Origin of the sequence: Pyxidicoccus fallax, from assembly GCF_012933655.1 — a bacterium.
GTDB classification, from domain to species: domain Bacteria; phylum Myxococcota; class Myxococcia; order Myxococcales; family Myxococcaceae; genus Myxococcus; species Myxococcus fallax.
The window spans coordinates 1-57,170 of record NZ_JABBJJ010000035.1; the positions used below are offsets into that span (position 1 = coordinate 1).

At 71.0% G+C, this 57,170-nt stretch carries 44 protein-coding genes and 3 pseudogenes (1 of these 47 running past the window's edge); 33 read left to right on the forward strand and 14 right to left on the reverse strand.

Annotated elements, in window-relative coordinates:
* Positions 1 to 491 precede the first annotated feature (491 nt).
* Positions 492 to 644, forward strand: a pseudogene (locus tag HG543_RS10275) (IS3 family transposase); the annotation flags it as partial.
* 46 nt (positions 645 to 690) lie between these two features.
* Here HG543_RS10275 and HG543_RS10280 read toward each other — a convergent pair.
* On the reverse strand, positions 691 to 1,668 hold the full coding sequence (locus tag HG543_RS10280) for an alpha/beta fold hydrolase (RefSeq protein ID WP_246356896.1): 978 nt from the start codon (positions 1,666 to 1,668) through the stop codon (positions 691 to 693).
* Between the two features lie 210 nt (positions 1,669 to 1,878).
* Between HG543_RS10280 and HG543_RS10285 the strand changes: the two are divergent.
* Together HG543_RS10285 and HG543_RS10290 are read left to right on the forward strand one after the other, a co-directional pair.
* Positions 1,879 to 2,583, forward strand: a pseudogene (locus HG543_RS10285) (sensor histidine kinase); the annotation flags it as partial.
* Positions 2,584 to 3,059: 476 nt separating this feature from the next.
* Positions 3,060 to 4,307 (forward strand): alpha/beta hydrolase, encoded by a 1,248-nt coding sequence (locus HG543_RS10290; protein WP_211193838.1) that lies wholly within the window; start codon positions 3,060 to 3,062, stop codon positions 4,305 to 4,307.
* 263 nt (positions 4,308 to 4,570) lie between these two features.
* Here the strand turns inward: HG543_RS10290 and HG543_RS10295 are convergent, their stop codons facing one another.
* The 5 genes from HG543_RS10295 to HG543_RS10315 all read right to left on the reverse strand — a co-directional run bounded on the left by HG543_RS10295 (position 4,571) and on the right by HG543_RS10315 (position 9,048).
* A complete protein-coding gene (locus HG543_RS10295) occupies positions 4,571 to 4,996 on the reverse strand; it encodes a hypothetical protein (RefSeq protein WP_169344535.1) in 426 nt (141 codons plus the stop codon).
* A 227-nt stretch (positions 4,997 to 5,223) separates the two neighbouring features.
* A complete protein-coding gene (locus HG543_RS10300) occupies positions 5,224 to 5,661 on the reverse strand; it encodes a TonB family protein (protein ID WP_169344536.1) in 438 nt (145 codons plus the stop codon).
* 471 nt (positions 5,662 to 6,132) lie between these two features.
* On the reverse strand, positions 6,133 to 6,819 hold the full coding sequence (locus HG543_RS10305; RefSeq protein WP_169344537.1) for a hypothetical protein: 687 nt from the start codon (positions 6,817 to 6,819) through the stop codon (positions 6,133 to 6,135).
* Between the two features lie 15 nt (positions 6,820 to 6,834).
* The gene (locus HG543_RS10310; protein ID WP_169344538.1) at positions 6,835 to 7,197 is read right to left on the reverse strand and encodes a DUF1413 domain-containing protein; all 363 of its coding nucleotides are present in this window, start codon (positions 7,195 to 7,197) and stop codon (positions 6,835 to 6,837) included.
* A gap of 987 nt (positions 7,198 to 8,184) precedes the next feature.
* Positions 8,185 to 9,048, reverse strand: a complete 864-nt coding sequence (locus tag HG543_RS10315; RefSeq protein WP_169344539.1) for an SDH family Clp fold serine proteinase — start codon at positions 9,046 to 9,048, stop codon at positions 8,185 to 8,187.
* Between the two features lie 562 nt (positions 9,049 to 9,610).
* On the opposite strand from HG543_RS10315, the gene HG543_RS10320 reads away from it, so the two are divergent.
* Positions 9,611 to 10,060 (forward strand): hypothetical protein, encoded by a 450-nt coding sequence (locus tag HG543_RS10320; RefSeq protein ID WP_211193839.1) that lies wholly within the window; start codon positions 9,611 to 9,613, stop codon positions 10,058 to 10,060.
* A 475-nt stretch (positions 10,061 to 10,535) separates the two neighbouring features.
* Here the strand turns inward: HG543_RS10320 and HG543_RS10325 are convergent, their stop codons facing one another.
* Positions 10,536 to 11,408, reverse strand: coding sequence for a hypothetical protein (locus HG543_RS10325; protein ID WP_169344540.1), 873 nt, complete (start codon positions 11,406 to 11,408; stop codon positions 10,536 to 10,538).
* A gap of 64 nt (positions 11,409 to 11,472) precedes the next feature.
* Positions 11,473 to 12,348, reverse strand: coding sequence for a hypothetical protein (locus HG543_RS10330; protein WP_169344541.1), 876 nt, complete (start codon positions 12,346 to 12,348; stop codon positions 11,473 to 11,475).
* Between the two features lie 876 nt (positions 12,349 to 13,224).
* Here HG543_RS10330 and HG543_RS10335 point away from each other — a divergent pair.
* The 8 genes from HG543_RS10335 (at position 13,225) to HG543_RS10370 (ending at position 20,676) form a co-directional block, all read left to right on the forward strand.
* On the forward strand, positions 13,225 to 13,941 hold the full coding sequence (locus tag HG543_RS10335) for a hypothetical protein (protein WP_169344542.1): 717 nt from the start codon (positions 13,225 to 13,227) through the stop codon (positions 13,939 to 13,941).
* A 122-nt stretch (positions 13,942 to 14,063) separates the two neighbouring features.
* Complete coding sequence (locus HG543_RS55145; protein WP_343073314.1) at positions 14,064 to 14,402, forward strand: helix-turn-helix domain-containing protein; 339 nt, start codon at positions 14,064 to 14,066, stop codon at positions 14,400 to 14,402.
* A complete protein-coding gene (locus HG543_RS10345) occupies positions 14,402 to 15,532 on the forward strand; it encodes a tyrosine-type recombinase/integrase (RefSeq protein ID WP_169344543.1) in 1,131 nt (376 codons plus the stop codon). The genes HG543_RS55145 and HG543_RS10345 overlap by 1 nt, the downstream gene beginning before the upstream one ends.
* A gap of 197 nt (positions 15,533 to 15,729) precedes the next feature.
* A complete protein-coding gene (locus HG543_RS10350) occupies positions 15,730 to 16,245 on the forward strand; it encodes an RNA polymerase sigma factor (RefSeq protein ID WP_169344544.1) in 516 nt (171 codons plus the stop codon).
* On the forward strand, positions 16,235 to 16,957 hold the full coding sequence (locus tag HG543_RS10355) for a zf-HC2 domain-containing protein (RefSeq protein ID WP_169344545.1): 723 nt from the start codon (positions 16,235 to 16,237) through the stop codon (positions 16,955 to 16,957). The genes HG543_RS10350 and HG543_RS10355 overlap by 11 nt, the downstream gene beginning before the upstream one ends.
* Entirely contained in the window at positions 16,954 to 18,519 is a 1,566-nt protein-coding gene (locus HG543_RS10360) for a caspase family protein (protein ID WP_169344546.1), read from the forward strand. The genes HG543_RS10355 and HG543_RS10360 overlap by 4 nt, the downstream gene beginning before the upstream one ends.
* Positions 18,520 to 18,613: 94 nt before the next feature.
* A complete protein-coding gene (locus HG543_RS10365; protein ID WP_169344547.1) occupies positions 18,614 to 19,264 on the forward strand; it encodes a hypothetical protein in 651 nt (216 codons plus the stop codon).
* An 80-nt stretch (positions 19,265 to 19,344) separates the two neighbouring features.
* Positions 19,345 to 20,676 carry a S41 family peptidase gene (locus HG543_RS10370; RefSeq protein ID WP_169344548.1) on the forward strand — a complete coding sequence of 444 codons (1,332 nt, stop codon included), beginning with the start codon at positions 19,345 to 19,347 and terminating at the stop codon, positions 20,674 to 20,676.
* Between the two features lie 104 nt (positions 20,677 to 20,780).
* Here HG543_RS10370 and HG543_RS10375 read toward each other — a convergent pair whose 3' ends face one another.
* Entirely contained in the window at positions 20,781 to 23,297 is a 2,517-nt protein-coding gene (locus tag HG543_RS10375; protein WP_211193840.1) for a protein kinase domain-containing protein, read from the reverse strand.
* A gap of 224 nt (positions 23,298 to 23,521) precedes the next feature.
* Here HG543_RS10375 and HG543_RS10380 point away from each other — a divergent pair, with 224 nt between their 5' ends.
* From HG543_RS10380 to HG543_RS10420, 10 genes and pseudogenes are all read left to right on the forward strand, one after another.
* Positions 23,522 to 33,070 carry a flagellar hook-length control protein FliK gene (locus tag HG543_RS10380; RefSeq protein WP_169344550.1) on the forward strand — a complete coding sequence of 3,183 codons (9,549 nt, stop codon included), beginning with the start codon at positions 23,522 to 23,524 and terminating at the stop codon, positions 33,068 to 33,070.
* 20 nt (positions 33,071 to 33,090) lie between these two features.
* A complete protein-coding gene (locus HG543_RS10385; RefSeq protein ID WP_169344551.1) occupies positions 33,091 to 33,696 on the forward strand; it encodes a hypothetical protein in 606 nt (201 codons plus the stop codon).
* The gene (gene queC / locus HG543_RS10390) at positions 33,696 to 34,388 is read left to right on the forward strand and encodes a 7-cyano-7-deazaguanine synthase QueC (protein WP_169344552.1); all 693 of its coding nucleotides are present in this window, start codon (positions 33,696 to 33,698) and stop codon (positions 34,386 to 34,388) included. The genes HG543_RS10385 and queC overlap by 1 nt, the downstream gene beginning before the upstream one ends.
* On the forward strand, positions 34,385 to 35,041 hold the full coding sequence (ddpX, locus tag HG543_RS10395; protein WP_169344553.1) for a D-alanyl-D-alanine dipeptidase: 657 nt from the start codon (positions 34,385 to 34,387) through the stop codon (positions 35,039 to 35,041). The genes queC and ddpX overlap by 4 nt, the downstream gene beginning before the upstream one ends.
* Before the next feature lie 139 nt (positions 35,042 to 35,180).
* Positions 35,181 to 35,471, forward strand: a pseudogene (locus tag HG543_RS56985) (carboxypeptidase-like regulatory domain-containing protein); the annotation flags it as partial.
* Between the two features lie 275 nt (positions 35,472 to 35,746).
* Entirely contained in the window at positions 35,747 to 36,019 is a 273-nt protein-coding gene (locus tag HG543_RS55150; protein WP_246356897.1) for a hypothetical protein, read from the forward strand.
* A 153-nt stretch (positions 36,020 to 36,172) separates the two neighbouring features.
* Positions 36,173 to 37,669, forward strand: coding sequence for a YfbK domain-containing protein (locus tag HG543_RS10405; protein WP_169344555.1), 1,497 nt, complete (start codon positions 36,173 to 36,175; stop codon positions 37,667 to 37,669).
* A 7-nt stretch (positions 37,670 to 37,676) separates the two neighbouring features.
* On the forward strand, positions 37,677 to 39,500 hold the full coding sequence (locus tag HG543_RS10410; protein ID WP_169344556.1) for a sensor histidine kinase: 1,824 nt from the start codon (positions 37,677 to 37,679) through the stop codon (positions 39,498 to 39,500).
* Positions 39,497 to 40,198 (forward strand): response regulator transcription factor, encoded by a 702-nt coding sequence (locus HG543_RS10415; RefSeq protein WP_169344557.1) that lies wholly within the window; start codon positions 39,497 to 39,499, stop codon positions 40,196 to 40,198. Before HG543_RS10410 ends, HG543_RS10415 begins: the two co-directional genes overlap by 4 nt.
* A 95-nt stretch (positions 40,199 to 40,293) precedes the next feature.
* The gene (locus HG543_RS10420) at positions 40,294 to 41,532 is read left to right on the forward strand and encodes a serine/threonine-protein kinase (RefSeq protein ID WP_169344558.1); all 1,239 of its coding nucleotides are present in this window, start codon (positions 40,294 to 40,296) and stop codon (positions 41,530 to 41,532) included.
* 9 nt (positions 41,533 to 41,541) lie between these two features.
* On the opposite strand, the gene HG543_RS10425 is transcribed toward HG543_RS10420, so the two are convergent.
* Complete coding sequence (locus HG543_RS10425) at positions 41,542 to 42,849, reverse strand: hypothetical protein (protein ID WP_169344559.1); 1,308 nt, start codon at positions 42,847 to 42,849, stop codon at positions 41,542 to 41,544.
* Positions 42,850 to 43,139: 290 nt separating this feature from the next.
* On the opposite strand from HG543_RS10425, the gene HG543_RS10430 reads away from it, so the two are divergent.
* From HG543_RS10430 to HG543_RS10450, 5 genes are all read left to right on the forward strand, one after another.
* Positions 43,140 to 44,384, forward strand: a complete 1,245-nt coding sequence (locus HG543_RS10430; protein WP_169344560.1) for an ATPase, T2SS/T4P/T4SS family — start codon at positions 43,140 to 43,142, stop codon at positions 44,382 to 44,384.
* Positions 44,385 to 44,443: 59 nt separating this feature from the next.
* Positions 44,444 to 45,529, forward strand: coding sequence for an alpha/beta fold hydrolase (locus HG543_RS10435; protein WP_169344561.1), 1,086 nt, complete (start codon positions 44,444 to 44,446; stop codon positions 45,527 to 45,529).
* 134 nt (positions 45,530 to 45,663) lie between these two features.
* Positions 45,664 to 47,271: a DUF1800 domain-containing protein gene (locus tag HG543_RS10440; RefSeq protein ID WP_343073316.1), complete on the forward strand. Its 1,608-nt coding sequence runs from the start codon at positions 45,664 to 45,666 to the stop codon at positions 47,269 to 47,271.
* Complete coding sequence (locus tag HG543_RS10445; protein ID WP_169344563.1) at positions 47,268 to 48,518, forward strand: DUF1501 domain-containing protein; 1,251 nt, start codon at positions 47,268 to 47,270, stop codon at positions 48,516 to 48,518. The genes HG543_RS10440 and HG543_RS10445 overlap by 4 nt, the downstream gene beginning before the upstream one ends.
* Positions 48,519 to 48,588: 70 nt before the next feature.
* Positions 48,589 to 49,398, forward strand: coding sequence for an alpha/beta hydrolase (locus tag HG543_RS10450; protein WP_169344564.1), 810 nt, complete (start codon positions 48,589 to 48,591; stop codon positions 49,396 to 49,398).
* Between the two features lie 14 nt (positions 49,399 to 49,412).
* Here HG543_RS10450 and HG543_RS10455 read toward each other — a convergent pair whose 3' ends face one another.
* Positions 49,413 to 49,853: a CBS domain-containing protein gene (locus HG543_RS10455; protein WP_169344565.1), complete on the reverse strand. Its 441-nt coding sequence runs from the start codon at positions 49,851 to 49,853 to the stop codon at positions 49,413 to 49,415.
* Positions 49,854 to 50,100: 247 nt separating this feature from the next.
* On the opposite strand from HG543_RS10455, the gene HG543_RS10460 reads away from it, so the two are divergent.
* Genes HG543_RS10460 through HG543_RS10475 form a run of 4 tightly spaced genes read left to right on the forward strand, consistent with a single transcriptional unit; the run spans position 50,101 to position 53,295 of the window.
* Positions 50,101 to 50,547, forward strand: coding sequence for an RrF2 family transcriptional regulator (locus HG543_RS10460; RefSeq protein WP_169344566.1), 447 nt, complete (start codon positions 50,101 to 50,103; stop codon positions 50,545 to 50,547).
* A complete protein-coding gene (gene cysT / locus HG543_RS10465) occupies positions 50,547 to 51,398 on the forward strand; it encodes a sulfate ABC transporter permease subunit CysT (RefSeq protein ID WP_169344567.1) in 852 nt (283 codons plus the stop codon). The genes HG543_RS10460 and cysT overlap by 1 nt, the downstream gene beginning before the upstream one ends.
* Entirely contained in the window at positions 51,395 to 52,240 is an 846-nt protein-coding gene (cysW, locus tag HG543_RS10470) for a sulfate ABC transporter permease subunit CysW (RefSeq protein ID WP_169344568.1), read from the forward strand. The genes cysT and cysW overlap by 4 nt, the downstream gene beginning before the upstream one ends.
* The gene (locus HG543_RS10475; protein ID WP_169344569.1) at positions 52,237 to 53,295 is read left to right on the forward strand and encodes a sulfate/molybdate ABC transporter ATP-binding protein; all 1,059 of its coding nucleotides are present in this window, start codon (positions 52,237 to 52,239) and stop codon (positions 53,293 to 53,295) included. Before cysW ends, HG543_RS10475 begins: the two co-directional genes overlap by 4 nt.
* A gap of 5 nt (positions 53,296 to 53,300) precedes the next feature.
* Here the strand turns inward: HG543_RS10475 and HG543_RS10480 are convergent, their stop codons facing one another.
* From HG543_RS10480 to HG543_RS10490, 3 genes are read right to left on the reverse strand one after another with little or no spacing between them, the layout of a single operon-like run.
* The gene (locus HG543_RS10480) at positions 53,301 to 54,029 is read right to left on the reverse strand and encodes a LytR/AlgR family response regulator transcription factor (protein WP_169344570.1); all 729 of its coding nucleotides are present in this window, start codon (positions 54,027 to 54,029) and stop codon (positions 53,301 to 53,303) included.
* Positions 53,995 to 55,056 carry a sensor histidine kinase gene (locus HG543_RS10485; RefSeq protein ID WP_169344571.1) on the reverse strand — a complete coding sequence of 354 codons (1,062 nt, stop codon included), beginning with the start codon at positions 55,054 to 55,056 and terminating at the stop codon, positions 53,995 to 53,997. Before HG543_RS10485 ends, HG543_RS10480 begins: the two co-directional genes overlap by 35 nt.
* Complete coding sequence (locus tag HG543_RS10490; RefSeq protein WP_169344572.1) at positions 55,053 to 56,321, reverse strand: SGNH/GDSL hydrolase family protein; 1,269 nt, start codon at positions 56,319 to 56,321, stop codon at positions 55,053 to 55,055. The genes HG543_RS10485 and HG543_RS10490 overlap by 4 nt, the downstream gene beginning before the upstream one ends.
* Before the next feature lie 262 nt (positions 56,322 to 56,583).
* Here HG543_RS10490 and HG543_RS10495 point away from each other — a divergent pair, with 262 nt between their 5' ends.
* Positions 56,584 to 57,108 (forward strand): hypothetical protein, encoded by a 525-nt coding sequence (locus HG543_RS10495; RefSeq protein WP_169344573.1) that lies wholly within the window; start codon positions 56,584 to 56,586, stop codon positions 57,106 to 57,108.
* A 13-nt stretch (positions 57,109 to 57,121) separates the two neighbouring features.
* On the forward strand, positions 57,122 to 57,170 hold the beginning of the coding sequence (sitA6, locus tag HG543_RS10500; RefSeq protein WP_169344574.1) for a SitA6 family polymorphic toxin lipoprotein. The gene runs 653 nt beyond the window's last position; the window shows 49 of its 702 coding nt (coding positions 1-49); its start codon is at positions 57,122 to 57,124; the stop codon falls past the right edge of the window.

Below are 57,170 nucleotides of genomic sequence, written 5' to 3' on the forward strand. Positions count from 1 at the left end.
CTTCGAGGGCAGGCAACGGCTGGTACGCCTGCTCATCGAGCGCGTCGTGGTGACGGGCGAGCACGTTACCATCGAGCACGCTGTCCCCCTCTCCGGCCGGTTTTGTCGTTTGCGGGAAAACGACGTTCGACGTGTTCGCCTGCGTGAGGTGTGGAGGCCGCAGGAGGGTGCTGGCATCCCTGACGGCCCCCGGTGGGGGGCGCGCTATTGTGGAGCACCTGGCATTGCCCTCGCGGCCTGCGAAGCGGGCCCCGGCACAGGGTCCCCCCCAGAGCGCGGGGTGTTGAGCCCAAGCACCCACAGTGACCTGGAAGCCCACGCCCCTGCGGCCTGCCGCCTGGCTGGGTCGCTTGGGCCGGCATGTGCCCCGAGGGGCGGCACAGCCTCAGCTCCGGCCCGGCGCACAGCCCGCGTGTCACCCTCCAGCGGCCCTTCTTGGCCCCTCTTCACCAACCCGCCGCCCTCAACAGGGCTCCTATCCGTCCTATACTTTGGGCGTCACCCCGTCCTTCAGCCGGCCCCGCGTTTCGGACGACAACGCGTTTTCCGAGGCGCTCTTCCGTACACTGAAGTACCGCCCCACCTTCCCGCAGCGCCCCTTCGTGTCCGTCGAGGACGCGCGCGGCTGGGTGAGGCGCTTCGTGGGCGAGGCCACGTGTCGGCTCGGCTGCACACGCGGCCCCGGTGCGTTCACCCCCCCGCGCCGAACTCCTGCACCCGACGCCCCTGCGGGACGGGCGCCGGCGGGCCCGCGAGGAAGGCGCGGTACGCCTCCCCCGTCTCGCGCGGCCGCTCCATCATCGGCAGGTGCCCCACGCCGGGCAGCACCCGGCCCACGTGTCCGGGCAGCGCCTGCAGCCGCGCGGCGCCCGAGACGTGGAACACCTGGTCCTCCGCCCCCCACAGCGAGAAGGACGGCACCGTGAGGTGCGGCAGCAGGTGCTCCACCACGGGCCCCTGTGCCCGGTGCGCGTGCCACATGCGCACGTCCCCCGGCACGTCACGGACGGCGCGCGCTGCGAGATGCGCGAGCACGGGCCCCGGCACGAACGGCCGGCGCACGAACATCCGGTCTACCAGCCGCTCGAACTCCGCGTGCGAGGTGACGACGAGCGGCAGGTGGCCCGCGGCAATCTCGCGCTCCACCGGGCTCGGCTCGGGCGTGGGCAGCCCGTGCGGCGCGCCGATGAACGCGAGGCTCAGCACCTGCTCCGGGTGGCGCGACGCGTACACCGCCGCGATCGCGCCCCCCATGGAGCTGCCCGCCAGGTGGAAGCGCTCAAGCCCCACCGCGCGCGTGAAGGCGTGCAGCCGCGCCACCTGCGCGTCGTACCGGTAGTCCGCGCCCTCCAGGCGCGAGCTGTCCCCGAAGCCGGGCAGGTCCGGCGCCACCACGCGGTGCGCGGGCGTGAGCGCGGCGGAGAACTCCGTCCAGTGGTCCTTCTCCCCGAACAGGCCGTGCAGCAGCAGCACGGGCGCGCCCTGCCCGCCCTCGAGGTAATGGACCGTGTGCCTGTCCACGGTGACGACCCCCGGGGTGAGCCCCGCGAGCCCGCGGTTCAGGGCGATGAGCGGCGCCACGAACGGCGCGGGCACCAGGTGGTAGGCGGCCGTGGTGGCGCCCACCACGGCGAGGAGAGCGACGAGCAGCGTGCGGGTCTGGGTCATGGGGCCACGTCTTGCGCCCCTCACCGTGACACGGGTCTGACAGGGCGCTCAAGCAGTCGCGCTGCTCCAGAAGCTCACGCCCCTGCTGCCCCCTTGCTGGAGGGGCGTCTGGGTTGGCGTGTGCCCAAAGGAGGCTGCACCGCCTCTTCCTCTGCCTGGCGCACAGCTCGGCGGCACCCGTCAGCGGCCCTCCTCGCCCCCTCTGCATCAGCCGACAAGGTCCGTCAGCGCGAGGACGAGCTGCGCCACGCCAACGAGAGCCTGGAGCAGCGTGTCGAGGAGCGCACCCGCGAGCTCAAGCCCTTCTTGATCACGCTGGGACAGCACGTGGTCGACGAGCGCCAGGAGATCATCAGCCTGCTCGAGGACGTGTGCCGCTACACCGAGCATGTGGGCGACATCGTCAAGCTGCAACAGAACCACGCGCGCACGCCCCGCATGCACGCGCCCGTGCAACTGGCGGAGTTGGTGGAGGACGCGCTGCGCTTCAACGCGTCCGGCCTCTCCCGCCATCAGGTGAAGGGGGTGCGCGAGCTGGCTCCGTTGCCTCCCGTGCTCACCGACAAGCACAAGGCCCTGATGATCCTCGTCAACCTGAACAGCAATGCCCAATACGCCCTGGATGGCGTGCCCCCGGACGAGCGGCTCCTGACGGTGCGGCTGGCGCACACCGAGAACCACCGCATCCGCATCGAGCTGCGTGACAATGGAATGGGCATCGCACCGGAGATGCTCACGCGTATCTTCCAGTTCGGGTTCACCACCCGCGAGGAAGGGCATGGCTTCTGCCTGCACTCCAGTGCGCTGGCGGCCCAGGAGTTGGGGGGCTCGCTGACGGCCCACAGCGAGGGTTTGGGGCGCGGAGCCACCTTCTCGCTGGAGCTCCCCTCTGTCCCGGTACAGGAAGCGGCCTGAGCAGGCCCGTGTGGGTGTGACAGCCTCCAGGCCTCCTCGAGCCCGGAGGGCTTCCTGAGTGGTGTCGGGCGGAAATCGACGCCGTGGATGACACTCCGCGGGGACCGTGGTGTTTCAGGGAGCAAATGAATGAGACTCGAAACAAGAGAACGGAGCCAATACCAGAGGTGGTAACCTCCCTCCCTGCTCATCTCCAGCGTTCGCGCGGTTCGCAGTGGGGTCTGCTCTCCGTCTTGATTCTGACGGCCGTGGCGGGTTGCTCGGACAAGACCCCTCCCGACGCGGCGCCGGGGGAGGGCAGGCCTCTTCTCTGGGGGAATTGCCCGGCGCTTCCGGATGGCGCCACCCGAGACCCCCGCCAAACGTGTGCGACCCTTCAGGTCCCGCTGGATTATCACCACCCGGATGGGCGCACCCTCGAGATCGCGATCTCGCGCATTGCCACCGCCAGACCGGACTCCCGACGAGGCGTTCTCTTGTTGAACCCGGGTGGACCGGGGCTCGAAGGACTTGAGCTTCCGAGCCTGGCCGCCACCGTGCTGCCTTCCGAGGTTCTCGAGCGCTACGACCTGATTGGATTTGACCCTCGCGGTGTGGGACACAGCGCTCCTGTCACCTGCGGACTGACCGACGTCAGCCTCGTCAACCTCTTCCCGTACCCCGCCGCGGACGGCTCGATCGACGCGAACGTCGCCCTCGCCCGCGAGACCGCGGCTCGATGTGCCGCATCCACCTCGGGCGACGTCCTGCCATTCATCACCACCGCCAACACCGCCCGTGACATGGATCAGATCCGTCAAGCGCTGGGGGAGGGGAAGATTTCCTACTGGGGCCAGTCCTACGGCACCTACCTGGGGGCGGTGTATGCGTCCTTGTTCGCCGAAAACACCGACCGGATGGTGCTCGAGGGAAATGTGGACCCCACGAGGGTCTGGTATGGCACCTTCCACCACTGGAGCGAGGGCATGGCCAGCCGGTTCCCCGACGCCGCCCGCGTCGCCGCGGCGAACAACGACACCGTCCACTTCGGCACGACCGTGGAGGAGGTGACGGCGGCGTACCTCGAGCTGGCGAGCCGGCTCGACGCGACCCCCGCTTCCGTCCCCGGAACGAGCGCGCGAATCTCAGGGGGTTTGTTCCGAACCGTCACCTACAGTTTGTTGGAAAAGAATGAGCAGCTTCCGCTTCTCGTCCAGCTCTGGCGCGCCATCGACAATCTCACCGCTGGAGCTCCCACCGCCGAGGATGCCGCGCTGCTCCAGCAGGTCTTCGCCCAGGAAGCGGCCAGGACGGACGTTCCCGCCGACAATCAGACGGCCGTCTTCCTGGCGCTCGCCTGTGGTGACGCGAGCTGGCCCACCGGCATCGAGGTCTACAGGAAGAAGACCGCCGAGGACCGGGCCGCTCATCCGCTCACCGCCGGCATGCCATTCAATATCTGGCCGTGCGCCTTCTGGAAGACCCAGCCTCGTGAGGCCGTGGTCGAGGTGACCCGCCAGGGAGAGCACAACATCCTCCTGCTGCAAAACCGACGCGACAACGCGACTCCATGGGAATCCGGGCTGGGCATGCGAAAGGCCCTCGGAGCGCGCGCGACGTTTGTCGAGGTCGACGCGGGCGGCCACTATGTCTACGGTCAGGGCTCATCCTGCGTGGATGGCGTGTTCAATACGTTCCTCATGACCGGACAACTTCCCCAGGGCGACGTCTCCTGCGCGAATTAGCGCGGTTGCCCAGGGCTGATGTGACGAAGCCGGGCATGGGCCTGACGGAGGGAGCGCACCATCCACTGGGCAGGGGCACCGGCCATCTCGAAGGTTTCCGCCCTCGCATGGGGCGGTGATTGTCTTCGTGACGCTTCCGGACAACAAGCGCTACGCCTTTATCGGAGACCTCGCCTGGCAATTGGAGGGCGTCACCGAGCAGGAGGAGCGCCCGCTCACGCAGCGCCTCGCGGATGTCGAGCCTCGGCTCCGAGCGGTGGCCATCAGAGCGCCCCGTCTTCAATCCGCTCCAGTTCCCAACATGCGTTCTTCCTGAAGAAGTACGAGACCTGGTAATCCGTATCTCGCTTCCAGAGGACCAGCTCCGCGTGCCCGGAGGCAAGCGGGTTCACGCGCAGCTCAAGCGACTTCGCCTTTCTCTCGCTCTGACCTGGAAGCACGGGGAACTCCACCTGGTGGCGCTCCAGGCTTCGGGTGAAAGGCCTCGGTTCCGGCTCGGCCTTCAGGTCCAGTTGCTGTATCTCCAGGGGATAGCTCGTGAAGGCCCTCTGGATTTCCGTGCTCTCGGCAAACGCCTCGATGAACTCCGAGAAGTCCTGAGACGGGCATTCGGAAGGAGTGCCGAGCGCGGGCGGACTCGCACAGGCCCCGATGGCGAATGACACGACAAGGTAGCGCAGACGACTCAATGTCCCTCCAGGACGGGCCCCTGTCAGGTGGGGCATTGCCGGGCTGTGCAGCCGGTGGGCCAGGGTCTCCCCCTCCTGAAAGCTCATGGAAAGGCAGGGGCCGTGGCCCTCCTGCCACACTCAGTCGACCCATGGAGCGTCATTGAGTGTTTTCAGCAGCAGGTCCTCGAAGGGCCTCTGATTCCGCGACATGTCTCGTCTCTCGAGCAGCAGGGCTGGGTAAGGCTTCATTCGACCTGGAACACAAACTGTTGCGCCAGGCGCGTGCGGACCCGCACCCCACGCTTCGTCGCCGGCGCGAACTTCCACCGCTTGATCGAGTCAAGCGCCAGGACCGCCAGCTCGGGTGGCGGTGAGCCCTGAACTGCCGGCTCACTGACGGAGCCGTCGGGCTCGACGGTGAAGCCAACGACGACCGTGCCGAAGACGCCGACAGCGATCAATTCGGGCGGATAGTCTGGGAACCGCGACGACAGCACTCGGGGCGGGGTATCGAAGTCCTCCGGCAGCCCTATCTTGGGCGATGCACCGACGTAGAGTCGTTCCGCGTCGCTCTTGGTCTGACGGCTGCCGGTCCAGCCAATCTGGTACTCGGGTGCCTTCGTCGTCGTGCACCCTGCGAAGAAGAGGTGAAGCGCTGCGGCGAGCAGCAGGGATCTGGTCATGGGTCTGTACGAGTGTTGAGAGACAGCCACTGCGGCATGATGCCGGCATCGCCATACCACCCAAGCGCCACCGATAGCGTTGTCGCGAGGAGGAGAGCAGGCTGCGAGTGTGTTGCCGATGCGCCATCCGGGCGTGGAGGAGCGGCTCGCCTCTCGAGGGACGAAGCAGGAAGCCCAAAATGGAGACGGGCTGGAGACCCTGAAGAGCTCCAGCCCGTAACCGAATGATTCCGACTACTTAGGTGGTCGGGGAGACAGGATTTGAACCCGTGGACACGGGTGCCCTAAACCCGCGACGGCGCACGCCTTTCGAGCAATCGTGAGTGAATCCGGGCACTTCGAGTCCACGGGACAGTCCTCGCCAGTCCCATCTGTGCCTCGCAGTCCCCTACCGTCTTGGAGACATTCTGGAGACAGAAGCAGGGGCGCACGGTGCACCGGGCACGTTAAGGGACGGTGCTCCCGCTGCGGTCAGCGCACCCGCGTTGCAAGCCGCTTCTCGAACCACTTGCTCGACGGGTGACTCGCGGCCCACACAGGCACACCGGGGGGTAGCACGGCGTCGACCTCTGCCTTCACCGCGGCCGTGCACGCGTTGAGGATCCACTTGGGCCCGTACTCCGCCACGCGCGCCTGGAAGTTCGCCTTCCAGCCGGCATTGAAGAGTTCGTTCCACATCACGGTCCGGATTTGCCCCGGGCGCTGGCGCGACCGCAGGCTCCCCAGCGAGGCCTGCCACTGCACCGGGTTGCTCACGACCACCGTCGCGCCCGCCGGGACGCCCATCGCGGCGAGGTGCATGGCCAGGTGATTGCGCAGCCGCTTGCGGGTGGAGCGGTCCTGAAGCAGCCCAATGGGCACGAAGCCCTCCCGGTACTCGCTGGTGTGCGGCGACTCGACGACAAACAGCACGACGAGCGCGCCCATGAGGTCGAGGGCCGAGACGGGCTGCTCTACCAAATGCACCTTTTCACCGTCCCAGGTGGCCAGCACCTCATCGGGCACGACGGAGGCGGGCGTGAAGATCGCGGGTGGCAGCACCACGCGCGTCGGTCCGTCGTTCGCGAGCGCAGCCCACGACGGCTCGTCGGACTGGAGAGTCTGCCTCCAGGGCGCGGCCTCACCCGGCAACTGCATCTCGTACTCAATTGTGTACATCACCGTCCTCTCCGATCAGCGACGCTCGTAGATGGCCTGATTCTGGGGCGTTTTACGCACATGAATCGCCAGATCCGGCTCCACCTCTTTGCGGAACTCCCGCCCGAAGACAGTTGGCGACGGGATCTGCTTCCACTCGTCCTTGGAGAACAGATCCTGGAGTTTGAACTCCTGGCCGACAGGGACAGCACGAGCGCGCTCGACAGCCTTCGTCAGCCACTCTTCATTACCTCTGCCGATGGGTGCGGCAGCCGCTCCAACGAGGACTTGGCGAAGTTTCTCAACGACGAATGCGTCGAGATCGAGTTCGGCCTCGCGGGCTTGTTCAAGTGCCGCCATAGCAAGATCGGCGTCGAGGGTGAGGGCAAGTTGCAGCATGACAACCTCCTGTTAACTGTCAGTAGAACAATATAGCTCACGATAGAATTACGCAAGCTACCTGTTCTACACCCGCTGTCCCTCTAGCTACCCTGAGGGGGCAAGGCCCGCCGCCTCCTCCTCCCCCTTGTGAGGGGCCGCCCCATCGGACCGCTCGCGGGTCACCCCTTTGGATCGCTGCCTCGATCAGACCACGAGCCCGCGTGCTCGGGAGCCTCAAGGGTCGGCTACGCCGAAACCTGAGCGGTTCTGTGCCCTTGCCCCTCCCTCCGCGCGCGGGCGCAGGGCAACCGGCCGCCAGCGGCCAGTTCTGATCGATCAGGAGTCGCGTTCCGCTTGGCCGACCCTGGCGCGGTCCATTACCCCGGCCCGTGACATGCCGGCGCAAGGTCTGCCCGCAGGGGGTGTGGTGACGGGCGGTCGAGGGGCCCTGCACGCTCCTCTGATGAATAGGCCCCGCGCGCCGCAAGCAAGCGCAGGCAGAGGTGGGATGTGCGCAGGGGGCCGCAAGAGCGGGAAGGAACTACCTCAGGGGCCGTTCAGGGGACGGGACCGGGGCTTGGCCGTGTAGAGCCTACTGGCTCAGGACTGTATCGACCTGTGGAGAATAAGGAACCGACAGACGACCGCTATGCTGCCTGCCAAGTCTGGCTGTGGCCCAAGCTCTAGAAGTTCATGAGGAAATTCAGCCACTTACGGTGCAGCACGACGATGGCGCACGCGTAGCGTGCGCCATCATGCTGCCCGCCGTCAAGATGGTAGGGCTAGCCGATGCTTTGATTAAGCAACCGGGTTGTTGGCTGATCGCCAATTCTTGCGGAAGAACCGAACGTAAGATCGAGGAGATACCGAGAATGGAACGACTGGACGCCTGCCTGCTCCAGTTTGGACAACGTAGTCTCCAGAACTGAGAGCTTCTCCACATCGATCTTCGGGTTGTTCCTAAGCACTTCGGCGCGATCGAATTTTGGTCGTGTCATGGTCGGCTCAAATGTAGTTCTTGGCGTGTACGAAGTTTCCCCAGGAGTTGGCCGCGATGAAGTCGGACATCAGGTGAAAGTAGTCCCTGATGGCTCGGTTATGCTCGGGAACCGAGCCAAAATCTTGGATGCGGAGCTTCAATTCATCCTGCAACACTTGCATAGGGATCCTGCGACCATGCGAGCGCCAATACTCATGGTCGCTCAGCCTGCGAGCGATCTCCTCTGCCCTAGCTTCTCGCATTTCTTGGGTTACCGCTCGCTTTTGCCCCTCTGTGACGGTCCAGTCCTTGAACTTGTACTTGGCCAGCCACTTGACGAGCAGAGTGGTGGATAGCTCACGAGCCATCTCGTATTGGTGGAGTTCTGCTAGATCGAACTTTCCTAAGAGTGCGAAATCCGCAGTGGTCGCCGTTCCAGCCGCAGCCTTATCCATCAGCCTCTTGAACTGAACGAGGTAGGAGAGCGCGGGCACGAGTTTTCCTTCTCGTGGAATTTGCGGGTCGATAGGACCCAAGCACGAGAAGAAATCCATCATGATCTCGTCGCCTGACATAGCCAGGACTGTGCCCGCTGACATGGCGACGTCCGGGATGATGAACGCGACGTCCGAATAGTAGTGACGGAAGACGTTCACCATGCGCTCGGCCACTTCCACCACGCCGCCTGGCGTCTGGAGAACAACGGCTAAGCGCTCCCGACGATCGTCGGTTGCCTCAATGGCGTCCCTTACCCGGTGCTCAAGGCCGGGGAGGATGGGCCCAGTGATGGCGACAACATCGCGTTCGAGCGCGGTCTCAAGACTGGCGTGCAGTTCCCGAAGCGTCTTTCGGGCTTGCGCGTCAATGGTCATCGGCTCGGGCTGGGCCATGAAACGGTGCTCCCTCCATCAGTGAACGCCCTAGGGGCGCAATCGTGCCCATATCCTGCGGAGATTGCTACGACCTTCCGCGTCTTTCTGCCCGCAGTAGACGTTCCATTGGTGGGCCCCTGACCTCCCCCCCACCTTGTTTCTCAGCAGATTCCCCCGTCTACGCCGGGTATGCCCAGCGCTTCAGTCACACCGAAGCTCGGTGCTATGCGGCTCCGGGTAACGCGAGTTGCGAGCCACCTATCAGGGAGGCGCACATACGCAGGAGTGTTGATGCACTGCGTCGAAGAGCGGCGGCCAGCCTCAGCCACAGGCGGCTTGATGGCGGTTTGGAGGAACGCGCGACATGGATGCAGCAACGGCAAGTCCTCCACCGTACGAGGCATAAGATCTGAGCAGGACGACACCGCTGCCAGTTCCTGCCGCTGGACTCCAGTTGTACCGGGAGTCAGTGGATTCCCCATCCACAACGCGAGAACGACGCCGGATCCAGCATATCGCGTACCAGCGGTATCGAGGGCCCGGGCTTTCTGGGCTCCCTGCGTCCACGGAGGAATGTACGATGACGAAGGCCATCAGCCTGTCCGCAGAGCTGGCCGAGGTGAGGTGCGCCGTCGAAGGAGCGCGTTTCATCGCGGATGCACTGGCCACGCACTCGCTGGACAGCCGCGAGCAGGAACTGCAAGCGCCCGTCTCCATCACCGCCATCCTCGTGCTGGCGGAACTACGGCTCCACCAAGTCGAGCGGGTGCTTCGTGGTGAAGAGGACCCGCAGCACCTGTGGGCCCCGCACAACGACGTCACTCCGGGAGGTGGCGAAGGAGACGAGCAGGACGTGGTGCTCCGCCCGTGGAACCAAACCGAAGAGGATGCAGCGCGCCCAGCTCGGAAGAAGACGGAGCGCTCCGGGCCCAAGAGGCGGCGTGGGCAACCTCCCCCACCGCTGCCGGAGCCGCCAGCGCAACCCGAATGCGTCGAAGAACAACCGCCTCCTGGTGGGACGCCGAGTTGAGACGTGCCCCACCGGCATCAGAGGCCGGCCGGGGACGAACAGGGCCCGCGAACCCGAGCTGGCGCCAGCGTCCTGTTCCTTACGTCTCAGCTCATGGAAGAGGACCTCGCTGGGCGGAATACCAGGGCGGTCGAGGAGGTGGCAGGGGAGTTCCACCGCTACCCACCGAACTTCAGAAGTTCACCAGGAGGGCCGCCCCCTCGTGCGCGAGAAGTGAGAGGGCGAGCACAGGGTGCTGCCATCGCTAACACATGACCGAGGGCGACTCCGCCAGGGGCGGCCCCAAAAATTCGAGGCCAGCTCACCACCCAAGGCCTTTTGAAGATGCTGGGGCCCCTTGAAATTGGACCTGTCGGCAGGGAACCCCTGTCCCCCAGGGATGGGGGGCCTCTCCCGGATTCGGATAGGGCTACTGAATAGCGAGGCGGCCGAGGGGCTTGGAGCCCCGGGAGAGCGTCAGAACGAACCCGACGCATCACCTCACCAGCCGCAGCTTCACGCGCAGTTCCCGGGCCTCGGCCTGCGCCTGGGGCGTGGCGCTGGACACCCTGGCGCACACCTGCCCGAGCAGGTCGAGCTGGCGCTGCATGGAGGACTCCAGCAACTTACGGTGACGTTCCAGCTTCTTGAGGTCCGCGTCCTCCAGCAGCAGCACCTCGGTGGCCAGCCGCTCACGCACCAGCCCGAGGGTGGCCTGCTCTTGGTCGAGCTTCGCGGCGAGGGCGCCCCGCGCCACCTTGGCCATGTTTCCGAGGTGCTCATAGGCGGCCTGCTCCAGGCGCCCCTCCTGGCGCGTGTCGCGGGCCTCCTGAAGCGCGAGGCTCAGCGGTCGGAGCACGGCCTCTGGCAGTTCCGGCACCTCGCGCAGAAGGGCCAGGGTGCCCTCCAGGCCGCGCAGGAGGGCCTCCGTCAGCTCTGGCTCCTTCGGGACCGTTGATCGGGCGTCCACGACGGCCACGAGGCCGGAGAGGGCCTCCAGGGCCCGGCGTGTGCTGGTGACGAGCCCGAAGGCGTCGGTCCCCTCCAGCGCCTCCTCCAGCAGTGCGCGCACCCGGCCGTCCTCCAGTTTGGACAGGCGCTTGAGCTTCCAAGCGAGGTCCGCCACCTGCACGACGATGTGCGCCTCGGGAAGGGTGGTCGGCGCGAAGCTGGAGAAGTAGCCGTCGAGGTGCTGCTCATACTCGGCCACATCCTCCCCGGGCAGCAGCAGGTTGCTCGCGCTCAGCCCGTGGCGGAGGGCATTGAGCGAGGAGGTGGACTTCCCCTCCCGCGTCTTGGGGCCGTGGGACCTGGTCCCGTTGAGCACGCTGGTGGCGGCCTGGAGGGCCGAGCGGACGGTGGCGTTCATGTGGGAATTCTCCGGCTGGGGCTGTTCGCGTGGGGAGGGCGAGGTGTAGGACCCGGGGCTCGCGTCACGGCTTGCGCTCCTGCCAAGTCATGGGAGCGAAGGCAGGCAGGCGCCGGTGCTCGCGCCAGCGCTGGAGGGCCACGTTGACGCTGGGCCGCTGGTAGAGGGGCGCGAGCAGTTCCACCGGCTCGCCCACGTCCTGCGCCACGCGCTCCAGGTCGAAACCGTGGCGGATGAGCAGCAGGACGAAGGCGGCCTCGCCCTCGGTGCAGCAGTAGCGGGGCATCTTCAACCCCAGCTTGCGCGTCTTCGAGTCCCGCCACTGCGACTTCGCCGTGGTGCGGGGGATGAACTCGCCGCTGTCGAGGCCCTTCATCTCCCCCCACAGCGTCTCTACCCTCTTGGCCAGCTTCCACTCCACCCCGAGGACTCGCTCGCGGAAGGTGGGCACGCGCGAGGGGGGCTTGGCCACGGGAGCGGGGAGGCCCACCAGCTCGGGTCGGTCGACAACGCGGGCAGGCTGGGGCGGGCGGTAGCGAAGGCCGCCGAGGTCGTGGCGCTCCCGAGGGCTGTGGAGGCGCTTCTTCGCGTTGTGGGCGCGGGCGTGGCTGGTGGGATTGCCCCGGCCCAGGCGCTTGATGCGGGCGTCCAGCTTGTCGCCTCGCTGGTGGTGGATGACGTCTCCCTCCTTGCGCTCGGGACGCAGGCCCCGGGCGGCGTAGAAGTCCCAGGCGAAGTGGTGCAGCCACATCCACCGCCTCGGGGGACGAGGGTGGCCACAGTGCGTGATGTCGCACGAGGGGCAAACCCGAGGGAGGTACGCAACCCAGGGGTAGCCGTCCTCACCCATGACGATGACGAGGCCCTGGGCCTGAAGACTCGCTAGCACCTCGTTGTTGAGCTTGATGCCGTTCACATCGGTCCAGTTCTGCCTGCTCATCGCTGTCCTCCTCCTCGGGGGCGTTCACCTCCCGGAGGCACTGGACGGGGACCTGGGCGAGGTGGATGTCGGAAGGTGAAGAACGCGCAGCGTTCACACCTCCGGCCTGTAGAGACACTCCGCCCAGGTCCCCGATCTATTTAGAAGGGGAACCTCTCTCGAAGTCCTCGGGGGCCTGCCGGAAGCTGCCTCGCTGCTGCATCGGGCCAGGATCGGGCGTGCTGCTTGCCGTCCGAGGGGAACTGCCGTGCGCCCCGGCCTATGGGAGGCGGCCCTGGCGCACGGTCACCAACCGCATGACGGTGGGAACCATGGGGCGCCCCGGAAACGAGCACCAGCGGGAGGCGAGCTGCGGTCGGCGGTCCGGAATCCTCCCCCTGGTGACGGAGGCCAGGCGTGAGGAGGAGGGGAAGACATCGCATTGTCTGGGGCCCGAAACACTCCCTCTGCCCGAGACCTGAAGGGCCCGTGGAGGGGGGAGACATCAGGCCCTTTTCAATGCGGAACTCTCCCCCTGCCCGAGAGCTGGAGGGCCCGTGGACGGGGGGAGACATCAGGCCCTTTTCAATGCGGAACTCTCCCCCTGCCCGTCACCCCAAGCCATGGCAATGCTGGGGGTGGGGCTAGGGTTCGCGACCTGAAAGGCCGTCTTCCTCGGCGGCTTGCCCCTCTTACCAACCCGAGGACCGCCGTGCCCGCCAGGGACGCACGAGGAGGCGGATGCAGATGGGAACAGCTCGCCCGAATACCGGCCCCTTGCCCGAGACGCCCAAGCATCGGTTCAAGGACCAGCCGGACGCCATGAACTTGCTTCACGTACGGCGGACGCGGGAGTGGATCGACAGAGTCGCTGCGAATGCGGAGTCGGGCTACCGGATGGCGCGGACGTTCGCGTGGGTGCACCACAACAAGGAGTGGCTGCTCTCGGGCGACTACCTACGTGCACCGCCCGAGCTTCCAAGGGAAGCAACAGGCACGGACACGAGCCTGCTCACCCCAGTGTTGGCCCCGCAGGTGAGCCTCCTCGTTCATGGGCAGGAGGTCTTGGCGGCGTACCACCTCCTCGCTCAGGCGGGCCAGCAACTCCGGGCCTTCGTCCACCGCTTCTACGAGAAGCACCCCTGGGCGAAGGAGCACACACGGTTGTGGATGAGCGAGCAGCGGCTGTTCTGCGCCTTCGCCATGCTCGCGGTGGAGGCCGAGGGCATGGGGCCCAAAATTTCTCCGCAGGAGATGGAGGCGCTTGCGCTCATCGTGGGCATTCGATTCCCGGGCGAGGAGTTCGAACAGGACCCCAAATCCAACGAGCAGCGCCAAGCCGCTTGGAAGTCCATGATGCGGGACGTGAATAAGAGCGGTGTGCTGCCGCTTCTCCGGCAGATTTCCTCCGAGTTCCGTCCGCCGGAGCAGGCCACCGAGACGACTCCGGCCTCACCCGCCCAGCAGGTCGTCTCGATGCCGAGCCCCGCAGCGCCTCCCTCGGAGCAGCCTGTCACGACATCTCCCGAACCGCCCGCAGCGGTCCCTCCCGCGCAGCCCACCACCATGCTCTCCGCCGAGCAGTCCGAGAAGGTCGGGGGGGATAAGAAGTAGGCCGGGACAAGAGGAATCCTCCCGCTCCCCCTCACCTGGCGGCACGTCCACCATGAGCCTCGTCTTCACGAGGTTCTGATGCAGGACGGGATTCATTCCAGCAGTGACGATGGGAGGCCGCCGTGTCCAGCGTAGAGGCCGGGCTGCGTGACCTCATCCGCGCAGTGGTGCGAGAGGAACTGGCGGCGCTCCACGGGGATGCAGCTCACCGCGAGCTGGTGCAGGCGGGGCCTCTCAGCAGCACCAGCCCGGACGGCCAGCCCCCGCTCGACAAGGCCGTCTACACCGTCGAGGAGGTGGGCCACCTTCTCGGGTGCAGCCCCAAGGCCGTGTACGCGAAGGTCTCGCGCGGCCAGCTTCCAGGCGTCTTCCGCGTGGGCCGCTCGTTGCGATTCCGTGGGCGCGAGTTGTTACCGTTCATTCTCGAAGGGCGTGCGCCGTCGCCGAGGAGGTCTCGGTGATGAGCGTAAAGGTCAGGCAGTACAAGAAGCGCGGCAGGTCCGGATGGGAGGTGGACATCATGTTCAAGTGGCCCGATGGCGAGCTGTACCGCGAGCGCGTGAAGGCGCCGGCGGGCTCGAAGTCGGGCGCGAAGGCGTGGGGTGAGCAGCGGCAGTCCGAGCTGCTCTCACGAGGCCGCAAGGCCGTGGAGAAGAGGGCGGTGCCAACGTTGAAGGAGTTCGCGCCCCGCTACCTGGACGAGGGCGCCAGGGCCAACCGGCAGAAGCCCAGCACCATCATCCAGAAGAAGCGCATCCTCGACTTCTACCTGCTGCCCAGGTTCGGCGAGCTGCGGCTCACCGCCATCAGCAACGCCGAGGTGGCGAAGCTCAAGGCGGAGCTGGTGGACCGCAGCCCGAAGACGGTGAACAACGTGCTGGTGGTGCTCAACACGGTCTTCAAGACCGCGCTCAAGTGGGGCGTCATCGAGCAGATGCCGGCCACCATCGAGCTGTTGAAGGTGGCGCCCTCCACCATGGAATTCTACGAGCCGCACGAGTTCGAGCGGCTGGTGGACGCGGCGGCGAAGGTGGACCACCAGCACCTCGTCTTCATACTGCTCGGCGGCGAGGCGGGGCTGCGCTGCGGCGAAATCATCGCCCTGGAGCAGACGGACGTGGACTTCACCCGGGGCGTCATCCACGTCCGCCGCTCGGAGTGGGAAGGGCACGTCACCCTGCCCAAGGGCGGACGGGCCCGGCAGGTGAACATGACCGCCCGGCTGGCGGACGCCCTCCGCAAACAGCGGCACCTCCGGGGAGAGCGCATCCTCTGGCGGGCCGACGGCCACCCCAAGGTGACCCAGGTGCTGCTAAACAAATGGATGAGCCGCATCCAGCGGCTGGCCGGGCTGAAGGTGACGGGGGGCATCCACATCCTCCGCCACACCTTCTGCTCCCGGCTGGCGATGGCAGGCGCCCCGGCGAAGGCCATCCAGGAGCTGGCCGGGCACCAGAACCTCTCCACCACCCAGCGCTACATGCACCTGAGCCCGGCGGCCAAGTCGGCGGCCATCCGGATGCTGGAGGGGGCGAAGCAGGAGGCCCAAAATGGAGACGGGCTGGAGACCATGAGGATCTCCAGCCCGTAACCAAGTAATTCTGACTACTTAGGTGGTCGGGGAGACAGGATTTGAACCCGTGGGGCCGCTCGCCGTGTGGGCCCGGGGCTGACACCAGCTCCCACGCTGCCCTACATGGCCTGGCGCGGGGCGGTCTGCTTTTCTTCGGCGTGCTCGCGACGGGATGTCCGCGGATTCGTGCCCGGGTGTCTCCAGGGCGCGGCGTCATGACTTCCACTTCCCAGGTCGACATCTCCTCGCTCTACCGGCGCCACGTGGCGATGGTGCGCGGCTGCGCGCTGCGCATCCTCGGTGAGCCCTCCGCCGCCGAGGACGTGGCGCAGGAGGTGTTCATCCGCTTCCTGCAGCACCGGGAGCGCAGCGGCAATGAGCAGGACACCGCCGCCTTCCTCTATCGCACGTGCACCAACCTGGCCCTGAACCGGCTGCGAGACGCGCGCCGCCGCAAGGGCCTCCAACAGGCGCACCTGCCGGACGAGGAGCCGCGCAGTCCCCACTCCCCCGAGGACGGCCTCGCCCTGCGCAAGGTGCTGGCCGAGGCGGACCCGGAGCAGGCCCAGATCGCCGCCTGCTACTTCATCCACGGCATGGAGCACGAGGAGATCGCCGGCGTACTCGGCCTCCCGCGCCGCACCGTGGGCCGCCGGCTGGAGAAGTTCCGAGCCCACGCCGAGCACATGCTGCAAGGCGTCCGCAGAAAGGAAGCAGGCCATGGTGGTTGAGCCGTTTCCCAGGTCCAAGGCGTCCGACGACTGCCTGTCCGGGTGGCGTGTCTCACAGGTGGTGCTCGGGCTGCTGCCTCCCGAGGAGCGCGCCCCCGCCGAGGCGCACCTCGGCACGTGTGAGCACTGCCGGAAGAAGGTGGACGCGGAGCACGCCCAGGCGCGCGCCGCGGCCTATGAGCCCGTACCCGAGGCGCTGCTCGCGGCTGCGGCGGTCGTGCCCCCGCGTCCGGTGAAGGCAGCGTGGTCGCCATGGCGGTGGGTGCCCGCGTTCGCCGCGGTGCCGGCGCTGGCGCTGGGGGTGTTCATCGCCGTGCGCACCCCGACGGAGGTGAGGCTGCCGGGCGGAACGCTCAAGGGCACCGCGTCGCTGGATGTGGCGGTTGCGCGGGACGGGACGCTCGTGGTCAACGGCATGCCGGCGGAGGAGGTCGCGGGGCTGCGGGCGGGAGACCGGCTGCGCCTGCGTGTACGTGGCACGGAGCCGTCCGCGTGGCTCATCCTCCAGGGAGACGAGGAAGGACAATGGACCCCGTACTTCGAGGGGCCGGTGCCCCAGGGCGGCTGGCTGCCGATGGGCATCACCATCACGCCGGAGGGCCGCACGCGGATGCGGCTGCTGTCGTGCGCGGAGAAGCCGCCGCGCGGCGTGCCGCCGGAGGAAGTGTGTCGCGTGCGCGTCTACGACTGGGGCCTGGCTGGAGCGCCGTGAGCCGGCTCGCCGCGTGGGTGCTGGGCGCGTGGCTGGCCATGGTGCCCGCTGCTTCCGAGGCGAGTCAGGCGCGGTACGCGCTGCTCGTGGGCGCGCACAAGGGCAACGCGGACGAGCCCCGGCTGTACTTCGCCGGGCGGGACGCGGAGCGGCTGCGCGAGGTGCTCGTCACGCTGGGCGACTTCCCGCAGGAGAACGTCGCCGTCCTCACCGACCCGAGCGCGGACCGGCTGCGCACCGCGCTGGCGCGGATGAACGCGCGCATCCGCGAGGAGGTGGCGCATGACCGCTCCAGCGTGCTGCTCGTCTTCTACTCGGGCCACGCGGACGCGGAGTCCCTGCACCTGGGCGGCACGCTGCTACCGTGGGAGGAGCTGCGCAACCTCACCTCCGGCTCGTCCGCTGCGGCGCGGCTGCTGGTGGTGGACGCGTGCCGCTCCGGGCAGGCCACGCGCGTGAAGGGTACGAAGCTGGCGGCGCCCTTCGCGCTGCCTCCGGACGTGGAGTCGCACGGGCTGCCCGAGGGCTTCGCCATCCTCTCCTCGTCCGCGGCGGGCGAGAGCGCGCAGGAGTCGGACACGCTGCAGGGCTCCTTCTTCACGCACCACCTGGTGGCGGCCCTGCGCGGGGTGGCGGACACCAGCGCGGACGGGCTCGTCAGCCTCGCGGAGGCGTACCAGTACGCGGCGGACCGGACGGTGGCGAGCACCGTGGCCACGATGGGCGGCGTGCAGCACCCCACGTATCTGTATGAATTGAAGGGCCGCTCGGAGCTGGTGCTCACGCGGCCGGGCCGCAACCAGGGACTGGCGGCGGTGCGGCTGGAGGACGCGGGGCAGTACTACTTCCGGCAGGGCGGGCGCGACGGCCCGATGGTGCTGGAGGCCGGCATCTCCCGGGAGGCGCGCACGGCGCGGCTGGTGCCTGGGACGTACTTCGTGCAGCACCGCCTGCCGGACCGGCTGCGCGAGGCGCGCGTGGTGGCGGAGGAGGGCAAGCCGCTGGCGCTGTCGCACGTGTCGTGGAGCGTGGTGGAGCTGGACCAGCTCGTGCGCAAGGGCGGCGGTGGCAGGTCCGTCTGGACGCTGAGCGGGTGGGGCGGTGGGGCCGCGAGCCTGCTGGAGGGCTACCCCTTCGTACCGGCCGGCGCGGTGCAGGTGTCGCTGGACACGGAGGCCCTCACGCTGGACGCGCAGGTGGAGCTGGCGCGGGTGGGCTTCACGGAGGAGCGCTTCGAGCGGCGGCTCACGTCCGCGGCGGTGCGCGCGGGGGCTCGCAAGGTGTTCGACGTGGGGCGCTTCTCCCTGTCGGGTGGCGTGCGCGTGGGCGCCACGTACGTGGACCAGCGCTTCTTCGGACGCACGGCGCCGCGCAACTGGCAGGTGGTGCCGCAGCTGGACACGCTGCTGCGCGCGGACCTGCACCTGCCCCGGGGCTTCTTCGTGGGCGGGGAGGTGGGGGTGCGCGCGTCGCGGGTGCGGGTGCTCCCGGCCTCCGAGCGGGAAGTGGTGCGCACGCCGGTGGCGCCGATGTTCTCGGTGGGCACCGGGCTGCGCTGGTGATGTCCGCGGAAAAGGACTCCCGGGTCTTCCTGGCATCAACGGCGCGCGGCGGTGGCCGGACGGTTCGCGCGCATCTCTTCCGTGGAGTCGTGTCATGAAGCTGAGCCGTTTCGTGAAGTCCCTGGTCGTGTCGTGCGCGCTCGGGAGCACCGCGGGGTGCGGTGAGGCGCTGAGGGATGGCGAGTACGTGGGCGAGGCCATCTACGTGGTGCAGGGCGACGTGAAGTCGCTGGCGCCCGTCGAGGAGGGGGGGACGACGCGCGTCACCCTGGCCTGGGACAACTGGGTTCGTGAAGGAGACATCATCAGCTTCCAGGGCGTGGAGCTGACCAGCAAGAATCCCCCGTTCGACTATGAGCTCCGCGTCGTCGAGCCTCCGGCCCTGGAGATGCTCAACGAGCTGGAGGATGGCCGCATCGGTTTCGCGTACCTCTACGTCTACGAGGACCTGGATGGGGATGGGCGGCCCGACCATGGTCAGTCTGACTGGAGCAGCCTGCGGGGGATGGCGCGCAACCACGTGGTTGTCTACGTGCCTGAGCTCACCGGGGGGCTGAAGGCGACGCTGCGAGAGTTGGAGCTCTTCACCAACGTGGACGCGCTGAAGCCGGGCTTCAATCTGGCGCGCGGCGTCTGCGCGACGGAAGAGAACACCTTCGACAAGCTGGAGATTGTCCCCAACGAGCCCGTCACCGTCTCCGCGCCGGACGACGGGAGCGTGCCGTCCTGTATCAACTACCACTGAGCAGATGAGTCGCACATCGCGGTGACAGCTGTCGTCCCTCCCGGTGTTCCAGGCCGCGAACCCGTGGTGGAGGATGACGGATGTCGCGATGGTTGCGGATGTGGGCCCTGCCGGCCCTGGTGACGCTGGCCGGCTGTGGGAAGGACGATGACGGAGGAGACCCGACTCCTCCCTCGAAGGCACTGGAGGGGACGTGGCGCACGGAGGGGCACGGCTACTCCGTGCGCTTCGAGAAGGACACGGTGACGTTCTACGAGGTCACCGAGGTGAGCTGCCTGCCGTCCATCTCGGGCACGCTGGAGGACGGAGTGCTTCCCGGGATTGGCCTGACGTTCAAAGCCGACGGGGACCGGATGCTCATCCAGAGTGCCGGGACGGTGCACATCGCCGCCACGCGGGCGCCGCTTCCGGAGGTGTGCTCACGGACGTTGCCGCCGGACGACCCGGTCTCCAACTTCGAGGTCTTCTGGCACACCTTCGCCGAGCAGTACGCGCTGTTCGACCTCTATGGGGTCGACTGGAAGGCGCGCTACGCGCAGTTCCGGCCGCGCGTTCCGGCGGCGACGACGGACGACGCGCTCTTCGCGCTGCTGTCCGAGATGCTCGTGCCCCTGCCGGACGCGCATACCTACCTCGTCGCGGGTGAGCGGACCTTCGAGCCCAAGCCCAGGCCCGCGTGGGCAGAGCATTACCTGGAAGAGCTCACGACGTATGTCGACACGCACTACCGCGGTGGGCCGGGAGTGACGGTGGTGGGAGGGGGAAGGCTCGCGTGGAAGTCGCTCAACGAGCGCGTCGGGTACATCTACATCGGGGGCATGGCCGGCTTCCCCGGGGAGATGAGCGACGAAGGGACCGAGATGGCCGCGGCGGGTCGTGCCATCGACGAGGCCCTGGAGGCGCTGGGCGACAAGGAGGCGCTCATCGTGGATGTGCGCTTCAACCTCGGCGGCTATGACGCCGTGTCGCTGGCCATCGCGAGCCGCTTCACCGAGGCAAAGCAGCTGGCCTTCACGAAGAAGGCTCGCGCGGGTGCGGGCTTCACCCCGCCGCGCGAGCATCACTTCTCTCCGGCAGGGCCCCGGCAGTACACCCGGCCCGTCTATCTGCTCACGAGCCAGGTGACGGTGAGTGCCGCGGAGATCTTCACCATGGCCATGAGCGCGCTCCCGCACATCACCGTGCTGGGCGAGCGGACGAATGGTGCCCATTCCGACGCGCTCTCCCGGACGCTTCCGAACGGCTGGAAGGTGAGCCTCTCGCACGAGGTGTACACCGCGCCGGATGGTCAGGTGTACGAGCGGATCGGGCTGCCTCCCGACGTCGAGCTGGACATGGACGTGCCGAGCCTCGTGGCGGGCACGGACCGCATCCTCCAGGAAGCGCTCCAGCGCGCGATGACTGGCGGCTGAGCCTGGCCGCGGCCCGCGCCCGGGTGGACGAGATACTGAGGGTGGAAACGGTGCCGCTGTACCTCGAAGAGGTACGCGCGCTCCTGCGCAAGAGGGGGTAGCGCTCAGTCGCCCTTCGTGAGCTTCTGGATGGCATCGCTGGCCTCGCCATGACCACAGCCGAGCAGTCCCCCCCTCTTGGGTTGCTCGGTGACCCGCTTGAGCGCGGGAATGGCGTCAGCGTCTCCGAGCTTCCCGAGCCGCTGTGCGGACAGGGCGCGAATGTCGCAGTCCTTCGATTCCATCGCCGCGATGTACGCGGCCACCAGGTCCACGCCGTCCGTGGCCTCGGCCTGCTCCAGGTAACGCAGCGCACCCCATTGACGCAGCGAGAAGGGCTCCTCCGCGAGAGCCTCGAAACGCGAATACACCCGCGCCTTGGGGAGTCGAGCCAGCTGCTTCGCCAGCCACTCGCTCCCGTCCCGGCCGTAGTCCTCGGCGAGCCCATCCAGGACCCGATCGTCGACCTCCGGGAGCACGGTCTGGTCCAGCTTGGAGATATGCGAGTGCTCGGTGCGGTGCGCGTTCTGGGCGTGGAGCAGCGCCGCGCGCGCCCATTGCCAGTCAGGGTCCCGCTGCTTGTCGGGCGGCGCGTCGTCCAACACCTTCTTGGCGTCGTCCTTCTTGCCTTCCTCCAGGAGCGCGAACGCCCGCACGGCGGGGTTCTGCTGGTGCACCCACCAGGCCGTGCCCGCGCCCAACAGTGCCACCGCACCCACGAGCATCACCAGCCAGCGTGGCACCCGGCGCAGCATCGCCACCGCCGCCGGCAGGCGCTCCGTCGCGAACCGCGAGCGCTCTCGCAGGAACACGCCGGCCCCGCGCAGCCGCTCCTTCATGCGCGCCACCGCAGCGCGCGTTCCCGTGGCGACCGGGGAGAACGCCCCCTTCACCCGGCCCAGCAGCGGCGCCAGCTTCGTGCCCATGCCGCCCGACGGGGCGAAGCGGTCACCGAAGGGTGGGCCCTCCGCCGCGCGCTGGCAGCGGTAGAGCTGCAGCTGCTCCTCGCGGCCGGGCAGGGTGATGGTGCCGCACGGCTCGGCGGTGGCCTCGGCGCGGTTGCGCGCCAGGTTCACCGCCTCGGTGAACGTCACTTCGTCCGCGGCGGCCACGTGCTCCACCGACTCCACCACCTCCATGGGCTCGCCCAGCACCGTGTCGCTCGTGACGAGCACCTCGCCCGCGTGCAGGCACACGCGCACGTGCAGCTGCGCCTCCGGCGGCAACGTCTGGTTGTGGCGCCACAGCCGGTCCTGCATGGCCATGCCGCACAGCACGCCCGCCGTGGGGGAGCGGAACACCACCAGCAGCGCATCCCCGCGCTTCTGGATGAGCTTGCCCTCGTGCTCCTTCACCAGGGGCATCAGGAGCCGGTCATGCATCTCCAGCATCCGCGCGTTCTCTTCGTGCGTCTGCCGGCTGGTGCGCTCGGTGAAGCCCTGGATGTCGGTGAGCATCACCGTCAGGTTCTGCGGCTTCACCACCGACGCGCCGCCTGTTACAGAGGCCACGCTGCCGGACGGCCGCGTCCCGAAGGCCGCCGTCCCCGAGCGTACCGCCACCGGCGCCACGGCCCCGGAGGCGACGCGGCCCGTCCCGTACGCGCCGCCTCCCATGCCGAACGCCGCGGTGCCACTGCCGTGCGGAGTCGCAGCCGGAGCGTTCCCCGCGAAGACGGCGGTGCCGCTCGGCCCCGCGGACACGGAGGCGGCCTCACCCCCGCCGAAGACGGCGGTGCCGGACGAGGGCGTGCCCCGCTGCGGCACATGCACCGGCGTGCCCATGCCGGGCGTGAATGCGGCCAGCGCCGAGTACGCCGCGGCCAACGCGTCCGCCAGCTCGTGCGCGTTCTGCGGCCGCTTCAATGGGTCCTTCTCCAGCAGGCGCATCACCAGCGACAGCAGCCCCACGAAGCGCGACAGCGAGGGCGCCGCCCGGTCCAACGGCAGCGGCGCGTGCGAGGCGTGCTGCGCCAGGAAGTGGCGCGGCGAGGGCCCGTCGAAGGGCAGCCGCCCGGCCAGCACGCGGTACATCAGCACCCCGAAGCAGTACAGGTCGCTGCGCGTGTCCACCTTCGCGCCCACCGCCTGCTCCGGAGAGAGGTACTCCGGGGTGCCCAGCACCACGCCCACCTGGCTGACGGCGCTGCCGGCCTCGGGCTCCACCAGCCGGGCGATGCCGAAGTCCAAGAGCCGCGCCTGCTCCCCGCGCGCGCCCGGGGAGATGAAGACGTTCTCCGGCTTCAGGTCGCGGTGGATGATGCCCTTGTCGTGGATGGCGGCCAGGCCTTCCGCGAGCTGCTGGAGCAGCGGCAGCGCGCGGCCCGGCGGCATGGGGCCGGGGAGGAGCGCGTCGTAGAGGCTCTGCCCCTCCACGAACTCCATGACGAGGCAGGCGTGGTCCCCGGACTCGCCGAAGTCGACGATGTGCACCACCGCCGGGTGCTCCACGGCGGACAGGAGGCGGGCCTCGCGCTTGAAGCGCTCGGCCATGCCGGCCTGGGCGTGGAGGTCCTGGTGGAGGACCTTGATGGCCACCTTGCGGCCCAGGGAGACCTGCTCCCCCAGGTACACCTCGCCCATTCCGCCAGAGCCCAACGGACGGAGGACCCGGAAGCGACCTTCGAGGACGAGAGAGTCAGGGGCCAACACGCCGGACGCATATAGTCCGACTCCAGGGCGGGGTGCATGTCGTTCCTGCACGCCGGCTTGCAGGAGTCATCACGCCTCGTTGCCTGCTCCACAAGCGGGGGGATTGTCAGAAATTTCGAGGGCTTGGAGAGCGTGCTACCCTCGCGTCCTCCGCGATGGCTACTGACAGCGACTCTTCCAAGCCCGCCGCGGCGCAGGATGCGCGCGCCGCCGCCCCCGAGCTGCGCCTGCTGGACCGCAGGGCGTTCGTGGGCTTTCCGGCGTTGGAGGTGGTGCCGGGCCTGCGCATCTCCGACTTCGCGCTGCAGATTCCGGACGTCAGCTTCCCCTTCAACGTCAGCGCCGGCGCCACGCGCTACCAGCGCAAGAAGCTGCACTTCGGCTTCCTGGAGCTGAGCGTCGACGCGGATCTGGTGACGCGCCGGGTGGCGGAGCTGGCCGGGCGGCTGGCCGGCATCGAGGAGCTGCGGCTGCACTTCCGCCCCGGGTACCTGGAGGGGCAGGGCCGCCTCCCCGCGCCGGAGCGCACGCCCTTCACCTTCAAGGTGGCCTTCGACGCGGACGGGGAGCGGCTCGCCGTCTACCTCTATGACGTCCGCCTGTACGGCTTCTCCTCCACGCCCTCCGTGCAGGTGCCGGGCCTCCTGGCCACCGCCGTGGGCGCGCTGGGGCTGGTGCCGGACGTGGAGGTGCGCGGCGCCACCGGCTTCTCCACGCGCGTGCTGCCCGCGCTGTGCCAGCTGGCGGCGGTGAGCCGCGGCTACAAGATGCCCGCGCTGGACACCGCGCGCCTGTCCGCCGCGGAGGTCTCCAGCACCGGCCTGCGTCTGCGCTTCTCCGCCGGAGGCCTGCCGCCGCCGGCCGCGCCGGACGAGGAGCTGATGCTCGCGCTGGAGGGCGCTCGCGCCTTCGCGGACGCGGAGAACCTCGTGGCCCAGGGGCGGCTGGCCGACGCGCGCCAGGCGTACCTCCAGGCCGGGGACGCGCAGGACGCGCACCCCTTCGCCGCCGAGCGGCTGCTGTCGCTCCTGGTCGCGGACCCGCAGGCGCACGATATGGCCCTGGACGTGGCCGCCACCCTGCAACGCCGGAGGGACCGCAGCCCCGCGGCCCTCTGGGGCGAGGCCGTGGTGCGCGAGCGCCGGGGTGAGGGTGCCCGCGCCGCCGAGCGCTACCTCGCGCTGTGCGCGCTGGCCCGCCGCACCTCGGAGGAGGCCGCCGCCTTCTACGCCGCCGAGGCCGCCGCCCGCTGCTCGCGCGACACCGCGCCGCAGGTGGCGGTGAAGGCACTGCACGAGCTGCTGGGCCTCAAGCCGGACCACCTGCCTTCGCTCAAGGCGCTGGCGCGTGCCTCCGACCAGGCCCGCGACAGGGCCGGCGCGGTGCGGGCCTACCGCCGGCTGGCGGCGCTCGCGAGAGACCCGGCCGAGGCCGCCGACGCGCACGTGCACCTGGCGCGGCTGTGCGCGCAGACGGAGGACGACGTCGCGGGCGCCCGGCTGCACTGCGAGGCCGCGCTGCGGCTGGCGCCGGACCACCCGGACGCGCTGCTGCTGTTGGGCGAGCTGTGCCACCGCGGCGGCGAGCACCTGCGCGCGATGAAGGCGCTGGACCGGCTGCGTGAAGTCTCCATGGCCCGGCACGAGCTGGACCGGGTGGGCCACGCGGACCTGCTCGCCGGCCGCGTGTGGGAAGAGGGCCTGAAGCAGCCGGACAACGCGCTCTTGCGCTACCGCGAGGCGGTGTCGCTGCTGCCCGGCGAGCCGGAGCCGCTGTTCGCCGCCGCGCGCGTGGCGGAGGCGCTGGGCCGCCTGCAGGAGGCGCTCGCCGGCTACCAGCAGGCGCTGGAGCTGGCGGGGCCGGCGCCGCGCTCGGAAGGGGTGCGCCATGCCGCGCACGCCAGCCACCACGCGCTGGCGCGCCTGTACCGCACGCGGCTGGGAGACCCGGCGCGCGCCCGGGAGCACCTGGAAGCCGCGCTGGCGCTGGACCCGCGCGACGGGGTGGCGCTCGAGGAGCTGATTCCGTACTTCCGCGTCACCGGCCGCGCGCAGGAGCTGGCCGAGGCGCTGGAGAAGGCCGCCGCCCTCCAGGAGGAGCCCGGCAAGCGCGCCGCGCTGTGGGCCGAGGCCGGTGAGCTGTACCGCGGCAAGCTGCAGGCGCCGGAGAAGGCCGAGCGCCTCCTGCTGCTCGCGCTGGAGGCGGACGGCGACCACCGGCCCGCGCTGGAGTCGCTGCTGGCGCTGGCCGAGGCGCGTCGCGACGGGCCGCTCCTGACGCGGTGCCTGTCCGCGCTGGCGCGGCTGTCCACGGACCTGAAGGAGCGCGCGCAGAAGTACCGCCGTCTCGCGGTGGCCGCGCGCGACCTGGCCTTCGACCTCGACCTCGCGGTGCACGCCCTCCAAGAAGTGCTGCGCGCGGAGCCCGACGATTTGCCCGCCCTGGGCGAGCTGTGCGCCCTGCAGCGCAAGCGCGCGGACATGGCGGGGCTGGCCTCGGCGCTGGAGGTGCGCGCGCGGGTGGCGGAGGCGCAGGGCGACAAGCGGCTCGCCGCCGCGGCGCTGCGCGAATTGGCCGGAGTGCTGGAGGCCCGCCTGGGCCGCGTGGGCGACGCGCTGGTGGCGCTGGAGAAGGCCGCGCGGCTGGCGCCGGACGCCGCCGTGCTGCTGGACCTCGCCGACCTGTCGCTGCGCTGCGAGCGCCCCGAGCACGCCCGGAAGGCGCTGGAGACGCTGCTCTCCATGCTGCCGCGCACGACGGCGCCGGAGAAGCTGGCGGACGTGCGCGCCCGGCTGGGCCGCGCGTGCGAGATGCTGGGCGACCGCGAGGGCGCCATCGCCGCCTACGCGCAGGCCTTCCCGCTGCGCCGGCTGGACGACGCGCTCGCCGCGCGCCTGGAGTCCCTCTACACGGAGTCCGGCGAGACGCAGGCCCTGGCCGAGCTGTGGGCCAGCCGCGCCCAGGCGCTGATGGGCGCCGACCGCGCCGAGGAAGCCGCGCCCCTGTTCCTCCAGAGCGCCCGCGCGCTGCTGGAGCGGGGCGAGAAGGCCGCCGCGCTGCTGCGGCTGACGGCCGCGCTGGAGGCCAGCCCCCAGGGGCCGCTGGCCGCCGAGGTGCTGGAGTCGCTGGCCGAGCTGGAGCTGGAGCGCGGCGAGAAGCTGGAGGCCGCGCGCCTGTACGCGCGCCGCGCCGCGCTGGTGCCGGACGCGCGCGCCGGGGCGAGGCTGCTCTTCCGCGCCTCGCTGCTGGCGGCGGGCACCAGCCGCGAGGAGTCCTTCCTCGCCGAGGCGCTGGAGCGCGACGCCACCTTCGCCCCCGCCCGTCAGCGCCGGGGCGAGCTGCGCCTGCCCACGGACGCCCGCGCCGCGCTGGAGGACTTCGAGGCCGTGCTGGCGCTGCCGCCGGTGGACGCGGACGCCCCGCGCGAGGCCGAGCGCGTCGCCCTCACGCGCAAGGCCGCCACCGCCGCGGTGCGCGCGGGCCGCACGGACGCCGCCCGCCGCCTGCTGGCCGAGTACTGCGCCCGCGCGCCGGAGGATTTGGAGGCCCGCCAGGAGCTGGCCGCGCTGCACCGCAAGGCCGGCGCCCGCGAGGCCCTGGCGGACCTGCTGGTGGAGCTGTGGCCGCGCCTGTCCGGCGAGCCCCGCCGCGCCGCCCGCCGCGAGCTGGCGGAGCTGTCGCTGGCCCTGGGCCGCGCCGCCGCCGCGGTGGACTCGCTGCGCAGCCTCCGGCTGGAGGAGCCGCACGACACGTGGGCCGCGCAGGCCCTGCTGGACTTGCTGCCCCCGCCGGGCACCGGCACGCCGGAAGAGGAGTCCGAGCGGCTGGAGTTGCTGGGCACCCTCGTGGCCGCCGCGTCGGGCGAGGCCCGGGCGGAGCTGCTCGCCCGCCGTGCCGTGCTCCACCGCGCCGCTGGCCGCGTGGCGCCCGCGCGCGACGACTTCTCCGAGGCCGCGAAGCTGTCCCGCCGCCCCGCGCCGCTGCTGCTCGCGCTGGCGGAGCTGGCCCGCGAGTCCAGTGACGAGGCCGCGGAGCTGGAGGTGTGGCGCAACGCCGTCGCCGCCGACGCCAACCTCGCCACGCGCGCCCGCGAGCGCATGCTGGCCCTGGCCACGACGCTGGTGGAGAAGGACGCGCGGGTGCCTGCCCGCGAGGCCCTTCGCGCCGCGATTGCCCTGGAGCCGCCCGCCGCCGAGCGCTGCGACGCCTTCTTCGCGCTGGCAGAGCTGGCCCACCGCGACGGGCAGCCGGACGAGGAGGCCGCCGCGCTCGCCGAGGCCGCCCGTCAGGGCCCGTCTCCCCGCCGCGTGGAGGCGCTGCTGGCGCGCGCCACGCTGCTCGAGTCTCGCGGACATATAAAGGATGCGGGGCAGAGCCTGGAGGCCGCGCTCGCGCTGGCGCCGCGCCACGCCCAGGCCACCGCCGCCCTCCAGCGCGTGCTGCGCGCCCAGGAGGACTGGGCCGCCCTGGCGGAGCTGCTCTCCACCGAGGCGCCGCACACGCCGCCCGCCGAGGCCACCGCGATGTACGCGGAGCTGGCGGACCTCTACCTGGACCGCTTGTCGCAGCCCGTGCCGGCGGAAGCAGCGCTGCGCCAGGCCCTGCGCCTGTCCCCGTCCGACGCGGTGGTGCGCCGCCGGCTGGTGTCGCTGGTGGCCGGCCGGGGCGAGCTGCGCGAGGCCGCGGCGCTGCTGGAGACGGCCGCCGAGAGCGCCTCCGCCCAGGAGGCCGCCGCGCTGCTGCGCGAGGGCGCCGGGTACGCGCGGGGCGCCGAGGACCTGGACCGCGCGCTGAAGCTGGCGCGCAAGGCGCACTCGCTGGTGCCCGCGCGGGGCGCGGAGCTGGCGTCGCTGGCGGAGCTGCTCTACCTGCGCGGCGCGGTGCTGGAGGCGCTGCCGCTGCAGGACACGCTCGCGGCCGAGGCGGACTTCCGCGCCGCGCCGGACGCGGCCGAGGCCACGTGGCTGCGGCTGGGCGAGCTGGCCGAGCAGGCCGGGGAGACGAAGCGCGCGGTGGGCGCGTACCGGAAGCTGCTCTCCGAGCGACCCCTGTGCGAGCCCGCGGTGCAGCGGCTCGCCGCGCTGCTGGAGAAGGACGACCCGCGCGGCGCCTTCGACGTGCTCGTCACCCACGCCCGCGCGCTGGCGCCGTCCGAGGACACGGTGCGGCGGCTCGTCGCGCTGTCGGAGCGGGCCCGCGCGGCCCTGGCGGACGCGGGCGTGGCGGCGTCGCTGCTGTCGCGCGCGGCGGACATGGCGAAGGAGCCGCTGCCGCTGCGGCGCCAGCTCGCCACCCTGTACCGCGACACGGGCCGCTCGCTGGAGCTGCTCGCCGAGCTGCGCCAGGTGGCCATCCTCAGCCTCCAGGCCGGAGACATGGCTGCGGCGCTGGCCGCGTGGAAGGAAGAGGCCCGGCTCGCCCAGGACACCGGCCGCGCGGACGACGCGCTGCGGGCGCTGGCGGACGCGCGGGACGTGCTGGAGTCGCGCGGGCAGGCCGCCGAGGCCGCCGCGTGCGAGCGCCGCCGCGCGGAGCTGCTGCGCGACGTGAAGCTGGACCCGGCGGCGTCCGAGGCCGCGCTGGAGCGGGCCTTCGCTCTCGCGGCGGACCTGGGCACGGCGAAGCTGGGCGCGGAGCTGGCCGAGCGGCGCGACGACGCCGAGGCCGAGGCGCGCTGGCTGGAGCGCGCGCTGCCGCTGCTCAAGGACACCCGCGAGGCCGCGACGATGCGGCTGCGGCTGGCGCGGCTGCACCTGGGCGTGCTGGCGGACGTGGCGAAGGCGGAAGGCTTCCTGCGCGAGGCCCTGCACGCCGACCGCACGCTGGCCGAGGCCGAGTCGCTGCTGGCGAAGCTGCTGGAGGACGACGGGCGCCTGTCGGAGCTGGCGGCCTGGTACGAGGAGTGCGCCGAGAGCGAGCCGGACGCGGAGCGCCGCGCGGCGCTGCTGCTGCGCGCCGCCGCGCTGTACCGCGACAGGGCGGGGCGCCCGGACGCCGCCGCCGCCGCGCTCATCGCCGCCCGCGCCGCGCGCCCGGACGACCTGGAGCTGACGGCCCAGGCGGCGGAGCTGCTGCACGAGGTGAAGCGCCACGCGGACGCCGCCGAGTTCGACGCGGTGCTGCTGGAGGCGGACCCGTTCCGCGAGCCCATCTTCACCCGCCACCTCGCCTTCCTGGAGGAGACGGAGGACCCCCAGGCGCTCGCCGAGCTGATGCTGCGCCGCGCCCAGCGCCAGGAGGTCGCCGAGGCCGCGGAGAGCTACCTCGCCGCCGCCCGCGCCTTCCGCGCCGCGGGTGCCCGCGAGCGCGCGCTCCTGTGCGAGGACCAGGCCTTCGAGCTGAGCCCCGCGAGCGACGAGGCCTTCGAGCGCGTGCGCGAGCGCGCCGCCGGGGACGTGCGCCGGCTGGCGGAGCTGCTGGCCCAGCGCGCCGAGGCCCTGCCCGCGTCCCGCGCCCTGCCGCTGCTGCGCGAGCGCGCCAGCACGCTGCTGGACGCCGGCGAGGCGCTGCTGGCCGCCGAGGCCTTCGACGAATACCTCTCCCGCGCGGGCGATGACGTGGACGCGCTGTCCGCCCGCGCCGAGCTGGCCGCCAAGGGCGGTGGCCCCATCGCCGCGCGCCCGTACGACCGCCGTCTGCTGGACGTGGGCGGAGACGCGCTGCCGGTGCCGGTGCGCGCGCGCACGTGGCTGCGGCTGGGCCACGCCTCGCTGAGCGCGGGCGCCTTCCACGACGCGGCGGATGCCTTCGAAGCGGTGGTGTCGCTGGAGCCGGAGGGCGAGCGCGGCCGCGAGGCGCTGTCGCTGCTGGCCGAGGCCCACTCGCGCACGGGCAACGGGCCGGGCCTGTACCGGGCCTCGCTCCAGCTCGCGCGCCGGGCGGAGGACTCCGCCACGGCCGAGGTGCTCTACCGCCGCGCGGCGGACCTCTTCGACGACCCGAAGGACGCCATCGACGCGCTGCTGCCCCTGGCGCGGCTGCGGCCGGCGGACGCCTCCGTCATCGACCGCGCGGTGGAAGGACTGCGCGCCCTCGGCCGTCACGGGGACCTGCTGGACGTGTACGCGGCGGGCGCCGAGGCCGCCGGTGGCAAGCGCGCCGCGGAGCTGCTGCTGGCCGCCGCCTCCGTCGCCTCCGAGTCCCTGGCGGACGCGGAGGAGGCCTGGGCCCTCACCCAGCGCGCGGCCGAGGCCGCTCCGGACGACCTCACGGCCCTCCGGGCGCTGGTGGACGGCCTGCGCGAGCGCGGTGAGCCCACGCGGCTGCTGGAGGCCCTGGAGCGGCTGGTGCCGCGCGTGGAGGACGCGGACGAGGCGGCCGTGCTGCGGCTGGAGCTGGCCTCGCTTGCCCGCGCCGCTGCCCGGGACGACGCGGCCCGCGAGGCGCTGGAGGTGGTCGTCTCTCGCGGCGCCTCGGGCGCGGGCTACGCCGACGCGCTGGAGGCCCTGGAGGCACTGCTGGGCGAGCAGCCCGGGCGCCGCGCCGAGGTGCAGGTGGCGCGCGCGGAGCTGGTGTCCGGCCACGAGCGTCAGTCGCTGCTGATGGCCGCCGCGCGGGCCTTCGAGTCCGCCGGCCGGCTGCCGGACGCGCTGAAGGCGGCGAAGGCCGCCGCCGCGGTGGAGCCGGACGTGGACGCCGCGCTGCGCGTGGCGCACCTGTACCGGGCCTCGGGCGAGTCGCCCAGCGCGGCGCGGGCGCTGCTCCAGGCGGCGAAGCTGGCCGCCCCGGAGGAGCGTCCGCCGCTGCTGCTGGAGGCCGCGGGCCTGTGGGAGCGCGCCGGAGAGCACGGCGAGGCGCTGGAGGTCATCGAGCGCATCGCCACGGAGGCGCCGGACATGCTGGCGCCCACCGAGCTGGCGGAGCGCTTCGGCCGGCTGGGTGCCTTCGCTCGCGCGCTGGACGTGGGCTTCGCGCCCGCCATGGCCTCGGGCGACTACACGGACGCGCTGGCCATGGCCGCGCAGGCCGGGGACACGGCCCGCACCCGCGAGGCGCTCTGGGCGCTGGCCGGGATGCCGGATGCTGACTCCGCCCATGCCTCCGCGCTGGCGGAGGGACTGCGCGCGGAGGGTGAGACGGAGGGGCTCCTGGAGCTGGCGGGCGTGTCGTCTGCCCGGGATGCCGCCTTCGCGGTGGCGCTGCGCGACGAGGTGCTGCGCTCGGAGAAGGCGCCGGTGCGCGCCCGCCTGCGCGCGCTGGAGGAGCTGACGCCGGAGCCGGGCTTCGCCGCCCGCCTCACGCTGCTCCTGCCCTCGCTGGAGAAGCTGCCGGAGGAGCTGGCCGAGGCGGTGCTGGCGAAGGTGCGCGCGCTGCCCGACGCCGCGCGCGTGGAAGCGCTGGCCATGGCGGCGGACGGCTGGCCCACGCGGCGCAAGGCCCTGCTGCGCGAGCGCCATGACCTGGAGTTCGGCCTGGGCCGCTTCGAAGCCGCGGCGCAGACGCTGGCCCGGCTCATCGAGGGCGAGGAGGACGCCCGCGAGCGCGCCGGCCTGTACCAGGAGCGCGGCGAGCTGCTGCTGAGCCCGTTGGACAGGCCGGCCGAGGCGCGCGAGTCCTTCGAGAAGGCGCTGGCCGAGGACGCCGGCCACCTGCCCGCGCTGTGGAACCTGCTGGCCCTGGTGGACGTGGCGGACGAGCCCGCCGTCTTCGTGTCGCTGGTGGAGCGGCTGATGGTGGAGGAGGGGCCCGAGGCCACCCTCCCGTACCGCGAGCGGCTGGCGGACGCGTACGAGGCGCTGGGCATGGTGGCGGACGCCGCCGCGCAGCTCGAGATGCTTCCGGAGACGGAGGAGCGGCTGGCACGTCGCGCCCGGCTGGCCGAGGAGCGAGGCCTCACCGGCGAGGCCCTGCGCCTGCGCGAGCGGCTCACGGACGAGCCGGCGGTGCTGGAGTCCATCCTCCGCGGCTACCTGGACGCGCAGCTCGTGTCGCCCGCGGCCCGGCTGGCCGAGCGGCTCTTCGACGCGGGCGTGCTGTCTCCGGAGGTCCGCCGGCTGTCGGCCGAGCGGCTCTCCCCGACGCCCGAGGGCGCGGCGCTCGCGGCCCGCGTCTGGCCGGAGCTCCTGCGCGCGCAGCCCCTGGACGTGGACGGGTGGACGCTCTACGCGGAGTCCCTGCGCGGGTTGGGCCGCACGGAGCAGGCCGAGTGTGCGGACGGCATCGGCGCGGCGCTGGACTCCAGCAGCGCGGCGGCGCGCATGGCGCCCCTGTCCGCTTTGCCGCCGCCTTCCGGCTTCCAGCACCCGGCGCCCGCCAACACGGTGCCGGTGACGGCGGAGCGCTTCCCCCGGCTGGCCGCGGCGCTGCGGCCCATGCTGGCATCGCTGGGCGCGGGCAGCCTGCGCGTGGCGGTGGACCCGGCGGGCGGCGTGGAGGCGTACCTCGTCAGCCCCGAGGAGCTGGTGCTGGGCGCGGGCGCGCTGTCGTGCTTCGGCGCGGCGGAGCTGGGCTACCTGTGCGCGCTGGCGCTGGCGCTGGGCGAGGCCGGCGTGAAGCTGGCGCGGCCCGGCCCGGTGCCGGAGCTGGAGACGGCGGCGGTGGTGGCCTTCCGGGCCTTCCCCGCGTCGCTGGCGGCGGGCCGGGTGCTGGCGCGGCTGGACCCGGAGGTGCGTGGCTCGGACCCGTCGAAGGTGGAGGTGGGATTGGTGCTTGCTCGGGGTGGTACCTTCCGGGCGGTGGCCCTTTCCGTGCTCGACGGGGCATAGCCGTGTAGCCTCCCGGGGGCATGCACCTGAAGCGACTTGCCCTCGCCGCCCTCCCCGCGGCCGCCGTGGCCGCGGCCATGGCCTGCTACTCGGACCCGGTGTACCCGGGAGACCAGGTCCTCGGAACCTTCCGTTTCGAGGCCCGGCTGGACCCCTCGAAGACGACGTGCGACGCCTCCGTGCCGGAGTTCGCGCAGGTGGACGACGCGGGCGTCTTCCGCTTCGAGGGCACCTTCTCCCGCGACACCGACGGGGGCACCGGCTACTTCACGGTGCAGAGCTACTCGCGCGACGCGGGCTACGAAGGACAGTCGGTCACCTCCACCCTCCGCGCCACCGCGCCCCGCGCCTCGTGCGGCACGGGCTGCGAGGACTCGTCGATTGAAGAGACGCTGAAGGTGATGCTCTTCAGCGACAGCCAGGCGCGCACCCTCAACCGCGACTGCCGCCAGCACGACGGTGGCATTCCCACGGGCAGCGCGCCCGGCCCCACGGAGAACGGCTACGACGTGTCGCTGGCGTGCGGCACCCTCACGGACGTCTTCCTGCCGGGCACCCGCAACTGCAATTGCCAGCCGACCACCTGCACGACAGCGTACATCGTCCAGGGAGAGCGGAGGGAGTGATGACGAAGCGCGCGGTGGTGTTGATTTCGGGCGGCCTGGACTCGACGACGTGCCTGGCCATGGCGAAGGCGAAGGGCTTCGAGCCGGTGTGTCTCGCGGTGGCCTACGGCCAGCGGCACGCGGTGGAGTTGGAGCAGGCGCGCAAGGTGGCCTCGGCCATGGGCGTGAAGGACTTCCGCATCGTCAGCATCGACCTGCGGCAGGTGGGCGGCTCGGCGCTCACCGCGGACATCGAGGTGCCCAAGGACCGGCCAGCGGACGAGATGAGCCACGGGGTTCCCGTGACGTACGTGCCGGCGCGCAACGCGCTCTTCCTCTCGCTGGCGCTGGGGCTGGCGGAGGTGGTGGGCGCCACGGACATCTACATCGGCGTCAACGCGGTGGACTACAGCGGCTACCCGGACTGCCGGCCGGAGTTCATCCGCTCGTTCGAGGCGATGGCGAACCTGGCCACGAAGGCCGGCGTGGAGGGCGCGCGCTTCACGGTGCACGCGCCGCTGTCCGGCCTGACGAAGGCGGACATCATCCGCGAGGGCGTGAAGCTCGGCGTGGACTACGGGCTGACGCACTCCTGCTACGACCCGGACCCGCAGGGCCGCGCGTGCGGGCGGTGTGACAGCTGCCTGCTGCGCAAGAAGGGCTTCGAAGAGGCCGGCGTGCCGGACCCGACGCGCTACGTGGAGCGGACATGAGCATGCGGACCTGGACGGTGGTGGCGCTGGGGCTGTGCGTGGGGGGCCCGGCGCTCGCGGAGGACGCGGGGACGCCGAAGCCGGCGCAGAAGTCCACGAACACCCAGCCGCTGGTGGAGGCGAAGGCGCTGGTGCCGGACCTCGTGGAGGATCTGCGCTACGCGACGGAGGACAACTTCCTGAAGAAGAAGGTGTACCCGGACACGGCGCGCTGCCTGCTCTTGCCGGAGTCCGCCCTGCGGCTGAAGAAGGCGGCGGAAGTGCTGCGCTCGAAGGGCTACCGGCTGAAGGTGTACGACTGCTACCGGCCGCGCGCGGTGCAGTACGAGATGTGGAAGATCATGCCGGTGCCCGGCTACGTGGCGGACCCGAAGAAGGGCTCCAACCACAACCGGGGCGGGGCGGTGGACCTGACGCTGGTGACGATGGAAGGCAAGGACGTGGAGATGCCCACGCCCTTCGACACCTTCAGCAAGGAAGCGCACCACGGCTACGAGGGTGGCACCGAGGCGTCGCGCAAGCACCGCGAAATCCTGCGCGAGGCGATGGTGGGCGCGGGCTTCACCATCAACCGCATGGAGTGGTGGCACTACGACCTGCCGGACGCGAGGAAGCGGCCCGTGCTGGACGTGCCCTTCTCCGCGCCGCAGTAGCCCCGTGGGGCGGGTTCCGTCCCGTGACGGAACCATGATGGAGAACGGAGGCTCCCGTGCTCCGGGGAGGGCGCCGCCTGGAGAACATGGTGCCACCCTGATGAATCCCGAGGTGGCCTCCGTGAAGTCCCTTTCCCGCATGTCCCTGTTCTGTGCGCTCCTGTTCGCCACCACGGCGGTAGGCGCCGAGCACTCCACGCTCATCGGCACCGTCGTCGACGGTGACAGCCAGCAGCCGCTCGCGAATGTGCAGGTGTTCGTGAACTCGCCGGAGCTGCGGGGCGAGCACGTGGGCGTGACCGATGTGTCGGGCCACTACCGCATCACCCATCTTCCGGCGGGCGTGTACGCGCTCCGGCTCGTGAAGGAGCACTACGAGCCGGACACCCGCCAGGGCATCGAGCTGCGGCGGAATCGCACGGTCCGTTACGACGTGCGGATGTCCGCCGCGTGCACGAGTGACTGCGCGACAGCTGAGGTTCTCTCCATCAGGGTGCGCTACCCGGCGCCAAGGATTGCCAAGGAGCTTCGCGAGCAGCTCGAGCACATGACCCTGGGGCGCACGCGTCTGTATCTCTCCCGCGAGCACTGCTTCATGCCCGACGACGTCGTTGCCAGGACGCCCTCGTGGATGCTCTCCCGGAGCATCATCCAGATTCCGGACGGTACGCCCCAGCTCGTCTACCGGGCCCCCTCGGCCGAAGCGTGCAGCCCGGACTTCCGCACCACGGCCCGCGAGCGGACCTCCCGCCAGCCACGACGGAGGACGCCACCGAGGAGGACCCCGGCTACGTCGTCGACATGTGCGAGGTCCACATCCCCCAGGCGCCGACCTTCGCCGCGCCTCCCAGCCCCAGGGGAGCCAACCCGAACGCGGCCCGCCTCTGGACCCTCGCGGGGGCTCCGACCTTCGAGCGGGGCCTCGTCCTGGACGGGGTGCACCAGCCCGGGTGGCGGGTGTCCCTCCCCTATGAGTGACGCCCCAGGCGCCCGAGGCCGCCCGCCCGCTGGGCAGGCATCACCCCGGACGCCGTGCCATGATGAAACCGTGATGATCGCAGCGCCTGGCTGCGGCACGCTCTCGGGCCCTCTCAAGGACGGCCGCACCTCGCTGTACGCGCTGGCTCCCAGATGAAACCCGCCTTCTCCAGAGCCCTGTGTGGCCTCCTCCTGCTCCTCTGCGCGCCCGCGCTGGCGCAGAGCGGCACCATCATCGGCACGGTCATCAACGTCGCGGACACGAAGCCCGTGGCGGACGTGCGCGTCACCGCCACCTCGCCCGCGCTGAAGACGGAGCAGGTGGCCGTCACGGATGCGCAGGGCAACTACCGCATCCCCCAGCTTCCCCCGGGCCTCTACGCGCTCCGCTTCGAGAAGGAGTCCTTCCGCCCCTACACCCGGACGGACATCCAGCTCCGGCCCGGCCGCACCATCCGCCAGCACGTGGAGCTGCTCCCCGAGTCGTACGTCCCGGGCCCCGAGGTGGCGAGGCCGCCCACCATCGACAAGGGTACGCCGCCGTGCTGCTACGACCTGGAGCGCGGCATCACGGTGCAGGGCCCGGTGAATCCGGAGGGCACCGCGCGCTCCTCCTTCCAGCCGCTGGCCCCGCTCGCGCCGCCCCTGCGCGCCGAGGCGGATGGCGTGGCCCGCTACATGCCCTACGTGGCGCCGGGGACGGGCCGCGAGCTGGCCCCCGCGTGGACGCTGCCGCACATGTCCGTCCTCCCGGATGGCGCCACCCAGTACCTCTACCGGAACTCGGATGATGCGCCCGGCACCCGCACGCACAGCCCGGCGAGCGACGGGGTGAACCCCACCATCGACACGGAGGAGGACCGCTTCTCCGTCTTCTTCGTGGCCGTGGACACCGCGCCCTACGCCATGGCGCGCGACTACCTGGAGCGCGACGTGCTGCCCGACGAGCGCACCGTCTGGGCCGAGTCCTTCATCAACGCCTTCGACTATGGCGGTACCGGCGACGTCAACGGGCCCTTCACCATCGACGTGGAGGGCTTCCCCTCGCCCAGCCGCAAGGGCTACCACGTGGTGCGCATCACGCTGAAGACGCGCGAGGCGCTCTCGGACGTGGGCGCGCAGGTGGAGTTCGACCGGCAGGCCATCGCCCGCTACCGGCTCGTGGGCTACGAGCGCGCCTCGCCCGCGCCGGAGTCGCTCGACGAGGACGATGAGCCCAAGGTCCCCATGGTCGCGGGCGCGTCCGTCACCGCCATCTACGAGGTGAAGGTGATTGGCCCTGCCATCGCCTTCGGCACGCTGCGCATCCACTACGAGCAGGGCCCCTCGGGCAGCTGGCGGCGTGTGCAGAAGCTGTTGCCCTCCAGCCTGCTGCGCTCCTCCTACGCCCGCGCCGCGCCGGCCACCCGGCTCGCGTACGTGGCCGCGGCCTTCGCGGAGAAGCTGCGCGGCTCCTTCTGGACGCGCTCGCTCGACTGGGCGCGGCTCCACTCGCTCTGGGAGGACGTGGGTGAGCCCTTTCGCAACCGCGCGGACGTGGTGACGCTGGGCGCGCTCATCCGCAAGGCGCAGGCGCTCGACACGCGCAAGGACCGCTTCGCTCCAGGGACGGCGATGGACCTCGACAACGTCCCGGACACCACGGACTAGCCGACCGATGCTCCGCCGGCTGCTGCCCACGCTCATCGCCCTCGCGCTCGGCCTCGCCGGGCTCGGCTGGGGACTGGGCTATCTCCAGCGCATCTTCGCCGCCGAGCGCGACGACGCGCAGGCCTCGCTCGACTCGCGGCGCAAGGCGCTGGAGCAGTACGCGCGCGCCTCGCTGACGCAGTCCCTGCATGACCGGCTGGAGGCGGCGCGCCCCGCGATGGAGGCCGCGTCGGTGGACCCGCTGATGCCCGCCACGGGGCTGTACCTGCGCGAGCGCGGGGAGCAGCTCCTGCCGCGCCTGGCGCAGCACGACACCGGAGACGACGCGCCCGCGCGGGAGCGCTACACGCGCCTGCGCGCTGGCACGGAGCGGGCGGACGAGGAGGAGGACCCGTGGGCGGAGCGGCTCGCGCTGGTTCGCGCGGTGGACGGGGCGCTGACGCGAGGCGACCGGCGCGCGTCCACCGTGGCGCTGATGGCGCTGCTCCAGCACCGCGCGCAGTACGTGCTCGCCTCCACGCGTGACGTGCCCGGCCTGCTGGTGGTGCTGGAGTCACTGGCCGAGCGCGGAGACCCGGTGCCACAGCTCATGCACGCGCTGGTGCGCGAGGGGCTCGCGGACGGAAGGGGCGGAAGGTTGGACGGGCTCCAGCGCCTCCTCCTGTCGCGGCGCTCGCGCTTCACGCGTGAGGACTTCACCTTCCTGCGCGAGCGCGTGGCCGCCCTGTCCACGAAGGTGGGCGCGCCGGTGACGGACTTCGAGGCGCGCGTCGGCGAGCTGGCCGCCGAGCCGCTCCCCCTGCCGCGGAAGCTGGACGGCCCCGTGCTGGTGCGCACCGGCTGGTACCTGGAGCCGCGCGGCGGCAGCCAGGTGCGCGGCGTGGCGGTGGACGCGACGGCGCTGCTGGAGTCGCTCACGCGCGAGATGCGCGAGCGCGGTCTCCTGGAGGCGGACGGGCAGGTGCGGCTCCTGGGCGACGCGGAGGTGCTGTCGCTGGACGCGCTGCCCCTGTCGGTGGAGACGCCGGAGTGGGCCCGGGCGCAGGGCGCGCTGGTGCGGCGCTACCGGCTGAAGACAGGCATGGTGGCGTTGTGCGCGGTGCTGGCGATGGGCATCGCCGCGCTGTCCTTCGTGGCGCAGCGCCGCAAGTACCGCTTCCTGGAGCTGAAGAGCGACTTCGTGGCCACCGTCTCCCACGAGCTGCGCACGCCGCTGGCCTCCATCCGCCTGTTGGCGGAGACGCTGGAGTGGCGGCTCGCAGAGGGCACGGACGCGCGCGACTACCCGGCGCGCATCGTCCGCGAGGCGGACGGACTGGGCTTCCTGGTGGAGAACCTCCTGTCCTTCAACCGCATCGACAAGGGCCGCTGGGTGCCGAAGCTGGCGCCGGTGCGGTTGGACGAGCTGGTGTCCGGACTGCGCCGCGATTTGGAAGCCTGGTCGAAGGTGCCGGTGGAGCTGGACGCCCAGGTGGACGACCGGACGTACCACGCGGACGCGCAGCTCCTGCGCCTGCTCCTGTCCAACCTCGCGCGCAATGCCTGTGCGTACAACACGCGCAGTCCGGTGCGCCTGCGCATCGAGTCGCTCCCCGACGGGAAGGTGCGCTTCTCCGACAACGGCATCGGCATCCCCCGCGAGCAGTGGGAGACCGTGTTCGAGGAGTTCGTGCGCCTGCCCGGCCAGGGGCGGGATGTTCCCGGCAGCGGCCTGGGTCTGGCACTCTGCCGCCGCATCATGCGCCTGCATGGGGGGAGCCTGCGCGTCGCCGACTCCAGCCCCGAGGGCACCACCTTCGAGCTGTCCTTTCCACCCACGGTGATGACATGACCTCCAGCATCCCCGCCGTCCTCCTCGTGGAGGACGACACCAACCTGCGGCTCGCGCTGCGCGACAACCTGGAGAACCAGGGCGGCTACGCGGTGGAGGAAGCCGCGAGCGTGCGCGACGCGCGTGCGCACCTGGCGAAGCGCTCGTTCCAGCTCATCCTGCTGGACGTCATGCTGCCGGATGGCGACGGCTACTCGCTGTGCCGCGCGCTGCGGGACGAGGGCGTGACGACGCCGGTGCTGATGCTCACCGCGCGCACGCTGGAGGACGACGTGGTGCGCGGCTTCGAGGCGGGCGCGCAGGACTACCTGGGCAAGCCCTACCGTCTGCGCGAGCTGCTGGCCCGCGTGGGCGCGCTGGTGCGCCGCTCCGGGGGCGCGCCCGTGAAGCTGGTGCGCTTCGCTGGCTACAAGCTGGACCTGGACCGGCGCAAGGTGGAGACGCCCGAGGGCGGCCAGGTGGAGCTGACGCGCACGGAGTTCGACCTGCTGGCCTTCCTGGTGCGCGAGAAGGAGCGCGTGCTGCGCCGGGACGACATCCTCGACGCGGTGTGGGGCAAGGATGTCGTCGTGGACCCGCACACCGTGGACAACTTCGTCTCCAGCCTGAAGAAGAAGCTCGGATGGAACAGCGCGTCGCGCTTCGCCATCCAGACGGTGCGCGGCGTGGGCTACCGCATGGAAATCGAAGCGCCCTGAAAACCCCAGTTCTGTCGGGGCCTTCAACGCCGGCCCTCCCCATGGGGTGGGGGGACTTGAGCAATCCAGCGGGGTGCCTGTTAATCAGGGCTTCCATGTCGGACACCCTTCGCTACGCCCCGGAAACGCTGGACGCCACGCTCCTCTCGCAGAACCCCCGGAGCGGTCCGGCGCCCGCGGCCGCCAACACCTCGCGCCGCAACACGGTGCTACCGCGCGTGGAGTGGCACGGCGAGCGGGTGGACCTCCTGCCGTCCCAGCGCGAGCGCTTCGAGGAGATGCGTCCCCTGGGCCAGGGCGGCATGGGCGAGGTGGTGCTGCTGAAGGACAACGACATCGAGCGGCTCGTCGCGCTGAAGCGGCTGCCCGAGAACGCGGACATGGACCGCGTGCTGCGCTTCGTGGAGGAGATTCGCACCGTCGGGCAGCTCGACCATCCGAACATCGTCCCGGTGCACGACGTGGGCGTGGACGAGCGAGGCCGGTACTTCTTCGTGATGAAGCACCTCCAGGGCGAGACGCTGGAGTCCATCATCACCCAGTTGCGCAAGGGAGACCGCGCCACGCATGAGCGCTTCAACTTCCGGGCGCGGGTTCAAATCTGCATCGGCGTGCTCAACGCCGTCGCGTACGCGCACCGCAAGGGCTTCATCCACCGGGACCTGAAGCCCGCCAACATCATGGTGGGGCCCTTCGGCGAGGTGACGGTGATGGACTGGGGCCTGGCCAAACAGGTGCGGCCCGCCGCGCAGCCGTCGCAGGACAGCCAGGGCGTCGCGATGCGGATGCGGCCCGTGGTGGAGTCGGCGCCCGCCTCCCCGCGCACGCAGGTGGGCTCCGTCATCGGCACGCCCCTGTACATGTCCCCGGAGCAGGCGCGCGGGGAGCAGTCGCTGGACGCGCGCAGCGACGTGTACAGCCTCTCCGTGGTGTTCCACGAGCTGCTCTTCCTGAAGCACTACCTGGAGGGCCGCGAGTCGCTCGCCCAGATTCTGGAGGGGGTGCAGTCCGTGACGCCCCCCTTCAACGCGCTCCAGTCGAATCCGCATCAGAGCCACGTGCCCGCGGAGCTGGCGTGGTTCGTCGCGCGGGGCATGCGGAAGAACCCCGCGGAGCGCTACGCCTCCGTGGAGGAGATGACGGAGGAACTCCAGTACCTGCAGGAAGGCCGCATCGCGGTGCACTGCCAGCGCACGCTGCTCAAGCGCGGCCTCCACGAGGTGCTGCGCTTCGTGGACCGGCATCCGGCGGCCGTCATCACCATCAGCACGCTGGCCACGGCGGTGATGGTGGGCTCGGTGGCCTTCACGCTGATGTCCCTGCTGGGCGGCTGAGCCAGCGCGTCACCGCCCGTGCCAGCGCTCCAGGTGGCGCGCGTGCGTGGGCAGGTACGCGCCGGGGTGGAAGTGCGTGTCGTAGAAGTCCAGGTCCAGGTGGTGGGCCTGGAGGTAGGTGAGGCAGAAGACGCTCGGGATGGTGCCGGGGAACTTGCCGAACCTGTCCAGGATGTACTGCGCGATGGTGGCCACGCACTCTCGGAACTCCGGGTCGTGGACCTTCGCGGCGCCGCGCACGCGGGGGCTCTCCTTCCACGCGCCGGGCGTGCCGGGGTTGAAGGGCCCTCCCTGGCCGAACTTGCGCTCGCAGAACGCGTCCACCGCCGCGCGCATGTCCGGGTAGTGGGGCGGGCAGTAGGCCTCGAAGACACCGGGCAGGCCGGTGGCGTTGGGCAGGGCCCAGCGCGGGTCGGTGTCGAAGCGGAAGCGCAGGCCCGGCGCGCGCGGGTCGCCGGTGGCGCCGAGAAGGGTGTGCCGGTCGATGCCGTCGAACATCCACCCGCCCAGGCCCATGGCCTGGAGCATCAGCACGCCCGCGTAGCAACTGCACGCCATCTCGGCCGTGGCCTCCGAGAGCACGTACTGCTCCACGAAGGAGAGCGGGAAGGGCGCGTCCAGGTTGACGAGGTGGCGGAAGCGCTCCAGGCCGGCGATGGGCTCGCCGTGGATGTCATTGACGAGGCCGTAGCCGTTCTGCACCGCGAAGCAGAGGACGGCGAGCATGTGCTGCGCGAGGTCCGCCACGGGGATGATGAGCGTGGAACCGGGCACGTTGGCGCACCAGGTGTTGTGGCCCTCCATGAAGGGCTCCTCGTGCGGGAACTGGATGCGGCCCGAGTCGAGCTTGCGAATGCGGCCCCGGTGGGCCTCCAGCAGCTCCTCCAGGTCGAAGCCTCCGTCCGCGTCCTTCTCCGCGAGCGCGGGCGCGTCGCGGGTGGCGAAGAAGTAGACGCCGCTGTCGTCGGTGAAGAACAGCTCGCTGGTGTGGAAGCCGGCGGCGGACGGGAAGGTGCGTCCGCCGGCCGCGCCCGCGTAGTTGGGGAAGTGGGGCGCGTAGTGCGCGTTGCGGGTGATGGCGTAGTGCCAGCCCGTGTTCCCACCGGCGGCCAGCAGCACGAGCATCTGCTCCAGCTCGCTCAGGGGCAGGGGCTCCCGCTGGGAGGTGTACGCGAGCGGGCCGTCGGGGATGGATGTGCCGCAAGCGAAGCGGCGCGCGCGGCGGCCGAGCAGGGCCTGGAGCAACGGGAAGGAGAGGACGTCCTGGAAGCCGGCGGGGAGGGGCGGGCGAGCGGAGCCGGGAGCATCGGCGGGCATGGGGACCTCGTGGCGTCCGGAAGAAGTTCGCCCGGGTGGAGGCGCGCCGCGCGCGATGTGACGGGCCCGTCCGCGCAGGCCATGCGAGCGGCGGAGCGCTCGGGATGCACCCTGCCGGAGTCTCTGCAAGAGCTTCAGCGCCATGGGGACAATCTGTCGCGCCGGTCCGCGCCGCGTCGACAATCCGGCACGGGAACGCTCCCCTCCCAGGCACCGCCGCCCGGGCGTACCCGTGACGTCTCCTTCGGCACGCACGTTGCTCCCTGGCGGCGGGTCAGGAGGAAGCTTGCATGGAACTGGGAGCCATCATCCGCCGCGCCCGGGAGCAGGGCGCCAGCGACGTCCACCTGGAGGGCGGCATGCCCATGGCCCTGCGGGTACGGGGGACGCTGCGGCTGGTCGGAGAGCCGCTGTCGCCCATGGCGCTCACCGCGCTGGCGCGCGACGTGGTGGGCGACGAGGACTGGCCCGCGTTCCTGGAGCGCTGCTCGCATGACGTGGCGCGCACGCTGGATGGGCAGCGCATCCGCATCAACGTGCTGCGGAGCGCGCGGGGCGTGGGCTTCGCCATCCGCCTGCTGGCCACCGCGCAGGCCACGCTGAAGCGGCTGAACCTGCACCCGGATTTGCGCAAGCTCATCGAGCCGACGCATGGGCTCGTGCTGGTCAGCGGGCCCACGGGCTCGGGGAAGACGTCGACGCTGGCGGCGCTGCTCCAGGAACTGAACATCTCCGAGGCACGGCACATCATCACGGTAGAGAGCCCCATCGAGTACGCGCTGGTGCCCCGGCAGTCCTTCATCCGCCAGCGCGAGGTGGGGCGGGACACGCCGTCCTTCTCGCAGGCGCTCATCGACGCGATGCGGGAGGACCCGGACGTGCTGATGGTGGGGGAGATGCGCGAGCCGGAGGTGATGCGGCTGACGATGAACGCGGCGGAGACGGGGCACCTGGTGCTCGCCACGGTGCACTCGGCCAGCGCGGGGGAGGCGCTGGCGCGGGTGGTGTCCGCCTTCCCGCCGGAGATGCAGCCGGCGGTGTGCGCGCAGCTCGCGGACTGTCTCGTGGGCGTGGTGTGCCAGCGGCTGCGCTACCGGCCGGAGGTGGGCCTGCGCGTCCCCGAGTGCGAGGTGCTCATGGGCAGCACGCCAGTGAAGAGCATCGTGAGGCAGGGGCACTTCTACAAGATTCCGTCGGCCATCGAGACGGGCGCCGCGGACGGCTGCTGGTCCTTCCCGCGCTACGCGGAGTGGCTGGCCCGGAAGACGGACTGGACGCTGCCCTCGACTCCGCCCGAGGAGGCTCCGGCCGCGCCGGTGCCGGAAGTCGCGCCCGAGCCGAGCCCCATGCCCGCGGCGCGTCCCCGGCAGGTCCCCGTCATGCGGCTGCCATCCACGCCGAAGCCCCGGCGGGGGCCGGTGGCCGCGAAGCCCGGCGGGCGACAAGCGGAGGACGGCGTCTTCGTCATCCAGGGCGAGCAGGACGACCTGGTGTCCCTCATCCGCGAGCTGGAAGGGGACGGCCCCGAGGAGTGAGGGCTTCCGCTCGGGCGTGCGCTGGTCGATTCTTGGGGGCACATCACCGGAGCCACTGGATGACGACCCCGAACCTACCCGCCCGAATCGAGTCCCTGAAGGTCCCCACGTCGCGCCTCCGCGTGCAGCACCTGCTGGCGAGCGGCGCGCCGGACGGCGTGCCGGTGGTGTTCATCCACGGCAACGTCTCCTCCAGCCGCTTCTACGAGGACACGATGGCGGCGATGCCTCCGTCGTTCCGGTGCCTCGCGCCGGACCTGCGTGGGTTTGGAGAGACGGAGCGCGCGCCCATCGATGCGACGCGCGGGGTGGGGGACTTCGCGGAGGATGTCCTCGCGCTGCTGGACGCGCTGGCCCCGCGGCTGGCGGGGAAGAAGGTGCACCTGGTGGGCTGGTCCGCGGGCGCGGGCGTGGTGATGCGCTTCGCCATGGAGCACCCGGAGCGGGTGGCCTCGGTGGTGTTCATCGCGCCGATTTCGCCGGTGGGCTTCGGAGGCACGAAGGGGGACGCGTCGGTGGCGGCGTGCTGGCCGGACTTCGCGGGCTCGGGAGGCGGCACGGTGAATCCGGAGTTCGTCCGGCGGCTCATCGCGAAGGACATGTCCGACGAGAACGATGCCTCGCCGCGCAACGTGATGAACAAGTACTACTTCAAGCCGCCCTTCCGGCTGGAGCGCTCGCGCGAGGACGTGCTGGTGGGGGAGATGCTGAAGATTTCGGTGGGGGACGACGGCTACCCGGGAGACGTGGAGCGCTCGGAGAACTGGCCGGGCGTGGCGCCGGGGCGGCGGGGGATGAACAACGCCATCTCGGGGAAGTACCTCGACCTGCGGGGCTTCGCGTCGATTCCCACGCGGCCGCCGGTGCTCTGGGTGCGCGGCGCGGAGGACCAGATTGTGTCGGACACGTCGTTGTTCGACTTCGGCTTCCTCGGGAAGCTGGGCGCGGTGCCGGGCTGGCCCGGCGAGGCGGTGTATCCGCCGCAGCCCATGGTGAGCCAGATGCGGGCGATGCTCGACGCGTACCGGAACCGAGGTGGCCAGGCGCGCGAGGAGGTGCTGCCGGGCGTCGGGCACTCGCCGCACCTGGAGGCGCCGGAGACCTTCCGTGCGTTGCTGCTGGGGTTCCTCGACTCCGTGCGCTGAGCGGCTGGGCAGGCGGGCCCGCGGTCGGAGTGATGTAACTTTCGGGGACCTTCCGGGTTCCATCCTTCGTCATGCGCCTTCTGCCCCTCTGGCCTCTGGTGGCCGTGCTGCTCTCGTGTGCGAGCCGCCCGCACGTGGCTCCGCCTGCCTTCGACGAGGCACGCGCGGTGCATGTGCTCCAGCGGCTGGCCTTCGGACCGTCGGCGAGGGACCTGGCCGAGGTGCGGAGGTTGGGCGTGGAGGGGTGGGTGGAGGCGCAGCTTGCCGGCCCGGGCGCGGCGCTGCCGCCGGAGCTGGAGGCGAAGCTCCAGGCACTGCCGACCCTGACGATGTCGATGGCGGAGCTGGCGCGCGACTATCCGCCGAAGAAGCAGCGTGAGCAGGCGCTGCTGGATGGGCGCGAACTGATGCGCCCCGCGCTCATCAACCTGGAGCAGGCGTCCGCGAAGGTGCTGCGCGCGGTGGAGAGTCCGAGCCAGTTCGAAGAGGTGCTGGTGGACTTCTGGTTCAACCACTTCAACGTGTCCGCGGAGAAGGGCGCGGTGCGGTGGATGGTGACGTCCTACGAGCGGGATGCCATCCGCCCGCATGTGTTCGGCCACTTCCGGGACCTGCTCGGGGCGACGGCGCGCCACCCGGCGATGCTCTTCTACCTGGACAACTGGCGCAGCACGCGGGACGGGATGCCACGCCTTCTTCGCCGGGCTCCTCCCGAAGCCATGGCGTCTCCGTCCGATGCGATGGGCGACGGTGCATCCGGGGACGAGGCTCGGTCCGAGGACGAAGCACCTCCCGAGGCCATGGCATCGCCAGATGGCGGCGGGGAAGCCGAGCCGAGGCCTGGCCTCAACGAGAACTACGCGCGCGAGCTGCTGGAGCTTCACACGCTGGGCGTGGACGGCGGCTACACGCAGCGGGACGTGCGCGAGGTGGCACGTGCCTTCACGGGCTGGAGCATCCGTCGGCCACGTCGCGAGCCCGAGTTCTTCTTCCGGCGCAGGGCGCATGACCCGGATGAGAAGGTGGTCCTCGGGCAGCGCATCTCCGCGGGAGGGCGGAAGGACGGCGAGCAGGTGCTGGACCTGCTGGCGCGTCACCCGGCCACCGCGCGCCACATCGCGACGAAGCTGGCGCGTCGCTTCGTCTCGGACACACCCCCACCGGCGCTGGTGGAGCGCGTGGCGAAGGCGTTCCTCGACTCGGACGGGGACCTGCGCACGGTGTACCGCGCGCTCTTCCAGTCACCGGAGTTCTGGGCAGCCGAGGCGCGCGGTACCAAGGTGAAGACCCCCTTCGAGTTCGTGGTGTCCGCGCTGCGAGCCACGGGAGCGGAGGTGACGGTGCGCCCCAGGTTGGTGCAGTCCCTGGCGAAGATGGGCGAGCCGCTCTATCGCGCTCCCGCGCCCACGGGCTTCCCGGAGGTCTCGGCGCCGTGGGTGAACAGCGGCTCGCTGGTGGCACGGCTCAACTTCAGCCTGGAGCTGGTCTCCGGACGCCTGCCGGGAACCCGTGTGTCGTTGGAGTCTCTGGCCAGGCCCGAGACGCAGTCAGCGGAAGGCTGGGTGGATGCGCTCGGAAGGGCGCTGCTGGGCGCACCGCCGTCGCAAGAAACGCGAGCCACCATCCTCGCGGCGTTGTCGAAGCGTGCCGAGGCCGCCAGCGCCGAGGACGAGCCGGGACCCGTGGACATTTCCCTCATCGCGGGGCTGCTGCTCGGCTCGCCGGAGTTCCAGAAACAATGAGCGCGTCCCTCTCCCGTCGCGGCCTGCTGCGCGCCCTCGGCCTCTCGGGCGCGGGCCTCGTCCTCGCGCCCGGCTTCCTGGGCCGTGCGCTGGCCGCCAGTCCCACGACGCCCGCGCGCCGTGCGCTGGTCACAATCTTCCTCCGTGGTGGAGTGGACGGACTCTCCCTCGTTCCTCCGGTGGAGGACGCGGCCTACCACCGCGCGCGGCCCACGCTGGCGCTGAAGCCATCGGGAAGCGGCTCGGATGCCGCGCTGAAGCTGGACGACCGCTTCGGCCTGCACCCGCGCTTGGAGCCGCTGCTGCCACTGTGGAGAGAGGGCCAGCTCGCCATCCTGCACGGAGTCGGCCTACCCACGCCGGTGCGCTCGCACTTCGACGCGCAGGACTTCGTGGAGTCGGGAACACCGGGCCGCAAGTCCACGCCGGACGGCTGGCTCAACCGCGCGCTGGAGGACGAGGAAGACGGAGCGGCGCTGCGAGCCGTCGCGCTGCAGCCCACGTTGCCCCGTGCCTTGTTCGGGAGCGCGGGAGCGCTGGCCATGGGACGTCTGGAGGAGTTCCGCCTCCGGGGAGGCCGCCGGGGCGAGGAAGCCACCACGGGCTTCAGCGCGCTCTATGCGGGAGCAGTGGACGAAGCGCTGCGCACGACGGGGCAGGGCGCCTTCGACGCACTGTCCCGCCTGGACGCGGAGCGCCTGTCCCGGCTGCCTTCCAGCTCGGTCGTGGAGTACCCGAAGGGCCCCCTGGCTCAGCGGCTCCGGGACATCGCGAAGCTCCTGAAGGGCGACGTGGGGCTGGAAGTCGCGGCCACGGAGCTGGGCGGCTGGGACACGCACGCGGCGCAGGGAGCGGCAACGGGCGTCTTCGCCAACCGGTGCCGCGAGCTGGCGAGCGCCCTGTCCGCCTTCGCCGAGGACCTCGGCCCGAGACTGGAGCACGTGACGGTGGTGGTGCTCACGGAGTTCGGCCGCACGGTGCGCGAGAACGGCAGCCGGGGCACGGACCACGGCGTGGGCAGCGCCATGCTGGTGCTGGGCGGCGGCGTGCGGGGAGGGAAGGTCCACGGCCGCTTCGGCTCACTGGAGCCAGCGCACCTCCAAGACGGGCGCGACGTGCCCTCATGGACCGACGTGCGCGCCCCGCTGGCGGAAGTCCTGCGCGCCTGCCGGCCCGGCGTGGACCTGGCGAAGGTCTTCCCCGGCTTCACCCCGCCCGCACCGTCAGGCCTGTTCGCTCCGACCTAGAGAGCGCGCTCTCCGAGGCGGCACGGACTCATGCCGCACCGCGTGCCCGGATGAGGCAGACTGGGCCCTCATGGCTCGGCTCCGGCGCATGCTCATCCTCCTCGTCTCCACCTTCGTTGGCGTCTACCTCCTGCTGTGTGGGACCGCCTTCGCGCTGCAGCGGTCGATGATCTACCCGGCGCCCAAGGCCTCCATCCCGCTCAAGGAGAACCAGGGCTTCAGCCGCCTGCCGCTGGAGGGCGACCTGTTCGTGGACGTGCTCCACCTGCCCGCGCCCGAGGGCGCCCCGACGGTGGTGCACTTCCATGGCAATGGCGAGCAGCTCCTGGGCCAGCTGGAGTACGGCCAGCGGCTGCGCGAGTGGGGCCTCGGGTTCTTCGCCGTCGAGTACCCCGGCTATGGCGCCTCGCCCGGCAGCCCCACGGAAGACGGCATCTACGCCGCCGCCGAGGCGGGCCTGAAGCTGCTGCGCTCCAAGGGCGTGCCAGCGGAGCGCATGGTGCTCAGTGGCCGCAGCCTCGGCACCGGCGTGGCGGTGGAGATGGCGCGGCGGGGGTACGGCAGCCGGCTGATGCTCGTGTCGCCCTACACGTCCATCGTGGACATCGCGAGCCTGGCCTTCCCGTTCCTCCCCGCGACGCTCCTCGTCCGGGACCGCTTCGACACCGTGTCCAAGGCGCCCGGAGTCAACCTGCCGGTGCTCATCATCCACGGAGAGCGGGACACGCTCATCCCGGTGGACATGGGCCGCCGGCTCGGCACGCGCTTCCCGAAGGCCACGGTGGAGACGGTGCCGGGCGCCGGGCACAACGATGTCCTCGAGCGCCCCGGCAGCACGCGGGTGGACCGCATGGCCGCCTTCGCGCTCGGCGGGCCCTGAGCGGCCGGGCCCCGTCAGTGGACCTGTGACGGCGTGCTGCTCGACCAGGAGACCTCGCGCACCAGCTCGGCCGCCTCGTCCGGGGGCAGGTGCCGGGCGAGGTCCGCCTGGGACACCATGCCGCAGACGGTGCCGTCGTCGTCCAACACAATCATGCGGCGCACCTGGTTCTCCTCCATCAACTCCATGCAGTCCTCCAGCGGGGTGTCCTTGAACACCGTCGCCGCGGAGTGCGTCATCGCGTCTTCCACGTGAAGCGCGTACGGGTCCTTCCCCTGCGCGATGATGCGGCAGGTGATGTCGCGGTCGGTGATGACGCCCAGCGGCTTGTTGTCGATGTCGACGACGGGCAGCGCGCCGCAGTCGCCTTCCACCATCCACCGGGCCGCCTGCTGGAGGCTCGTGTCGGGCATGCAGGTGATGGGGTTCCCGCTCATGATTTTCTCGACGTTCATTGGCGTCCTCCGGGGGCAAGAGAGCGTTGTCTTCTGAAGGTGGGGTGCGGTCACCCGCCGCGACAGGGAATGGCTCCGGGACTTCGCCGCTCGGGCCTCCCGGCGCGCACGGACGCGGAGGCCAGCCCGGATGCCTGGAGGTCGGAAGGCCCGTCCCCGGAATTTCCCGTGAGCACGCACTCCCGGAGCGGACTCCGAAGGCCGTGTAGACCCGATTCCCGATAAAGTTGATAGAATCGGTAGAGATATGAAGCTCTCGCAAAAAACGAAGTACGCGCTACGGGCGCTCCAGGTGCTGGCTCGCGAGCGGGAGCCGGTGCGGATAGCGACGCTGGCCGAGCGGGAGGACATTCCGCGCAAGTTCCTGGAGCACATCCTCCTGGAGCTGAACAACCACGGCATCCTGAGCAGCAGGCGGGGCAGGGGCGGTGGCTACCAGCTTCGCAAGCAGCCGGAGGACGTGTGCCTGGGAGACGTGGTGCGCCTGTTCGACGGGCCCCTCGCGCCGACGTCGTGCTCGAGCGAGCGGGCCTTCCGGGCGTGCGATGACTGCAAGGACCCGGACGGCTGCGCCCTGCGCGGAGTGATGCGCGAGGTGCGAGACGCCACCGCGCGCATCCTGGACAACCTGAGCCTCGCGGACCTCAACCAGCGGGCCGACGCCGTCGCGCGGCTCACGCCGGGGGGCCGGTGATGCAGGCGGCGCTGCGCTCCGTGCCCCTGGTGCGGCGAGGCGGCGTGCTGCCCGGGTACGGGCTGGCGCTGGGCTTCACGGTGCTCTACCTCGGCCTGCTGGTGCTCCTGCCGCTGGGCGCGCTGGTGTTGAAGGCGTCCACGCTGTCGTGGGAGGGCTTCGTGGCGGCGGTGACGGGGCCCCGGGCGTTGGCGGCGTACCGGCTGTCCTTCGGCGCGTCGCTGGTGGGCGCGGTGGTCAACGCGGTCTTCGGCCCGGTGGTGGCGTGGGTGCTGGCGCGCTACGACTTCCCGGGCAAGGCGGTGCTGGACGCGCTGGTGGACCTGCCCTTCGCGCTGCCCACGTCGGTGGCGGGCATCGCGCTGACGGCGGTGTACTCGCAGAATGGCTGGCTCGGGCAGCACCTGACGAAGTGGGGCATCCAGGTGGCCTTCGCGCCGGCGGGCGTGGCCATGGCGCTGACCTTCGTGGGGCTGCCCTTCGTGGTGCGCTCGGTGCAGCCGGTGTTGGAGGACCTGGACCCGCGCCTGGAGGAGGCGGCGGCGGTGCTGGGCGCGGGCCGGCTGCGCACGGTGGCGTGGGTGGTGCTGCCGGCGCTCTTCCCCGCGCTGCTCACCGGCTTCGCGCTCTCCTTCGCGCGGGCGCTGGGCGAGTACGGCTCGGTGGTCTTCATCTCCGGCAACATGCCGCTGCGCACCGAAATCGTGCCGCTGCTCATCGTCACCCGGCTGGAGCAGTACGACTACGCGGGGGCCACGGCCATCGGCGTGGTGATGCTGGGCGCGTCCTTCATGCTGCTGCTCGCCATCAATGCGCTGCAGGCGTGGGCGCTGCGCGGGAGGAAGCGATGAGCGGCGCCGCCATGTCCCGCGCGTCGCCCGCGCTGCGCGAGCCCCTCTGGGTGCGCGTGCTGCTCATCGGCGTGGCGGTGGGCTTCCTCGGGCTGCTCGTCGTCGTGCCGCTGGGCCTCGTCTTCCACGAGGCCCTGTCCCGGGGAATCGGCCCCTGGCTGGACGCGGTGCGGGACGAGGAGACGCTGTCGGCCATCCGGCTGACGCTCCTGACGGCGTGCATCTCCGTGACGGCCAACGCCGTCTTCGGCGTGACGGCGGCGTGGCTCATCGCCCGGTACGACTTCGTGGGGCGGGGCGTGCTGAGCACGCTCATCGACCTGCCCTTCAGCGTGTCGCCGGTGCTCTCCGGGCTCATCTTCGTGCTGCTGTTCGGCCGGCAGGGGCTCTTGGGGCCATGGCTGGACGCGCACGACGTGAAGGTCATCTTCGCGGTGCCGGGCGTGGTGCTGGCCACCACCTTCGTCACCTTCCCCTTCGTGGCGAAGGAGCTGCTGCCGCTGATGCAGGCGCAGGGCAGCCACGAGGAGGAGGCCGCGCTGACGCTGGGAGCCAACGGCTGGCAGGTGTTCCTCGGGGTGACGCTGCCCCGGGTGAAGTGGGGGTTGCTGTACGGCATCATCCTCTGCAACGCGCGGGCAATGGGTGAGTTCGGCGCGGTGTCGGTGGTGAGCGGCCACGTGCGCGGCCTGACGAACACGGTGCCGCTGCACGTGGAGATTCTCTACAACGAGTACAACTACGTCGGCGCCTTCGCGGTGGCCTCGCTCCTCTCCTTGCTGGCGCTCGTCACGCTGGGGGTGAAGAAGGTCGCGGAGCGTCGGCAGGGTGGACGGCCATGAGCGTCACCGTGGAGCACCTCACCAAGCGCTTCGCCGGGGGCAGCCACCCCGCGGCGGAGGACGTGTCCTTCCACGCGCCGGCAGGGGCGGTGACGGCGCTGCTGGGCCCGTCGGGCTCCGGCAAGACGACGGTGCTGCGCGCCATCGCCGGGCTGGAGGAGGCGGACGCGGGGCGCGTGCGCATCGGCGGCGAGGACTGCACGCGGGTGCCGCCGCAGCGGCGCGAGGTGGGCTTCGTCTTCCAGGGGTACGCGCTCTTCGAGCACCTGACGGTGCGGGGCAACGTGGGCTTCGGCCTACGCGTGCGCGGCGTGGCCCGGAAGGAGCGCGACGCGCGGGTGGACGAGCTGCTGGAGTTGGTGCAGCTCCAGGGCTACGGCGAGCGCTATCCGTCGCAGCTGTCGGGCGGGCAGCGGCAGCGGGTGGCCTTCGCGCGGGCGCTGGCGACGCGGCCCCGGGTGCTGCTGTTGGACGAGCCCTTCGCAGCGCTGGACACGCGGGTGCGCGTGGAGCTGCGGGCATGGCTGCGCGAGCTGCACGAGCGGACGCACGTCACCACGTTGCTGGTGACGCACGACCAGGAGGAGGCGCTGGAGCTGTCGCAGCAGGTGGTGGTGATGCACGAGGGGCGGGTGCGGCAGGTGGGCACGCCCCTGGACGTGTATGACCGGCCGGCGACGCCCTTCGTCGCGTCCTTCATCGGCAACGCGAACGTGCTGCGAGGCCGGGTGGAGGGCGGGCGCGCGGCGCTCGGGGGCTTGAGCCTGGAGGCCCCGGGTGGGGCGCCGGATGGCGCGCGGGTGCATGCCTTCGTGCGGCCGCACGAGGTGCGCATCGCCCGGGCGGTGGAGGAGCCGGCCGGGGTGCACGCCGTCATCGCGGCGCTGACGCGGGTGGGCGATCTGGTGAAGCTGAGCCTCCAGCTCGCCAGCCGCGACACGCTGATGGTGCACATGGCCCACACGGAGCTGGAGGCATTGGGCCTGTCCCAGGGCGAGCGCGTCTCGGTGGGCATCCGCAACGCGCGCCTCTTCGTGGAGGAGCACGCGGGCTGAGCGCTTCAGCCCAGCCGCTCGCGCAGGCGCGAGGCGAAGCGGCGGCTCATGGCCAGGGGCTCGCCGAGCCCGCGCAGCCGCAGCAGGTACGTGTCATTGGGCTGGCGCTCCAGCGTCTCCACGTGCTCCAGGTTGACGAGGGTGGAGCGGTGGATGCGCAGGAAGTGGCGCGCGGGGAGGCGGCCCTCCCAACTGCGCAGCGACTCGTTCACCAGGTACTCGCGACCGCCGGGCGCCACCAGCCGCGAGTAGTCGTCCTCGGCGCGCAGGCAGAGGATGTCGCTCACGCGCACCAGCTCCGCGCGGCCGCGCTCCTCCACCAGCACGCGGTCCTCCAGCGTCAGTACGCGCTGGTCCTCCGGACGCTCCGCCGCCAGCGTGGACCGTACCCGCTCCAGCGTGCGCGCGAGCCGTCGGGGCGATACCGGCTTGAGGAGGTAGTCCAGCGCGTTGACCTCGAAGGCGCGCACCGCGTGGTGCTCGTACGCGGTGACGAAGACGACGGCGGTGTCGTCTCCGGCCTCTTCCAGCAGGTCGAAGCCGGACTCGTCCACGAGCTGCACGTCCAGGAACACCACGTCCGGGCGCAGCCGCCGCAGGAGCGCCGAGGCCGAGGCCACGCCGTCCGCCTCGCCCACGACCTCCACGTTGGGGTCGGCGGCCAGCAGCCGGCGCAGCTCCAGGCGCGCCAGCCGCTCGTCATCCACCAGCAGCGCGCAGATGCGGTCCGCCATGGTCCTCCTCGATGCTCAGCCGCGCGATGACCTGTCCCTCCTCCTCCACGAGCTGGAAGTCGTGCCGTCCGGAGAAGAGGGACTCCAGCCGCTCGCGGACATTGCGCAGGCCGATGCCCGTGGACGCGCCCGCGCGGGCCTGGAGGCTGCCCGTGTTCGCCACCTCGACCCGCAGGCGTTCACCGTCCCGCCAGGCCCGCACGTGGATGCGCAGCGTGTGGCCCGCGCGCAGACCGTGCTTCACCGCGTTCTCCACCAAAGGCTGGAGCGTGAAGGCGGGGAGGGTGGCGCGGGCGGCCTCCGGAGCCAGCTCCACCCGGACGTCGAGCCGCTCCTCGAAGCGCACCTTCTCCAGCGCGAGGTAGTTCTCCACCATCTCCAGCTCCTCGCCCAGGGACGCGAGGCTGCGGTCCGGTCCGCCCAGCGCCGCGCGCAGCAGTTCCGACAACTGCGTCACCATGGTCTGCGCCTTCGTGGCGTCCTCGCCGATGGTGGCGCGGATGGAGTTGAGCGCGTTGAAGAGGAAGTGCGGGTTGAGCTGGTGACGCAGGGCCTGCAGCCGCGCCTCGTGCGCGAGGGCGCGAGCCTCCAGCCGCTGGCGCTCCTGCTCCTGCCGCTCCTGCCAGGCCTTCACCGCGAAGTACGCGGCGCTCCAAGCGGCGAGGACGATGCCGAAGTTGAGCACCTCGCGGGGCAGGTAGCTCCAGTCCGGCACGCGCGAGGGGAAGAGGGGCATGGAGGCCGCCCAGAGCAGCAGTGACCACACCGCGCCCAGCACGGAGACGGTGCCGAGCACTCCCGCCACGGCCAGCCCGAGATGCGGGCGCCGCCGCCGGAGGAGGCGACACACGCGGTGCAGCACGAGGCTCAGCCCGAAGCCCAGGCCCATGCGCAGGGCCTTGTAGGCGAGGTACAGGTGGCGCTGGCGCGCGGGCATGTCCGCCAACACGAGCGCATAGGTGAGCCAGGTGGCCGCGCCGTAGCCCAGCCAGCCCGCGACGTTGAGGCGCCAGAACAAGGGACTCAACGCGCGGGCTCCAGCCGCCATGAGCCGAAAGCGCGGTCGAGCGACTTCGGCTCCTCGTACGCGGCCGTCCCCACCAGCTTGCCGTCGGGGGTCATCACCGCCTCGAAGCGGACCTCTCCCGGGGCGCCCTCGATGTACGGCGTGGTGAAGCGCAGGATGCCTGACGGTGAGCGCTCGGCCTCCACGTCGAAAGGGCCCTCTTTGCTGCCGTCGGTGAAGGTGACGCGAAGCTCGCCCTCGTAGTCGTCTCCATCGGAGGAAAGCTCCAGGTGCATCTTCGCGGGGGCGCGGCCCCACTCCTCGGGGTAGAGGCGGAGCTCGCCACTCCAGGTGCCGGGGAGCGCCTCCCAGCGCATGGTTGCGCCGGTGGGCAGCGTGGGCAGTGTGCGCGGAGGCGGGGCCTTGACGAGGTTCGCCCCCTGGGTGCGCAGCGTCTCGACGGCCTGCCACGCGGCCCGCTGGAGGACGCGCGCCGTGGGCTCGGGGATGGAGATGAGGGTGGTTTCGTCGCCCACCGGCTTGCCGTCCGGCGTGGGGACTCCGCGCACGGTGGCGGTCAGTCCTTCTGGAGAGCGGCCGAAGAGCGTCGCGTAGAGGGTGCACGCGGCGAGGTAGGTGCCGGCTGGGGCGGGGTGGCTGCCGTCATCGACATAGAGGGGGATGTCCGGGTGCTGCTCGCGCACCTGCTGCCATGCGAGTCCCATGGGAGCGACGGTGGCGCCGAGCTCGCGGCCGAGGCCGAGGATGGCGTGGTTGAGCCGGACCTGCGCCTCGGGAGCATGGCGCCGGGACCACGTGAGGGCGAGGACGGGGCGCGCGCCGCGGCGCAGGACCTCGGAGTGGAAGCGGCGTGCGTATGGGAAGTAGATGCGCTCGGGGTCGTTGATTTCGTGGCGGCCGTCCACGATGAGCGTGCCCAGCGTGCTCTGTTCCTGGAGGACGACGTGGTTCCAGCCTCCTTCACCGAGGGCGTCCACGGCGTCGTCGTCATCCCAGTGGTTCTTCAGCCGCGCGCCGCCCACCGTCACCATGCGGGTCTCCACGCGCTCGGAGGGGGACGCGGAGGCGGCGAGCGCTTCGAGCACGTGCGGCAGGTTGTTGTAGTAGGTGTAGCTGTTGCCGATGAACAGCACGCGCGTGGCCCGTGGCCCCGCGGGCGCGTCCGTGCGCGATTTGCACGAGGTCAGGCACGCCGCCCAACCGAGCACGAGCGCGAGGAGCCAGGCGCGATGGCCGCTGTGTCGCGCTCGATGAGGTCCGGACATGATGACCATCGTAGCCGGGGACATGTGGCGGATGCCCGGTACCCCCGCGCGGTGCATGTTCATGGACGCCTGGCCTCACCTCGGGTGAACAGTGTCACGGGGGGTACGCGCATGCTTCACCTCGCCTTCCGGAGCGTGGAGGGTGAAGGTGCCGTCCTTCGCGGCGGGGCTCAACGGTGGTTCCGCGAGCGGTGGCGTCCGTCGGTGAGCGGCGGTCGGCGGGGACCCTGGGAGCGCGGGGGTGATACAGAGTGTCTCGGCCATGAAGACCCTGCTTCGCTTCTTCCCCGTGCTGGTCTGCGTCGCGGTGTTCGTGCTGGGCATCGTGCTGTGGAGGCGGACGGGGGAGCCCCCGCCGCCGCCAGCGGTACCTGTCTCTCCGGTGCATGACGACTCGGAGCGCGCGCAGCGGTCGCCGCTGTTCTCGCCGGATGGCCGGTACGTGGCGAAGGTGGAGATCCTGGAGGGGCCGTGTCCGGAGAAGTTCGGCCAGTGCTGGGTGGTGAGCTTCCACACGCCGGAAGGAGAGGAGCTCTTCCGCGACCGGGAGGGCTTCCCTCTGCCATGGAACGTCTACTGGGCGTGGGACGCGCGAGGGCGCTTCTGGCTCTACAACACGGATGATGGAGCGGAGTACATCTGGACGCGGCAGGGGACGCGCTGGATGCGCGAGCTGGCGCCGTTCCTGCCCTACGAGGCATGCATGAAGACGGCGACGCCGGACCCGCGCTGTCCTCCGCCGGTGCTGGCGGACGTGGTCTACAAGCACCTGAAGCCGAGGGAGTAGGCTCCGCGGCTCCATGGCACGAGTCCTCCCATCGTTGTGGCTGCTGCTCGCTGTGTTGATGT

What these genes read in the sequence shown, in the direction of transcription:
- HG543_RS10280 (WP_246356896.1), bottom strand. Translation starts at nt 1,668, where the DNA reads ATGACCCAGACCCGCACGCTGCTCGTCGCTCTCCTCGCCGTGGTGGGC.
- HG543_RS10300 (WP_169344536.1), bottom strand. Translation starts at nt 5,661, where the DNA reads ATGACCAGATCCCTGCTGCTCGCCGCAGCGCTTCACCTCTTCTTCGCA.
- HG543_RS10305 (WP_169344537.1), bottom strand. Translation starts at nt 6,819, where the DNA reads ATGTACACAATTGAGTACGAGATGCAGTTGCCGGGTGAGGCCGCGCCC.
- HG543_RS10310 (WP_169344538.1), bottom strand. Translation starts at nt 7,197, where the DNA reads ATGCTGCAACTTGCCCTCACCCTCGACGCCGATCTTGCTATGGCGGCA.
- HG543_RS10315 (WP_169344539.1), bottom strand. Translation starts at nt 9,048, where the DNA reads ATGGCCCAGCCCGAGCCGATGACCATTGACGCGCAAGCCCGAAAGACG.
- HG543_RS10320 (WP_211193839.1), top strand. Translation starts at nt 9,611, where the DNA reads ATGACGAAGGCCATCAGCCTGTCCGCAGAGCTGGCCGAGGTGAGGTGC.
- HG543_RS10325 (WP_169344540.1), bottom strand. Translation starts at nt 11,408, where the DNA reads ATGAACGCCACCGTCCGCTCGGCCCTCCAGGCCGCCACCAGCGTGCTC.
- HG543_RS10330 (WP_169344541.1), bottom strand. Translation starts at nt 12,348, where the DNA reads ATGAGCAGGCAGAACTGGACCGATGTGAACGGCATCAAGCTCAACAAC.
- HG543_RS10335 (WP_169344542.1), top strand. Translation starts at nt 13,225, where the DNA reads ATGGCGCGGACGTTCGCGTGGGTGCACCACAACAAGGAGTGGCTGCTC.
- HG543_RS10345 (WP_169344543.1), top strand. Translation starts at nt 14,402, where the DNA reads ATGAGCGTAAAGGTCAGGCAGTACAAGAAGCGCGGCAGGTCCGGATGG.
- HG543_RS10350 (WP_169344544.1), top strand. Translation starts at nt 15,730, where the DNA reads ATGACTTCCACTTCCCAGGTCGACATCTCCTCGCTCTACCGGCGCCAC.
- HG543_RS10355 (WP_169344545.1), top strand. Translation starts at nt 16,235, where the DNA reads ATGGTGGTTGAGCCGTTTCCCAGGTCCAAGGCGTCCGACGACTGCCTG.
- HG543_RS10365 (WP_169344547.1), top strand. Translation starts at nt 18,614, where the DNA reads ATGAAGCTGAGCCGTTTCGTGAAGTCCCTGGTCGTGTCGTGCGCGCTC.
- HG543_RS10370 (WP_169344548.1), top strand. Translation starts at nt 19,345, where the DNA reads ATGTCGCGATGGTTGCGGATGTGGGCCCTGCCGGCCCTGGTGACGCTG.
- HG543_RS10375 (WP_211193840.1), bottom strand. Translation starts at nt 23,297, where the DNA reads ATGGGCGAGGTGTACCTGGGGGAGCAGGTCTCCCTGGGCCGCAAGGTG.
- HG543_RS10380 (WP_169344550.1), top strand. Translation starts at nt 23,522, where the DNA reads ATGGCTACTGACAGCGACTCTTCCAAGCCCGCCGCGGCGCAGGATGCG.
- HG543_RS10385 (WP_169344551.1), top strand. Translation starts at nt 33,091, where the DNA reads ATGCACCTGAAGCGACTTGCCCTCGCCGCCCTCCCCGCGGCCGCCGTG.
- queC (WP_169344552.1), top strand. Translation starts at nt 33,696, where the DNA reads ATGACGAAGCGCGCGGTGGTGTTGATTTCGGGCGGCCTGGACTCGACG.
- ddpX (WP_169344553.1), top strand. Translation starts at nt 34,385, where the DNA reads ATGAGCATGCGGACCTGGACGGTGGTGGCGCTGGGGCTGTGCGTGGGG.
- HG543_RS10405 (WP_169344555.1), top strand. Translation starts at nt 36,173, where the DNA reads ATGAAACCCGCCTTCTCCAGAGCCCTGTGTGGCCTCCTCCTGCTCCTC.
- HG543_RS10410 (WP_169344556.1), top strand. Translation starts at nt 37,677, where the DNA reads ATGCTCCGCCGGCTGCTGCCCACGCTCATCGCCCTCGCGCTCGGCCTC.
- HG543_RS10415 (WP_169344557.1), top strand. Translation starts at nt 39,497, where the DNA reads ATGACCTCCAGCATCCCCGCCGTCCTCCTCGTGGAGGACGACACCAAC.
- HG543_RS10420 (WP_169344558.1), top strand. Translation starts at nt 40,294, where the DNA reads ATGTCGGACACCCTTCGCTACGCCCCGGAAACGCTGGACGCCACGCTC.
- HG543_RS10425 (WP_169344559.1), bottom strand. Translation starts at nt 42,849, where the DNA reads ATGCCCGCCGATGCTCCCGGCTCCGCTCGCCCGCCCCTCCCCGCCGGC.
- HG543_RS10430 (WP_169344560.1), top strand. Translation starts at nt 43,140, where the DNA reads ATGGAACTGGGAGCCATCATCCGCCGCGCCCGGGAGCAGGGCGCCAGC.
- HG543_RS10435 (WP_169344561.1), top strand. Translation starts at nt 44,444, where the DNA reads ATGACGACCCCGAACCTACCCGCCCGAATCGAGTCCCTGAAGGTCCCC.
- HG543_RS10445 (WP_169344563.1), top strand. Translation starts at nt 47,268, where the DNA reads ATGAGCGCGTCCCTCTCCCGTCGCGGCCTGCTGCGCGCCCTCGGCCTC.
- HG543_RS10450 (WP_169344564.1), top strand. Translation starts at nt 48,589, where the DNA reads ATGGCTCGGCTCCGGCGCATGCTCATCCTCCTCGTCTCCACCTTCGTT.
- HG543_RS10455 (WP_169344565.1), bottom strand. Translation starts at nt 49,853, where the DNA reads ATGAACGTCGAGAAAATCATGAGCGGGAACCCCATCACCTGCATGCCC.
- HG543_RS10460 (WP_169344566.1), top strand. Translation starts at nt 50,101, where the DNA reads ATGAAGCTCTCGCAAAAAACGAAGTACGCGCTACGGGCGCTCCAGGTG.
- cysT (WP_169344567.1), top strand. Translation starts at nt 50,547, where the DNA reads ATGCAGGCGGCGCTGCGCTCCGTGCCCCTGGTGCGGCGAGGCGGCGTG.
- cysW (WP_169344568.1), top strand. Translation starts at nt 51,395, where the DNA reads ATGAGCGGCGCCGCCATGTCCCGCGCGTCGCCCGCGCTGCGCGAGCCC.
- HG543_RS10475 (WP_169344569.1), top strand. Translation starts at nt 52,237, where the DNA reads ATGAGCGTCACCGTGGAGCACCTCACCAAGCGCTTCGCCGGGGGCAGC.
- HG543_RS10480 (WP_169344570.1), bottom strand. Translation starts at nt 54,029, where the DNA reads ATGGCGGACCGCATCTGCGCGCTGCTGGTGGATGACGAGCGGCTGGCG.
- HG543_RS10490 (WP_169344572.1), bottom strand. Translation starts at nt 56,321, where the DNA reads ATGTCCGGACCTCATCGAGCGCGACACAGCGGCCATCGCGCCTGGCTC.
- HG543_RS10495 (WP_169344573.1), top strand. Translation starts at nt 56,584, where the DNA reads ATGAAGACCCTGCTTCGCTTCTTCCCCGTGCTGGTCTGCGTCGCGGTG.